The sequence below is a fragment of the Legionella fallonii LLAP-10 genome, from assembly GCF_000953135.1.
In the GTDB taxonomy this organism is placed as follows: Bacteria; Pseudomonadota; Gammaproteobacteria; order Legionellales; family Legionellaceae; genus Legionella; species Legionella fallonii.
The window spans coordinates 3,998,187-4,055,857 of record NZ_LN614827.1 but is presented as its reverse complement, the minus strand read 5'-3'; the positions used below and the strand labels follow the sequence as shown (position 1 = coordinate 4,055,857).

The following is a 57,671-nucleotide window of genomic DNA, read 5'->3' as shown; positions in this document are numbered from 1 at the left end:
AAACCCCGTGTATAGCAGCTATCGTTTATTAGTTAAAAAGGTTTTAAAAGACTATCCGCAAATAAAAACTTTCGATCTTTCAGAGTTACTATGCGATAAAAAAACATGTTATATAGCTAAAAATGGTCATACTCTTTATGCTGATATAAATCATCTCAATGGTTACGGTTCGGAGTTTGTAGCACCATATCTATTATCTGCTATAGGGAGGGCGTGAATTAGAGCTTATACAAACTCTCTAAATCCTTCCGCATAGGCCACTCCAATGTCTTTTCCCCACCGACTGCGTTTTTTATTATGGTGATAATGAAAGCGTGTTAAAGAGGATAAAAATGGCCATATAGGGAATCCCTTTTGGCTTTTGTAAAACTTAATTGCTTCGTTATTCTGCTCATAATATTCATCAATGTTAATTAATCTATTGATGGATATGGAATGATAGCATCTCATGGTCACTGGTTTAGTCAATTGCTTGCTGGCTGCTAGAATGATTTTACCACTATGGATATGATCATTGTGCTGTCGCTCTGATAATTGGGAGTTAAATTCAGGTAAATAAATAATATCGGGATTAATTGTTTTAAGTATGGTTGCCAGCCTTGCGATAGAATCCTTGTCACATAGTACTTTTGTGTCTTTAAAGCCAGCAAAAATAAACTCCAAGTTATCCAGTAAATTATAGCGGGCTCTCGCTTCTTGTTCCCGTATTTTTTCTAAAGGCTCGCCGCGCAGAAAAGGATTGATTGTGCCTTTCCCTCCATAGGTCATCATGATTACGGATAGGCGATGATTTTTTTTTGCATGATCAAGTAAAACGCCCCCGCAATAAAGCTCAACGTCATCTGGATGGGGAGAGACAAAACAAATATTCAGTTGCTTCTTATTTAGTTCAGTCATTTTGATAATTAACTTTATTTGCTTGATTGGTATTAATTTTAAAATAAGCCAGAAGAGTCTGATTCATTTGCTTTTCAAGTACACTAGGCTTTTTTAATTCGCTATTAAAACACAGAAATTGTGGTTTGAACTTTTTGAGTAATAGCAGTTGGATATGAAAAAACATACTATAATGATGTAGCTTTATGAAAAGATGGCTTGAAATAGGCATTTGTCGTTCTAACATACTCCCAGAATCTAATCCCGTTAAATGCATTAAAGCGGTTGGCTGAATATTATGATTTGCTCGCAAATGCGAGTGCAGCGTTGCATTTAAAATGGTTTTCGTCTTAGGATTCTTCCAAAGCATTTCAAAAATGCTCTTTCTGCATGGTTGGCAATGGTGAAGCCCATGCCAAAGCACCGCACTCTTCTTTTTCTTTTGGGCAATTTGTTTATACAGGGTTATCGATTGATGCAAATAGTTAAATTCTGGCCATAAAAAGCGAATTGGCTGAAAAAATATACGAGGCAGCCATTTTTTAAAGAAATATCCTTCACCATTAGGAGTGAAAAAATCAGTAGGTTGGACATGATTACCTAACATGGTGTCATCATTAAAATAAATAAAATGCTCGGATAAATCGGGAATTAAATGTAATACCGTTTCTATGGCCATGCTATTAAAAGTGGGCAAAGCATTGCCTGGCATAATCTCATGTTGTCTTATCAATGTAATTTTATTGACTAGAGAGGACGGCAAATTTTGTAAGCTTGGATTTTGGTAGTCTGCAACGATGATAAAGATTTTGCGAACCCAAGGCGCAAATTTATAAATGGAATATAAAGAATAAAATAATTCGTTACTTTCAGCAAATCGAGCATAATGCATGTCTTTACGGCTAACTTGCGCGAGCAGTTTTTGATATTGAGGGTCGTTACCATCAGCCCATGCATAAACAATATCAATAGGGAAAGTTACTGGCGTTTTTTTTTCATCCATAAGGCGCTCATTTTGATATTTACTCTATTGCGCAAAAGCATTTTATTTTGTGCTAATAGTTGATTAAGCAGAAATACATTCCTTTAATACAGAAACTTAGTCCCCTAGGAATAGCAAGGCCAAGCATAATCTATATAAAAAAGGCTGTCTACACCTTAATTCAGGAACAGGTTGAAAAGCAGAAATGATTTCGTTAAGCTCTTTAAAGAAAATATTTTGTCTTTATTTAATTGATGAAAATAAAGAGAAGCAAAATTTTATAGGGGCTTAAATTATTTTAAATAGCCGGTTTGCATAATGAACCATTACCATCGATTATTAACATAAGGCGCTAGGGATCATGTTTTATGTAATCCTTCTTCTTTCCATAGCATCAAGCTTTTATTATATCTTTGCTATATATTCTACATCCCGTTTTTTTTCACTGCCATCTCAAAGTAAAACTGACTTTCACCCACCGATTAGTATTTTGAAACCTGTTTGTGGTATGGAGTCTATGGCTTATGAAAATTTTGCTTCTTTTTGTCAGCAAGATTATCCAGAGTATCAAATTATTTTTGGCGTAAGAGATGCAGATGATCCCATTGTCAGTGTGGTTAATAAAATCATTGCCGATTTTCCACAAAAGGATATTCAACTAGTCATTTGTGAAACATCACTGGGTATTAATCCCAAAATAAGTAATTTAATAACAATGCAAAAAGCGGCGAAGTATTCTTTTTCTCTTATTTCAGATAGTGACATTCGTGTTGGCCCAACCTATTTAAGTGAAACAATACAATTTATGCAGGATGAGCAGGTGGGTATTGTCACTTGTCCTTACCGTTCATTAGCAAAAACCTGGCGTGCAAAAATCGGAGCAGTCAATGATGCGACAGAATATATGCCAGGTGTTTTTTGTGCCAAGCAATTAGACCAAATCAAGTGGACCTTAGGTTGTAGCGTGTTAATTCGTGAAACAGCATTAAATGCCATTGGAGGCATACAACGTGTTGCCGATTATGTGGCGGAGGATTTGTTATTAGGAAAACATGTTACTCATATAGGATATAAGATCGTTTTGGCCAATTATATTGTTGATCATGTGATAGAACATCATTCGCTGCGCGGTATTATTCGCGGTAAAATTCGTAGGGATAGAGGAATACTAACTTATAACCCTTGGTCTTATTTTAGTCTTCTATTTACATATGGTGCGGCACTTAGTATGCTACTTTTGCTTATAAATCATACCTCAACGATAGGAGTGATTGTATTTGGCTTTGTATGGATAACAAAATTAGTGATGAGCTGGATAATCAGTGTCAAATACTTGAAGGACCCTAGTGCGAAGAAGTGGTTTTGGCTGTCACCATTAAATGATTGCATTAGTTTCATGCTTTGGTTGTACGTTTTTTCTGCAAGTACAATATATTGGAGAGGTAGTTATTTTAAAATAGGAAAGGATGGCAGGTTAGTTGTTTGTACTTGATAGGAATGACCAACAAATTGGGGCATCCTGAAATATCATACAAGTAAAATTATCCCATTTTGTATTCTTTTAAATTACCGAATTTAACACAGGTTGCTGGAGTGCGTTCTGATGAAAACATTGTTTTTGCAAGCCCCATCATACGATGGATTTGATGGCGGTGCAGGTTCTCGATATCAAGCGAAGCGCGAAATTCGCTCATTTTGGTACCCAACATGGCTTGTGCAGCCCGCGGCCTTGATACCTAATAGTCGTGTGCTTGATGCACCTGCAGACAATGTATCTGTAGCTGAAACACTGAAGCTCGCTCAAGATTATGATCTGGTCATAATCCATACAAGCACTCCTTCATTCCCAACTGATACGCTTTTTGCACAACAGTTAAAAGAAAAGAAACCTTCCATTTTAATCGGGATGATTGGGGCTAAGGTTGCAGTAGATTCTCATAACTCCCTGTCATCAAATAATGTCATTGATTTTGTATGTCGGGAAGAGTTCGATTTGACCTGTAAGGACATCTCTGAAGGGAAGCCATTTTCGGAAATTTTAGGGCTGAGTTATCGTTTGCCTGATGGATCGATCAAGCATAATGATGATCGTCCGCCACTGGAAAACATGGACGAATTGCCCTTCGTTGCTCCTATTTATAAACGCGACCTCAATATTAACAATTATTTCATTGGTTATTTAAAGCATCCTTATGTATCTATCTATACTGGCCGTGGTTGCCGATCCAAATGTACTTTTTGCTTATGGCCACAGACAGTAGGCGGACACCGTTATCGCGTTCGTTCGGTAGAAAATGTTCTGGAAGAGGTTAAATGGATTCGTGACAATATGCCTGAAGTAAAGGAAATCATGTTTGACGATGATACCTTCACTGATTTCAAACCCCGAGTTGAAGAAATTGCGCGGGGACTTGGAAAATTAGGCGTCACTTGGTCTTGTAACGCTAAGGCAAATGTTCCTTACTCAACCTTGAAGATTATGAAGGAAAATGGACTACGTCTACTATTGGTTGGTTATGAGTCAGGTGATAATCAAATCTTGTTGAATATCAAAAAAGGCTTGCGTACCGATATTGCCCAGCGTTTTAGTCAAGATTGTCGTAAGCTCGGTATTAAAGTACATGGTACCTTTATTTTGGGATTGCCAGGTGAAACTCAAGAAACAATAGCAAAAACCATTCAATATGCTAAGGAAATTAATCCCCATACCATCCAAGTATCCCTTGCTGCTCCCTATCCAGGAACGACCTTATATAAGCAAGCAGTTGAAAATGGTTGGTTAGAAGAAAATCATAATTTCAATCTGGTTAATTCCGCCGGTATACAATTGGCGGCTATTGGTTATCCTCATTTACCGCGTGAGGAGATTCATCGCCAGCTTGAAAATTTTTACAAGCAATTCTATTTTCGCCCCTCAAAAATTTGGGAAATTGTAAGAGAAATGCTCGTAAGCTGGGATATGATGAAAAGACGTTTACGAGAAGGAGTTGAGTTTTTTCGTTTTTTGCGTGCCCGCAAAGCATAACGATAAATTGGGTTGCAATTACTAAGTAAGCTTTACAGGGTGTAAATTTACATGAAAATTCTAGTGACTGGTGGTGCAGGTTTTATTGGCTCGGCAATGGTTCGATATCTTATTGGGAACACTGCTGATACGGTACTCAATGTAGATAAATTGACTTACGCGGGAAATTTGGAGTCACTTGATAGTATTATCCATAGTCCACGCCATATTTTCCAACAAATAGATATTCGCTCTCATGATCAAATCAATCATGTATTTTCTACTTTTCAGCCCGATGCAGTCATGCATCTGGCGGCAGAAAGTCATGTTGATAGATCCATTGATGGGCCGGCTGAGTTTATTCAAACAAATATTGTGGGTACTTACAATCTTCTTGAGGCAGCACGAGTTTATTGGCAATCACTACCAATAGCAGAGCGTCAATCATTTCGTTTTCATCATATATCTACGGATGAAGTATTTGGTGATCTTGAAAATACAGATGAATTTTTTACAGAGACAACCCCTTATGCCCCAAGCTCTCCTTATTCGGCAAGTAAAGCCAGTTCCGATCATCTAGTAAGAGCATGGCATAGAACCTATGGATTACCTACGATAATAACTAATTGCTCTAATAATTATGGTTCTTATCAGCATCCTGAAAAATTAATTCCAGTCATTATTCTCAATGCATTAGAGGGAAGAAATCTTCCCATTTATGGTAATGGAACGCAAATTCGCGATTGGCTATATGTTAATGATCATGTTCGTGCTCTTTATCTTGTTTTAAAGAATGGTGCAGTAGGTTCTACTTACAATATTGGTGGCCACAATGAAAAACAAAATATTGAAGTAGTGCATACTATTTGCGACTTATTAGAAGAGTTAGTTCCTATAAAACCACAGCATATTTCTTATTATAAAGATTTAATAACTTATGTCACCGACAGACCAGGCCATGATCTTCGTTACGCGATTGATGCAGCAAAAATTCAACGTGAATTAGGATGGAAGCCTAAAGAGACTTTTGAAACGGGGATGCGCAAAACAGTGGAATGGTATCTGAGTCACCAAACGTGGTGCAAAAATACGTTGAATAAAACATTACAACAAAAACAATTCAGAATAACTGATAAGGAATTACCCGCATGAAAGGAATAGTTCTAGCTGGTGGCTCAGGCACTCGCCTTTATCCTATAACTCAAGGTATCTCAAAGCATTTGTTACCTATTTACGATAAGCCTATGATTTATTATCCTTTATCGGTATTAATGTTAGCGGGTATCCGTGACATTCTTCTTATTACAACTCCAGAAGATTATCCATCGTATCAGCGGTTATTGGGAGACGGTGAACAATTTGGAATAAAATTACAATACGCGTTGCAACCCAATCCAGATGGTTTAGCACAGGCCTTTATTATTGGTGAAGAATTTATAGGTCAAGACAATGTTTGTCTGGTACTAGGGGATAATATATTTTATGGTCAAAGTTTTACCAAAAAACTGCAAGATGTCGCTGCTCGTAAAACAGGAGCTACAGTTTTTGGCTATCCAGTAAAAGATCCTAGTCGTTTTGGCGTTGTTGCATTTGATGAACAAATGAAAGCAATATCAATAGAAGAAAAACCAGCTAACCCCAAATCCAATTATGCGGTCACTGGACTTTATTTTTATGATAACCAAGTGATAGAGATTGCAAAGCAGGTAAAACCCTCTTATCGCGGGGAGTTAGAAATATCGTGCATTAATCAATTTTACCTTGAGTGTGGTAATCTCAATGTGGAACTACTGGGGCGTGGTTTTGCATGGTTAGATACTGGAACTCATGAGAGCCTTTTAGAAGCCTGCTTATTTGTTCAAACTATTGAGCATAGACAGGGATTAAAAATTGCCTGCTTAGAAGAAATTGCTTATAAGAACAACTGGATAAGCCTTGAAGCGCTTGAAAATATTGGTTTGAAGTTGAGCAAAAATAATTATGGTGCATACTTGCTTGAACTGATTAAGCAAGGGCAGGTTGAAAAATATTAGTTTATAAATGGGAGCATTTTACCCTCAGCCGTTAGGTTAATGTTTTAGTCTTACCTTTACCCTGTGTCTTGTTGTGATAGTGAGCAATTCTTGGCTCCATGGACAAGCTGCAAGGCGCAGGAAAAAGCGATTAATTGTCTGCTATTCTAAGGATGATTTATGGTCGGGCGTCGTGTATTTGGCTTAGATGTTCTGCGTGCATTAGCTGTATTAATTGTAGTGTATTCGCATGGAGAGCTCATAAAAGGTAATAGTTCTTTCTTGAACCAGTTGTATAAACTTAATATGCCCATCGATGGTGTGACGATATTTTTTGTATTAAGTGGCTTTCTCATCGGGCATATTTTATTGAGAGCTGTTGCCCATGGTTTTTTTAATATACGATCTTTGTTTGAATTTTGGATAAGGCGCTGGTTTAGAACCTTACCAAATTATTTTATGGTACTGATATGGGTACTAATACTTGAATATGATTCTTTGGATAAATATACAGTCATTAAGTTTATTTTTTTTCTCCAAAATTTTTCCTATCCTACCCCCGATATATTTCTAGAAGCTTGGAGCTTATCTGTTGAGGAATGGTTTTATCTGCTTACTCCTCTTCTCCTATTTTTTTTTATAAAAATAAAAGGATTAGAGCATAAAAAAATAATTCTATCTTGGATATTTATAGTGATTATATTTTCCACCTTTTTTAGAGTGTATCAGGCAGCTCATATAGTAAATTTTGATAACCATTTGTGGGATATCAACATACGAAAAGAAGTTCTTACACGATTAGACAGTTTGATGTATGGGGTTCTTGGTGCTTATTTGAATCGTTATCATGAAAGCAGTTGGAGTATTTGGGCAAATAAATGCTTTATTATTGGTATCATCATGATTTTCTGGGGGGCATCTGCTATTTCTGCTGTAGTTTCTCACGAATTTTTTTCAAACTATATTTTATTGACCCTATCTCCAATAAGCATTTTATTCCTATTACCTAAATTATCGGCTTGGAATGACAGCCCAATCCTCATTAAAAATATAATCGTCTTTATAAGCAAGATTTCTTATTCTATGTACTTAATACATTTTTCTTTGATTCTCCTAAATCTTCTTCCTGCACTTGTAGGTTGCTTGCCATTTTATTTGGGAAATTATCAGGATTTAGTGAAGTATTTAATGTATTGGGGGCTTACAATTTCAATTGCAGCAATGTTTTACAGATATTATGAGTACCCAATGACTTTATTGCGTGATAAGTTTGATTTTAGTCAGGTTTCCTTTGCTGTTCGTAAGCATTTTACTAATACTGCTGCTTGATTACACGTTTTGATGTGGTGCTCAATTTCCCTGCTCCCGCGCAGCGATTGAGCGATTTACAGCAAAGAGCTGCTTAAGTGACATCTACGGTCTTCCTTTTTTCAATAAAATCATCTACTACTTCTGATAAATAATCTTTCCAACTATGACAGGAAATATTTAATATTTCTCCAATTTTTGAGGTATCCAAAACCGAGTTCTTTGGTCTTACCGCTTTAGTCCGATACTCTTCAGATTTGATAGGGCTTAATCGAGTTACAGCAAGACTAGCTCCTTTTTTCTTAGCTAAGTCAATAAATGTATGCGAGAACTCATACCAATTGGTAACACCCTCACCTGCATAGTGATAAATTCCCCAATCACTAAAAGGCGACTGATTTATTTTTTCCACTATTTCTAATAGTACTCTAGCTATATCGCGAGCAGAAGTTGGCCTGCCCCATTGGTCTGCTACTATGTTTAATTCTTCTCTAGAGGAAGCCAAATTTAAAATAGTTTTAACGAAGTTATTACCATAAACTCCAAAAACCCAACTAACACGTAAAATAATATGTTCTTTTAGTTGTGATACTATAGCTTGTTCGCCAGCAAATTTTGATTTTGCATAAATACCTTGAGGATCAGGAAGATCCATTTCACGATAGGCACCATTTTTGGCGCCATTAAAAACATAATCGGTAGATAAATGAATTAACGGTATTTGCTTTTGTGTACAATAGCGAGCCAATTGCTGCACAAAGTCAGCATTAATTAGGTGAGCTAAATTTGCTTCATCTTCGGCTTTATCTACAGCAGTATAGGCTGCTGCATTAATGACTAGATCGGGGTGAATCACTAATAAAGCTGAACTCACAGTACTCAGGTTAGTACAGTCGAGTTCTTTTCGTGTACAAGCAATTACCTCATGCTGTGTATTTGCAAAAAGCCTAATGATTTCTGAGCCAACCTGGCCCATTGCTCCCATAACCAGTATTTTCATTTATATCTCGGTAAAAGTTGTGGATTTATTTTATGTAAAGGATCCGCGTGTATATCTTTTGCTGAAAGTTGAGCATCGCCATCCAAAGGCCAATCTATGGCTAATTCTGGATCCAGATAATTAATCGATAGTTCACTTTGTGGATGATAATAATCGGTACATTTATAAAAAAAATCAGCGGTAGGACTCAAAACATAAAAGCCATGAGCAAATCCTTTAGGAATCCAGAACTGACGTCGATTTTCACCAGACAGAATGACACCAATCCATGAGCCATAAGTCGGGGAGCCTATTCTGATGTCAACGGCGACATCAAAAACTTCACCAGCCAAAACAGAAACCAATTTTCCTTGAGTCTGTTGACTTTGATAGTGGAGGCCTCGCAAGACCCCTTTTCGCGATCTGGATAAATTATCCTGGACAAAGACATCTTTTATACCAAGCAATTCTTCATATCGTTTAGTATGGAATGATTCGTAAAAAAAACCACGTTCATCACCGTAAATACGTGGTTCGATAATTTTAATTTCAGGTATTCGAGTGTCTAATATATTCATTAACTACCTTGTTAAAGCGTATCGAGAAATGAAGAAATATCATAAGCTAGAGATAAATACCAGATTAATTTTGGTGCTATATATGATCAGCTGATGAAAAATAAAACCTTGTAAATTTTTAATTACCAACATACTTAAAGTCCATTTTTTCGGTACATGAGTCCGATGATACAGCGTTAACTATTTGGTGCTCTAGATAATATGATTTTACTCATAGTATAGCTGAGGGGCACTAAAATAGCAGAAACAAAAAGTGGTGCATACATTTCATTTATTTTCATGACATCAACCATTATTGCAAGTGCAAAAGCAGAAGCTATGTATTGAAAAACATATATGATGGGATAGGATAAGAATTTTTTCAGGGACAAATCCGCTTGAAAAACAATAATGGAGTTATAATAATAGGAAAAGATAATGCCAATAGAGAACGCTAAAAAATAAGATACTTGATACGGTAGTATTATAAGAAACAAAAAATAAAATAAGTAAGAAATGGAGGTATTTAAGAGTCCGCCAAGCAAAAATACAAACCATTTTTTACTCTTCTTTCTTAAATTATACCTCTGCATTGCTCAATTGCCTGTTTGTAATTTCTAAAAAGTCAGAATAATTTCGGATATAATCTTTTTCATCATAGGCATGGGAGGCAAATACTAATAAAACAGCATCACTAGTATATTTATATTGTATCCCCCACGTTAGAGGAGGAAGATATATACCTTTATTGGGAGCATCCAGTAAGATCTCACCCCGTGTTATGCCATTATCTGCAACAACAGCACAACCTCCCCTAACACAGATTAAAAATTGATGGCATTGACGATGCGCGTGTTCTCCACGTGTTTCTTGACTGGGGACATCAAACACAATAAAGTACCGCTTAGGTGCAAAGGGGATATCTTTTAGAAACTCTCCTACAGACAAATTTCCACGCATGTCCTGGACCAATTTAAATCGATGTAATGTGACATCGCCTACTCCAATTTTTACAATATCGTCATGGTTGTTTGAATAAACATTTATTTTATTATGTAACTTCATCGGCTCTGTTTGGTTAACATAACCCATAATTCGTGCTGGAGAGCCATGAACAATAGCATAAGGAGGTACTGACTTAGTCACAACAGCACCAGCACCTACCATAGCACCACGACCGATAGTCACCCCTGGAAGTATCACTGCACCGCCCCCAATAGATGCTTCCTGATGTATGAAGGTCTGAAGAAACTTCTCTGGATATATTTTTGAACGTGGGAATTTGTCATTTGTAAACGTGACATTTGGACCTATAAAAACATCATTATCAATGTGTATGCCATCCCAAAGATAAACTCCTGATTTAATGGTCACACGGTCTCTAATGACTACGTCATTTTCAATAAAACAGTGCGCGCATATATTTGTGTCGCAACCAATCCTCGCATTTGCTAAAACAACTACGTTTTGCCAAATGGTGGTACCCGCGCCAATAAACTTAGTTTGAACATCAGCTGTTGGATGAATACTTATATTACTCACGGTCTTCCCTATTATTTTCATGGACTAGAGATACAATTGCTAATGGTCTTTTTTTGCTGTTTTCATACCCACGCCAACTGTAAGTTCCCACTAATCCGATTGCCAAAAGATTGATTGTCCCGAAAAAAAGCAGAGTTAACATCGTAGCGGCGTAACCTGAGACGGTAATATTTCCAGCTATTGAACTTATAAAAACAACTCCTCCCAAGATAATAGAAATGAAACAACCAATCATCCCAGTTCTGATTAAAAGCCTAATAGGGAGATCGGTAAATGCAAAAATACTATCCATCATATAATCCATTTTTTTTCGTAACGACCAGCTTGACTTCCCACTTTCTCGCGCAAGCCGTTCATATGGGATAAATTTTCGCCGAAACCCAAGCCAAAAAACAAGCGCAATTAATGAGGAACGTGATTCATCTAATTTTAACAATTGTTCGCGAAAAATATGATTGCATCCAAAGATATCTACTCCTCCAGCAGGCATATCTTTTACAATAAAACGACGATACATATCCCAAAAAATTTTTGAAAAGAGACGAGATAATAGAGGGTCGTTTCTTGATGTTCTTATACCGATTGCAACATCACATTCATCAGAAGAGAGTGCTTGAAAGAAGTTAATTAAAAGCTCAGGTGGTTCTTGGAGATCTGCAGCCATTATTCCAAAATATTTACCATTTGCAGCTTGCAGTCCGCTTCTAATTGCAGCAAATGATCCAAAATTACGAGAGTGTATCAGCAATTTCGCATTAAAACTCAGATTGTTAAGTGCATTCCGTAATAACTCATACGATTGATCTGGGCTGCCATCAATGACAAAAATTGCTTCAATTTGATTGTTTAATGCAATATTTAATTTAGATAATTCCTCAATAAGACGTGGAATAGATTTTTCATTTTTATAAACCGGAATAACAATAGAGAATTGCGTTATAGCCATGAGTTAACACCTTCAATCACCAGATTAATTTGCTCGTCACTCATTTCAGGATAGCAAGGCAAGGTGAGAATTTCTTTAGCCAGCAACTCAGTATTTTCCAGCGTCAGATGACGAAACATTTCATGGATAATAGGTTGATTATGATCAGGAATCGGGTAATGTATCTCAGTCGATATGCCTACATTTTTTAAATGATTACGCAATTCATCACGACGATTCGTACGGAGTACGAATAAATGAGCAACATACTCATATTTCATCTCTTCAGGTAAAATGATATCAGGATGTTTTATCCTCTTAATGTATTGTGATGCAATTCTTCTACGACGCCCATTATCCTCATCAAGATTAGGCAAAAGAGCATTTAATATCGCCGCTTGTATCTCATCCAGACGGCTGTTTCGAGCGCCAGGTACTTCGACTTTATATTTGTCAGACCACCCATATTGGCGTAAGCGCAATATCTTTTCTGCAATGTCTGAATGCTTGGTTATTATGGCTCCACCATCACCAAGGGCGCCTAAATTTTTAGTTGGATAAAAACTGAAACTAGCAGCATCACCAAACGTCCCCACTCGTTTTCCATGAATAGATGCACCATGTGCTTGAGCACAATCTTCAATCAATGCCACATTTTTCTTTTCACAATAAGCGGCTATTTCATTAATTTGTGGTGTTGCTAACCCATAAAGGTGAGTGACTACAACAGCTTTTACACCAGCATCGATAGCCCTCATAACCTCTGTTAGTGTTGTATTATGTGTTTTTAAATCGACATCAAGGAAAAAAGGTTGTGCTCCAATACCTAGTATGGCAGTTGTTGTGTACATCCCAGCATTAGCGACTGTAGCGACTATATCATCTTTTTGTATTTCTACGGATTTCAGTGCAAGTTCTATAGCATCCGTACCATTTGCAAGCCCAATACAATATGGAACATCTAAATAATCAGCAAAGGCTTTTTCAAATCTTTTTACTTCGGGTCCAAGAATAAAATACCCACTTGAAATTACGCGTTGAATTGCCGCATTAATAACATTCATGTTGGTATCAATACGAGCGGATAAATCATTTATTTTCATTTAACCTCCATGCACTAATATCAAATAATATTAGGTTTTTAACAATCGCTCTATAATCCTATACGGTGTTGTCTTCAGCCACCAAAGATCTCACGGATAGACGTTTATGAGACTCCTGGTTTGTGAGATTTCTAAAAGTGCCAACAGACTTAAAAAATACCTCACTTTCAACAAAAAGAAGTATGTTATCAAGAGCAGCTTTGATTTACAATGTATCCATTTTTCAATAAAGCTAAGAAAGCTTCAATGTACGGAAGGAACCATAGTGAATAAGTTAACCCAGCAATTTTTCGAAACTGATTCAACATTTATTGGACTATTTTTAATTTCATTAATCTTATCTGTTGGATATGTGATAGGTTTTCCTGGATTATTCTTTTGTCTCTCAATTTATTTGATTTTTTATGGGATATCTTATTATTCCGTTTTAAAAAACCACTCTATCGCTCGTACGGAAATAAACATAATTTTTTTAATAATTGCACTAATAAATGCTTTTGTGTATTCAGTCATTATTAAAGAAAAATACATTTATTATTGGGATTACAGGGCATACTGGAATATTACAAGCGATACTACCAATCTGATTTTTAGCAATTTAGCATTAATGTTTAAGCAGTTGTACCACAGCATATTATTCGACGATTATAATCTTACACCCTCAATTTTTTTGTCGTTACCATTCAAAGTACTGGGACCAAGTTATCTAAGCTATGTGTTAGCAATTTTAAATGTTTTTATTATTCCCTGTTATTTTATATTAGCTATTTTAATTCAAACTATTATCAAAGAAACTACAAAAAAAGACATAAAATTATATAACATTTTCATCGTGTTGGTATTCTTTCCCCCCGTGCTTAATCCATTATTATATGGGTATTTAGATTCTGTAGGTTTACTCATCAGCTCAATAATACTATTTATTATTTATCGTGATGATCTTGCTAAATTTGATTTAAAAAGAAATGTCATTATAGTTTTTTTATTGCTGTTATTAATTTTTTCAAGACGATGGTATGGGTTTTGGTTTGAAACATTTTTTATAGCTTTGACGCTAACTAACGTTATCAAATTTCTAATTGAGAAAGATTTTACTTGGACGCATTTAAAGAACTGCTTATTCAATATCTTTTTCATTGGATCATTTTGTTTTTTAACTCTGTTATGTTTTTTTAATCCATTTTTAACCAAGGCTTTATTCAATAATTATAATTTTGCTCATTCAGCCTATAAGTTTGGAAGTTTATGGAATAATTTGTTGAATACATTTGACTACTTTGGAATTGGGCTATTGCTATTGGCATTAGTAGGTATGATCTTTGGGTGCATGTATCAAAAGAGCCGATATTGGACAATTTTCACAATATTACAAATAAGTTTATCTTGGTTCCTATTTAATCGAATGGAATCCTTAGGATGGCATCATGAGTATTTATTCTGTAATCAAATTCTGATACTTATGGCTTTGGGAATATTTATTCCATACATCAAGTTTCAGAAAAATTTATATCAATTTCTTTTTTTATTAGCGATATTTAGTTTGCTGACATTTAATTTTGTAAGCAATTATTTCTATCAATTTAATTTTAAGCTTTTGTCCGCTCATTACCAATCTCCAAGAATTCGAAATGATATCGAGGTTATAAAACAAATAGATGGTGAATTAAATAGATTAGTAAAAAGTAATGAAAAAATATACGTTTTGGCTAGTTCATATACGTTGAGTGACGAGATCCTTAGAAATGCTTTTGCTCCAGACTCAAAAAATGCAGTTCCGTCGATGTTATATACGCATCATGTTGATGAATTATATGGATTTCCAAATCAGTTTTTTGAGGCTGACATCATTGTTGTGGGGGATCCCATCCAATATCACTTACAACCAGAGCATCAGCGGATCATTGGTATTTTGGCTGAAGATCTATTAAGTGGGAAAAATATTGGTACACATTATAAACTGATTGATGATAAATATGAATTAGATAATCATATTAGAGTTAAAATTTACAAAAAAATCAGCAATTTGAATCAAGTAGATTTGGAGTATTTATTAACAACGTTTAAACATTTTTATCCAGAGCATAAGGAATTATGGCCAAATAAATCAGATTTATTAACCGGCTAAGTCTTTAGATGGGACATCCTGTAAAAATTAAGTTTTTAATTGTTGTCAACTTAATCATCAACAGACTCATAAAAATATATATACTATGTGTAGCCTATGTAAAGGTCTGTATCTGTAGGATCGGATAGGAGAGGAGCCTCACGGCTCCGAACCCCTGCACCACCGTACGAGCGATGTCGCATACGACGATGTGAGTTAAACGATTAATCTTTGTTCATCGAACCAAGCATTACAATAGATTTCTTTCGCAACTCACCGAGACAGTAGAGTTGCGAAAGAAGTCTAATGGATCTAGAATTATTACCAATCAAGTTATCATGCTTATAATGGACAGGGTTGTATTTCTTTAATCCAATCCACCATGCGTATAAGTCCTTGTGTAAATGTTAGTGCGGGCATCCAGTGTAATTCTTGTACCGCGCGATCTATGGAGAGAATGCTGGTTGGTACATCAAATGTTCTGCCTTCGGTATATTTTCGGTTCACTTTGATTTCGGTAACATTTTCAATTTCATTAAGTACTTTATTCAGGCTAATTCCATGCCCAGAACCGATATTAAATACACGCTCCTTTCCTTCATAGGTGATGGATTTTATCATTGCACTTATAACATCGGATATATGTATATAATCTCTAATAACTGAGCCATCCCCCCAAATTTCAATGATTTCTTTACGCAAAGTTTTACCTAAAAAAACAGCTACCGCACCTTGAGTAGAGCAAGTACGCTGTCTTTCTCCGAATGGATTAGATAATCGCATCACGGTATAATTGAGTCCATACAGTTGCTGATACAAACTCAAGTATTTTTCAATTGCAAGTTTTGTAATACCATAAGAACAGATGGGGTTGGTTGGATGATGTTCATCGATTGGAATATGCAATGGAGTACCATAAACCGTCCCACCAGAGGAAAGAAAAATGATCTTTTTTATACCCGCCTTTACTGCCTGATTTAACAAACGGACAGATCCAGTTAAGTTTGTTTCTATATCAAAAATAGGATCTAAATTCGATGTCTTGGGTAAAACGGTGGAGATCAGATGAAAACATACATCACACCCCTCCAAGGCATTAGCAATATCTCGCTCGCTGGTAAAATCACCTTGTATGTATTGAATATGCTTTGAATTAATATAATTTGGTGAAATAGGGTGTGCTTGATCAAATATTTTTATTGTACAACCTTGGGCAATTAGTGCATCCACTAAATGAGAGCCTATAAAGCCATTGCCACCCAATACTAAAACTTTGAGATCAGATATGTTCATAAATTAAAATCAACTTTTCATTTTAGCGTGTTATTCCAGGTATATGGGTAAGTACCCGTTTAAATCCCTGACTAGCTACAACAACGGGGATTAGTCTTTCTATGGCATGTAACATTGACCCATCATACGGTAATGGTTCTTCAGGGTACATCTCCCATGAGTAGTGTAATTCAAATAGGGGCTTAATTGCTTCAGGTCTGGCCCAAAACATAGTTCCTATTGGAAAGTTAAAATGCTGTTCGGGCAAATTAGAAATTTTCATTTGCTCTGCTAACTCATTAGCAAAAGCTCTATTTTTTCCCCAATCTAACAAATACGGGTCGTCAGCAAAAACCAATCCTAGTTCTGAGTTATTTTTAAATTCATTGATAATTTGGTCCGCCATTCGGTACTGTCCACCTAATAAGTTTTCAACAAGAAAAAGAAACCAAGTGCGTGCGAACTGAGCATTTTTTAAATCCAAGCTTTTTTTAGTATGAAAATGGCCTATTACGTCGTATTGTTGTAATTCATTATTAAACTCTGTCAATAATGGACCTATATCTCTACCTCTATTGGGAACAACATGAATTTTAGAATTAATATGCTGGTAACATGATAGTATATGGGATACTTCGCTGAATAATTGCATACTTGTACTAACATATATGTCAAAAACTGATTTATTGATTTGGATGCGATCCATGAGCTCTTGCAAGATATCCGTATAAAAGACATGGATATGAATAGCACATCGTGATTTTTTTTCATTTAGAGTAATGCTCTTTTTGGGTATGAGCATTTTTTCTTGCCAAGGACCTTCTGGCTTTCCTGAGCGAATATAATCGGCAAACGGCTCAATGTTTTTTTCTCGTGAATGGTGATGAAGATCATAAATTGCTTGATTAAATCCAGGTGCTGGTTTCCTTAATAAATTGACTTTACTGTGCCACGATCTTACATATCTACGAATGGCATCTTGCCTATTAGTGCCCGGTTTGAAAAAGTAATTCTCGTTAAAATCATCGGAGCTTTTTAACGTGAGACAATCCAATTCTTCTTGTTTGGCAAGTTTTGCTTGATTATCAAAGAAACAGACTAAATTAGTCACATAATTACTCATGTCGAAGTGGTTTTGCGCTAATGCTTTAATTTTGGATGAAACTAAAGAATAATATTCAGCCGACTCATAGAAGTGAACAATTTTTTTTGTGGATTCAGAGACACTTAAATGAGGAATAATACATTCTGCTGTGCATGAATCTTTTGCTAGAATTTCGGCAGCTCCAGTGCCTTTATCAAAACAAATAATGGGCTTACCAAGCATCATTACATCAATAACAACATTGGGCAGAGGATCTAAACGAGAAGATAAATAAAATATATCCGCTTGTTCATAGAGTTCTTCTAAATTGGGTACTTCATCAATTAGTTCAAAACTATCTGCTAAATTAGAACGTCCTATTTGTTCTGCAAGATAACATGAATAAGAAACATCTTGTTCCGGATTATATCCTGCACCAACCCATAGCATTTTAATATTATATTGTGGGTAAGAGCGTTTTAGTTCTGCAGCGGTCGCTATAAACAGGTCAACCCCTTTTCTATAATGAACTGAACCTGCGCCTAAAACTAGAAATGGTTTGGATTGATGGCTATGTTTATTATCCGGAGTAATAAATTTAATATTGGCTTCATGCTTTTTCTTCTCAAAGGTATCAAACTCTCCGGGGATATTAGACTTGCCTTGAGATATCGTGTGGGTTAAAGAAATAGCGTTTTCAGTGTGACTATTAATGGCATTTTCTTGAACAACTTTGGAAGGGAAAACTATAGTTCCAGCCCATAAGAATGACTCTAAAAACTTATTACGAGGCCGTGTATATGCCGCAAATTCGTGAATTAATAGTACTGTTGGAATAAAACGCTTAGCTAACGGTTGTAATACCCAGAAGGATTCAATTGAGTTAACAATGGAGTATTTAATGTTATATCGATGAATCACATCGTTTATTAAATTGTCTATAAAAACGCTATCAGGAAGTATCTCTCTATTAATACTGATTATACTATTACAGGCTTGTTCAAAAAAAGGAGTAATACAGCCGCCATTTAAAAGCAACACAATTACATTAAATTGTTTTTTTAATTCATGTGCAATATTAAGAGCAAGTATTGGCGCTCCAGTTCTAGACGCGTCATGACTTATTAGCAGCACCGTTTCTTTAGTGTTACAATGTGGGGTTATTTCCTTACGCAGATTATAAGGACTTCCTTTTCTACCCTCAGCTTTTCCGAAGTGTATAAAGTGATAGTAAGGATCTATATTGGCTGCTGCGACGTCTGGATAAGATTTTAAATAATAATCCTTATCAAAATCGTGTGGGGCACATAGGCTCTTGGGCAATAAACTTAGGAACGAAGGGGACGACAAGATAGAAGGGGACGACAAGATCTTAGTGCTTTCGTTTGGGGAAATTATCTTTTTTGATACAATAATCCTAGATGGAATTGTAATAAAATTTGAAAAACCCTTGATGGCTTTTTTAATTTTTCTCTTCATTTACTTCCTTATACACATGCCCTGAAATCCAGAGATCGATAAAATTACTTAGAACACGCCCCGAAATTCCAGGAGTAGAAGCGTAAGATCTAATTGCTTAGCCTTCTAGCAATGCTTTTTTATCATGAATTGCAACAAAAAAACAGTAATTAGCCCCTGTTTTATTAAAATAAGAAGTTAACGTTTTTACTATAAATGATAATCGTTGAGTGCATTAGCGTATTAACATAATTAATACAATTCTTATCTTGATGAATTATAGTTATTTACAAAACCCGTACTTGGGATATATGCTCCTCATATTAATAAAATGACTGTTTTTTGTGATCTTCTTAAAATAAAAAATTAAAAAAGGATTGATGTATGTCTCCTGAAACGGTGATTCAGGTAAGAAATATAGGTAAGTGCTACCACATTTATGAAAAGCCGCATGAGCGCATGTTACAGGTTCTAATGCGTAGTCGTAAAAAATATTATCGTGAATTTTGGGCATTGAATGATGTATCTTTTGATGTAAGAAAGGGAGAAACCATTGGCATTATTGGTCGCAATGGGAGTGGTAAATCAACTTTATTACAAATGATTTGTGGTACATTAACGCCAACACAGGGTACTATCAAAACAAAGGGGCGTATTGCCGCCTTATTAGAATTAGGTTCAGGATTTAATCCTGAGTTTACCGGCCGTGAAAATGTGTACATGAATGGCACAATATATGGTTTAAGCAAAAAGGAGATTGACAATCGCTATCAGGATATCTGTGATTTTGCAGATATTGGAGATTTTATTGAACAACCGGTGAAAACTTATTCCAGTGGTATGATGGTTCGTTTAGCTTTTGCTGTAATAGCCCATGTTGATGCAGATATAATCGTAATTGATGAAGCGCTCGCAGTGGGCGATGCATTTTTTACGCAAAAATGTATGCGGTTTTTACGTCAATTTATGCAGAAGGGGACTGTGCTTTTTGTTAGTCATGATACGGCTAGTGTCAGAAATTTATGTAATCGTGCTATTTGGATTGAAAAAGGAAGCATCGTTCAAGAAGGTTCTCCCAAAGAGGTTTGTGATCAATATCTTGAGGCTTTTTATGAAGTACAACAGGGCAAAAGTAACTCCATTGAATTTAAAACAAAAGCCCTAGATGATATTCATACTTTTATAGATCAACGTTTAGTTTATATAAATCAGTCTAACCTGCGCAATGATTTGCGTGTTTTCAAGTTTGACCCAGATGCAGCATCTTTTGGAAAAGGGGGGGCTCAAATTTATGATGTTCGCCTGCTTAATCAAAAGGGGGAGTCATTGGCTTGGATTGTTGGTGGCGAAAAAGTGACGCTTCATATCACTGCGAAAGCAAACCAAGATCTTCATTCTCCTATTATTGGTTTTTATATTAAAGATCGTCTAGGGCAAACGCTATTTGGCGATAATACATTTCTCACTTATAGTTCAGAGACAGTAGTTTGTGCTCAAAATAGTATTATTCACGCTGATTTTGTTTTTTATATGCCGCTATTGCCTTGTGGCGAATACAGCATTAATGTTGCTATAGCGAGTGGTTCTCAAGAAACACATGAACAGCATCATTGGATACACGATGCTCTATTTTTTAAATCAGAGTCCAGCAGCGTTTCATCTGGTCTTGTAGGAATTCCAATGCAAGAAATAAAATTAAATGTTTTGGAAGAAATAGATACTTCATATGTAAGTTAAAGGATGATAAGCAATGGGTGAAATTTTTAAAAAAGAACTACCTAATCCTGTATTGTCTTACACAGGCGAGCGTTTTACCGAAGGGCATGACATTGAAACAGAAATAGAGCATTATCATAGATATTTTTTTGCGAGATCTTATTGTAGAGGCAAAGATGTTTTAGATATTGCCTCCGGCGAAGGATATGGTTCTGCTATTCTTGCTCAGGTAGCCGCTTCAGTCGTTGGTGTTGATATATGCGCCGAAGCCGTATCACATGCACAAATGGTTCATACTTATCCAAACCTCAGATATCTTATGGGGGATGTGTGCAAAATACCTCTTGATGACCAGTCTGTGGATGTAGTCGTTTCTTTTGAAACGCTAGAGCATTTTTACGAACATGATTTATTCATGCAAGAAGTAAAGCGTGTTTTGCGTCCAGATGGGCAATTAATCATTAGTACCCCTAACAGTGATATTTATTCAGCAATTGGCATTCCTGCAAATCCTTATCATGTTAATGAACTAACTAAAATAGAATTTACTGGTTTATGTAGAAAATATTTCAAATATATGAGTCTGCTTAACCAACGTACTTTGGTTGGGTCTGTATTGGTCGGAGAAGGTGATACAGCTGAGTTGCCTATACTATTTGAATCTAGAGGCCAAGATTATGTTGAGAGTTCAAAAGGCTTATCAAGGGCATTTTATCTAATTTCTATTTTATCAGATGTAGAGCACATGACCGTTCATAATAGTATCTATATTAATGGAGGTATTAGAGATTCACTTAATTCGACGTCACAGCTTTTTCATCAAATGTTAACAGAAAAAAATAGACATATAGAGAATTTGGAGCATTCTACCCTTCACAAAGACAAGCATATAGAGAATTTAGAGCATTCTACCCTTCACAAAGACAAGCATATAGAAAATCTAGAGAATACTACTCGTCACAAAGACAAGCATATAGAAAATCTAGAGAATATGATTCTTGATAAAGATAGACAGATAAAATACCTGAAGATTCTTATCGAAGGTAAAGAGCAGCATGTGTTTCAGCAAAACAATGAGAGCCATGATTTTCAAGAGCAATCTTCAAAGTCAGCTATTACTTGGATAAGGAAAAAAATATTAAGTAGAAAAGAAATTAGAATTTGCAGCAAGAGTACTTATTTTGATGCGAGTTGGTATTTGGCTCAGTATCCTGATGTGAAAGAATCTGGAATAAATCCCGTTGTACATTATGTTCAGTTTGGTGCCTTAGAGCAACGAGATCCAGGGCCTAATTTCTCCACAAAGAATTATTTAAAGGCAAATCCTAAAGTGCGAAAAAAAGGGATTAATCCTTTATTTCATTTTGAACAGCAGGCATAAATTCTATGCAAAAAATGGAAAAGAGAAGCGATTAATACATAATTCAATGCCTATTGCTAATTAAGTAATGGGCATTAGATCTAGCCTTTTGGTTTACTAATATTTTAACAGTCAATTTAAGAAATCTTGAGTTAATTAGCGTTTTTATAAAACGTCCGCAAACCCATCTTTTGTTTTCTGGAATCCAATAAATCCTAAATAAGCAATAATAATACTAGCTATGAAATAAATTCCAAGACCTGTCCATTGTGGTAAGTTCCCAAAAAGGATGAGGCTTCTTGCTTGTTCAATTACAAATGTTAGTGGATTAATAAGCAGAATTTTTTGAAATACCTCAGGTAACATGCTTAATGAATAAAAAACTGGAGAAAGATACATAATAATTTGCATGGTAAAAACCATCATATGAGCGATATCTCTTACATAGACCCCTGCGGAACAAAGAAACCAGCTCATGCCAAGAGTGATTAAAATTAAAGGTAAAAATAGCAGAGGAAGTAGCAGCATAGTGATGTGAATTTTTCCTAGTAGTACTAAACAAAATACGGCTAATATTAATGTATTTATAATGGCATGGAATAGGGCTGAACCTACAATTATCCATGGATAAATTTCTACAGGGAACACTACTTTTTTCACAAAGTTGGCATTATTGACTATTGTAGTGGGAGATCTGCTCAAACATTCAGAAAAAAAATTCAAGAGGATTAGGCCAATGTATATGATTAAAGAATACATTAAGTTATTAGTCACACCGGGCCACTGGATATGCATGAATACACCAAAAACTAGCGTATAAAGGCTTAGCATTAGCAACGGGACTAGCAATAACCACAATAGGCCCCCAAAAGAACCACGGTATTTCATTAATACATCGCGCTTAATCAGTTGCCAAATGAGATCACGATGGCGTCCTAGCATTAAAAACATTTGCATAGGATGATTTTTTGATAGACTACTGCCCATGTTATTCCTTTATTCCTTAAGATTCATATGATCATGCGGTACTATACAACGACACATTATCTAAATACCAGAGAATCTTAATCAGTATTATCTATTGGTTGTTTCTTACTATTCGAAGATTTTATATGCTACAGGACTATTCTTTAATGGGTGTATATTGCATACTCCTTGTATCGCCACGGCTATAAAAACTGAAGGTTTTCAATTAATAATTTTGAATGATGCTCTGGTATGAAATGAGCTTGCCAAGCCTTGAATGCGGCATAGAAAACATGGAGATGAATGCGTTGATACAGAAAGTATTGGGTAGAATAAAACGAATATTCAATAAAAAAAATGATGTCCAACAGCAGCTTTTAGCGCTAGAACAATCTTACTTATTTACTAAAGGTAATGACATAAGAAATTACAACCCCGAGTCTGCGGTTGTAATGCCAATGTTCGTTAATTTACGAGAACAAGAGACAGAGGATTCTCCTTTAGACTTAGAAACTAAGTATGGGTTTGCATGGCTTGATGCAACAAGAATGGCTTTAAATCAAGCTTCTCTTGCCGAGGCAGCGGCCTGTCCCGTCAATGAAGATAGATTTGCTATTGTGATTCACGCTTTTTATGAGGACATATTGCTAGAAATAATTCAATTTCTACGGCGCATCGATAATGTGACTTTCAAATTGTATGTTTCAAGCCCCAATGAGCGTGTAGTTCGGAGTATTTTGGAAGAGAGCGGATTTGATTTTTACTTGGAAAAAACCAATAACCACGGCAGAGATGTTTTGCCCTTTTTGCAGATCATGAAACGGGTAAAATTAGATGGTTATGGTCTAATTATTAAAGTACACACTAAAAAATCTTTGCATCGATCGGATGGACATCGTTGGCGGCAGGATTTATATAATAAGCTGTTAAAAAAGACGGCTGTAGAGGAAGGGCTAAAGCTATTTCAAGCGGATTCTAAATTAGGTCTACTAGTTCCGGAGAATCATCTTTTACCAGTAACTTTACATCTTGGAAACAATATGCATCATCTTCTTAGCTTGTCTCATCGTTTAGGTGTTTCAGCGAGAGAGCTATTGGAGTTAAAATTTGCTGCTGGCACTATGTTTATGGCAAGAGTTTCAGCATTAGAGCCTTTGCTCTCTTTAAATTTAAATGCAGATGATTTTGAGGCGGAAGCTGGACAGGTTGATGGTACTCTGGCTCATGCTATTGAAAGGGCAATAGCGGTGAGTGTTTATTCTATTGGTTTGCGGGTCAAAAACATTAGTGACAAGCAATTCGTAAATTCAGACAGTTAACTTACAAACATTTTCATTTGAGAAATAGTTTTCAATACTTTGCGCGTTTTATTAAAGTTGATGGCAAGGGTAGTCAGCGGGTATATTAGCTTTGGTTGTTTGCCTAGACTTAGGAGTATTTTTCTTATAGCCACTTCACCATTAGATGAAACCGCTTCAGTTAACTGCTTAGGCATAGTGAAATGGGCGTCATCAATAACAACGCGTAATGCGACAAAAGGGATTTGATGGCGTTTGGCTTCTTGAGCAATGAATAGGCTTTCCATGTCCGCAGCTATTGCTCCTGATGAGTCATGGAGAGTCTGTTTTTCATTACTTGTTGTTAAAATATTAGGGGTATGTATCAAATTGCCTTCATCTAAAGAGATTTTGTTGCTGGAGCCAGTCAATAGCTGCTGTCGCCAATCGTTGTCACAATAATAAACTTCTTTACTATGATTCAATATTTTTTGTGGTACGCACAAAGTTCCTGGTTTGATGCTTGGTGCAAGACCTACTGCTGTGCCACAACTAATCAAACACGTTACTCCTTTTTTGATTAGAGTCTGTGCGGCTTGGCTTGCAAGTTCCCCCATTCCAGATACGGCGACTAGTGCCTTAGGGGTAAAAGTATACACTTCGCCAATTGAGCAAAAGGAGGAGGAAAAGCAACGCGCTTCGGTTGGCATTGCTATGAGGATTCCAAACATTTCTTTTCCTGAGATGTTAGATCTTATCCGCTAGAGCATTATTAGTTGAGGAACTCTTTTCAACAGTGTTATAGAGAATAGGCAGCTCTGGGGCCATAGTCCCTTCTGTTTTTGGGCCTCGTAATGCCACCTTTAATGCTTTGATAGGACTAGAGAGCATATCATTAACCGCTGTCCCTTCATATCCGCAACTTGCCATGCAATTGTTACATTGTGGATGGCGCCCACTTCCGTAATCTTCCCAATTTGTATTTTCCATCAATGACTTAAATGTTTTAGTATGTCCTTTAGATAATAAATAGCAAGGCTTTTGCCAGCCGAAAATACCATAATTGGGATTACTCCAGGGAGTACATTGATAAGTCTGATTGCCTGCGAGAAAATCCAGGAAAAGGGGAGAGTGTGACAGGGGCCAGTTTTTTGTTTTTTCTTTTCTTTTTTTCAATATGTTACGAAATAATTGTTTTGTTTGAGTGCGAGAAAGAAAAACATCTTGGCGAGGAGCATGCTCATAGCTATATCCAGGCGACAGAGTTATTTGATCAATGCCCATCGCAGTGACACTATCAAAGAAATCGACGACTTCCGCTGCATCTTCATTATTAAATAGAGTACAGTTGATACTGACTCTATGGCCATGTTCTTTAGCCAATTGAATCGCTTTCACTGCCTTATCATAAACACCGGTACGGCATACAGACTCATCATGGCGCTCGCGGTTGCCATCAAGATGAATAGAAAAAGTCAGATAAGGTGATGGGGTAAACTCATGTATTCGTTTCTTTAGTAGTAGGGCATTAGTACACAGATAAACGTATTTTTTACGTGCGATAATTCCTTGAACAATTTGTGGAATATTTTCATGAATTAGTGGTTCCCCTCCCGCAATAGAAACCATGGGGGCACCGCACTCATCAACCGCTTTTAATGCATCTTGAACACTCATGCGTTTTGCTAGAATTTCTTTAGGATGATCAATTTTACCGCAGCCAGCACATGCCAGGTTGCATTGGTATAAAGGTTCCAACATTAAAACCAGTGGATAACGTTTGATATTACGTAGACGTTTTCCAATAATATATTTGGCCATATGTAATTGCTGTTTTAATGGAACACCCATGCTGTCTCCTTACGTTATACAACAACCATTGACTAAAGTGACTGATTGTACTGTCGTTTTTATACAGAAATTATTTCTGATAAATGTAAAATTCTCATAGAATATGTTATTGCCTATGACGAGTCCAGTTTTTTTGCATTGTAGATCAAGAATATTATTAAAATGAAATAACACGAAAGGATAATATTGTTCCAGCTTTAACTACTTTTTATGATTTGGTTTTTGATGGTGTACAAAATTATTAGCCAGAGAGCTATTTTAAGATAGAGAAAAATGATAGATTAGTTCTGACTTAAGACAATTGAAAAATAATTGATTTATCATCAATGAACATAATTACTCAATTAATTCAGGGGTGATCGCTTTCATTTTGTGATTAGCGCACAGTGTTTAGAGTTTCATTTTGAGTCGGCTGTTGCTTTGAATTTTGGGGACGCAGAGAAATTTAATTTGCTTGAATCTAATGAGAAGTTGTAAATAAATATGAAACAGTGATGTGGTCAATGGATTTAAAGACAGTTACAACAAAAGGAATACGCTCCCATAAGGCGCATTTTTCTGGATGGAAAAATGCAGTGGTGCTTATTACAGGTGCTTCTCGTGGCATCGGTCGTGCTATGGCTAAGGCTGCGGCTGATCGTGGAGCCAAAGTAGGTCTGATGGCACGCTCGCAACAAGACCTTGAGTTAGTATTAAAAGAAATTGATGGTCAGGGTGTTATTAGTGTTGCTGATGTGAGTCATCCTGATGATGTTAAACAAGCGATTCAGTGCGTTGCCGAACAATTAGGGCCTATCGATATTCTGATTAATTGTGCAGGAATAGGTGCTTTTGGCTCATTTAATACGGCAGAAATTGAGCTGTTTGAAAAATTAATGCGTATTAATTTTTTAGGTGTAGTCTATACCATGAAGGCGGTATTACCTTCCATGGTTGCTCGCCATAAGGGATGCATCATTAATATTGCTTCCGTTGCTGGACGTATTGCGGCTCCGTTGGAGGCTGCCTATTCTGCTAGTAAGTTTGCTGTTGTTGGACTTACTGAATCAGTACAAAACGAGGTAAGATCTCAAGGGGTTCACGTTTCCATGGTTCTTCCTGGTCCAGTGGAAACTGATTTTTTTGCAACGCGCGGTTCACCTTATCCTTTCGAATCACCAAAGCCTGTTTCACCGCAAAAAGTTGTTAATGCTATTATTGCTGCAGTGGAACAAGGATTCACAGAGAAATTTGTCCCTTCATGGCTTTCCTGGGCATATACTGCTAGAGCATTGATTCCCTCGCTTCATCGCATGGGTATAAATCATATGTATTCTGACCATTTAAAATGTGAGAACATAAAAAATGATGAGTAGACGATTACCAATAAAAAACAGCAATGATTGCAACAGAAACATTGAACAATCTTATCTTCATTGTCGGGAGCTGGTAAAAAAAAGCGGAAGCAATTTCTATTATGGAATGTGGTTGACTCTTAATAAAGAAAAACGTGACGCCTTGTTTGCGATTTATGCTTGGATGCGAGAGATAGACGATATTGCCGATAGTGATCTTGCTGAAGAAGAAAAAATTAAGAAATTAAACGATTTTTATCGTAAAACAGAAATGATTTTAAACCCTGAGCAGGAACCTTTTCCCTCCGATTCGTTGCATTCTTTCTGGCCCGCATTTCAAGAGACGATATTAAAATATAATATTTCCTTTAATTATTTTCATGACATGTTTGTTGGGCAATTACAGTCTATTCAGCAAAATAGATATGAAAATTTTCTTGATCTGTATCAGTATTGCTATCGTGTTGCAGCAAGTGTGGGATTAGCATGTATTGCGATTTGGGGTTATAAAGGTGGCGAGTTGACACAGAAAATGGCAGAATACCGTGGAATTGCACTGCAATTAACCAATGTGGTTCGTGATGTTTCTTCTGATGCTAAAAACGGTAAACTATTTATTCCTTTGGAGTGGGTAGAACATGATGAAGATATTTCTCATCAGATGGTAGTGGAGAATGAAGAAGAGGTAATTAAAGCCGTTAATGAAATTATTAGCCAGGCGGAGCATTACTATGAAAAATCGCGTCATCTAGAACGCCAGGTTTCGCGTACAGGCTCCTTAAGTTTACGAGTTATGACTAAAACCTACTTTTCTTTATTAAAGAAAATTAAAAAAAATCCTCATTTAATTTTAGAAAATAAAAAAATAAAATTAAACCGATTTGAAAAGATAAGTACATGCTTTTCAGGAATTGTTCAATGGTGTGTTAAGGGTTAAATCCTAAGGGATAACAGAGTGGAATCTGCTGGAAAAAAACAAAGTCAAAATAAGCAATTATCACAACGGAACATTTTATTTTGGCCACTACTAAAATCTGTTTCTCGAAGTTTTTATTTAAGCTTACGTTATTTACCTAACGCGGTACGTTTGCCTCTTTCTTTAGCCTATTTGCTTGCGCGAGTAACCGATACTTTGGCGGATTACAGCACAATTCCTGTAATGTTTAGAAAAGAGATGATGGCACAATTGAAAATATTAGTTAGTGAACCCTCTCATTTTTTTCTTTTAAGTGAAGTGAATCAAAATGTAAAACCTTATCTTTCTCACTTTTCAGATTCCGACCGAGCTCTGATAGAGAACATTCCTTTTCTATTTGAATTGCTCCATGAGCAATCTGCACAAGATAAAATATATATTCAAGATGTATTGAATAAAATCATTGAGGGACAATTAATTGATTTAAATTATTTTGATAGCCAAAAAGGAATTGTTCATTTTTCTACAGATGAAGAGCTTGATAATTATCTTTATCTTGTTGCTGGTTGCGTGGGGGAGTTTTGGACAAAATTATGTTGTAGCTATATTCCTGGCTACACCAAAGATAATTTAAGTTCTCTATTGCTTAAGGCGATAAATTTTGGAAAAGCACTGCAATTAACTAATATTTTGCGCGATCTTCCCTGCGATTTAGCTAATGGACGTCTTTATTTACCTTATCAGGGGAGTTGTTCTCAGGACAATCTTGAGCAATTCGTAAATGAATTATCTATAAAAGAAAGCGCATTAATAGAACGCTGGCGAAGTCAAGCTCTTGATTATCTAAGTGATGCTGCTTTGTACATTCAGGCAGTAAATAACCGTCGTGTTAAATTTGCTTGTCTCGTTCCTTATTTTATTGCAAAGGAAACGTTGAATACTCTTAAAGATTTATCATACATCGCCAAACGACAAGCTATAAAAATATCAAGAAAACAAGTGTACCTGTATTTGTGGAAAGCCTTATATACCCGAAATGTTGCAACAAACTAGGCTTTATTCCTATATGAGAAGCTTTTAAATACGGATAATATTAAGATTCCATTGGAAATTTTTTAAAGTTTTTCTGTAGGAAAAGCCATGGACTAAAATGAGTATTTTGGAGTATCTTGGCTGTAGAACAAGATTTTAGGTTAGCGGAGCTATCATGATTGAACCCAAAAGAAATATATTGGATATAGTGATCAAACGTGCTACAGATTATGCGCTTGGCATTCAACATCAAGAGGGTTATTGGATTGCCCCTTTGGATTCGAATAGCACTATGGAAGCAGAGTTTTTGCTCCTTCTTTATTTTTTAGGGATTCACGATGAGGTGCGTCAGCAAAAAATTGTGAACCACATTTTAAAACATCAGCAAGAAGATGGTTCGTGGTCGTTGTATTTTCAAGGATCTGGCGATCTTAGTACTACTGTTGAATGTTATTTCGCTTTGATGTTGTCAGGAGTAAGCAAAGACGCTCCCAACATGAAGTTAGCAAGAGAGTTTATTATTGCTAAAGGCGGAATTGCCAAGGTTCGTGTTTTTACGCAAATATGGTTAGCTCTTTTCGGTCAGTGGTCTTGGCAGCAAATTCCAACATTACTTCCTGAAATCATTTTTTTACCTTCTTGGTTTCCATTCAATGTATATGCTTTTGCCAGTTGGGCTCGAGCTACTGTTGTCCCATTAACTATAGTTATGGCGGAACGCCCTGTATGCGCTATCCCTAACCATTGCGCTTTGACTGATTTATTCCTGCAAGATGCTATGCCGCAAAAAGCACAAGGACATGGGATATGGGGTGTAATTTTTAAAGTCATTGAAAAAGGATTTAAACTTTACGAACGTATGCCTTGGAAACCGGGTCGTCGTTTGGCTATCAAAAAGTCAATACAATGGATTATTGATCATCAAGAGGCCGATGGTTCGTGGGGTGGTATTCAACCACCATGGGTTTATTCATTGATTGCTTTGAAATTAACAGGACATTCTTTAGAGCATCCAGTGATGCGCAAAGGGATTGACGGTTTTGACAGTTTTAGTATTGAAGATAATGAAACCATGCAGGTGCAAGCTTGTGTATCCCCAGTTTGGGATACAAGCCTTATGATTAATGCCCTGAAAGAAGTAGGAGTGGAGTCTTCGCATCCACAAATACAATCAGCTTGTCGTTGGCTTATTAAAAAACAAATATTGGTCGGTGGGGATTGGAGCATACAAAATCCAAAGCTTTCTCCTGGGGGATGGGCTTTTGAATTTGAGAATGCCAATTATCCTGATATTGATGATACCGCTGAAGTACTCATGGCATTATGGCACGCTTCATTATCTGAATCTGAGAACGTACAGTGTAAAGTGGCTATTAAAACTGGGACACAATGGCTTCTCGGTATGCAAGGCAAGAATGGCGGTTGGGCGGCATTCGACCGAGAGAATAATAATTTCTTTTTGGCGAAGTTTCCTTTCTTCGATTTTGGCGAAATTTTAGATCCACCTAGCGTGGATGTTACTGCACATGTGCTTGAGGCCCTTGGTATGATGGGATATACGAGAGATAATCCCGTCATTAAAAGGGCTCTTGACTATATTTATCAAGAGCAAGAACCTAATGGTAGTTGGTTTGGCCGTTGGGGCGTTAATTATATTTATGGTATTGGAACGGTATTGCCTGCCTTACGGGCTGTAGGAGAAGACATCACTAGTCCTACAATCCAAAAAGCGATTCAATGGCTTCTTGCTCATCAAAACGCTGATGGTGGATGGGGCGAGTCTTGCGCTTCTTATGTTGATGTAACACAACATGGTTGTGGCCCCAGCACACCGTCACAAACGGCATGGGCATTGTTAGCTTTGATGGCTGTTGATCAGTACGAGCATCCTGCGGTGCATAAAGGAATTGACTATTTATGTGACACCATGAATGTACAGGGTACTTGGGATGAGGATCATTACACTGGTTGTGGTTTCCCTGGATATGGTGAAGGACAGCGCAAAAGTATCGCTTCTCTGCAAGAGGGGCATCTAAAAGACGCAATAGCGTCAGCTGGTTTTATGATTAATTATAATTTATATCGTCATTGCTGGCCTTTAATGGCATTAGGTCGTTATCAAAAAGGTTGGTTTGGTAATAAGTAGTAACTTATTTTTCATCTATGATGTTTTATGCCTATTCAAAATAAAGTAGGCATAAGCATCATGGTTCTTAAAACAAAATCTGTTATGAAGTAAATGCATCCTGCTTGTGTGGAAGTAGTTTTTTGTGTGCAAGGAGGTTTAGCAAGATAAAGTATCTATTAATATTTCGTTAAGTATCTCCTTTTATAATGAGCACGTTCATCTTGCAGGATATGAGCTAACTGCCTGTAAATTGAATGAATTGGGTCTATTCGGCTGATAATAGTGTATTAAAAATACTCAAAAATCAGTAGCGCTACGATATAAATTCACTCTTAAATAGGAAAGTACCTATGAAAAAAATAATTGCCACTTTATTTTCCTTCTTCATCTTAATTCACTCAAGCAACCTTTATGCTGATAATGAGGTGCCTAACGAGTTTTATATTACCGAGCATTGGATCAGCTTGACTACCAGTTTCGATATTGAAACAAAAACCCATAAAATAGGTACTTTATATAGAAAATTTTTTAGCTTTCTACTGACATACGAATTTTTTGACCCGTTTGACAATAAAATGGCAACCGCACGTTCCAGGTTTTTTTCTTATACTGCTCATTTTGATATCTATGATCGTAATGAAAGTTTCCTGGGGTATGCAGAGGAACGAATTTTTACCTTCTTCCCCACATTTGATATTTATGGGCGAGATGGCTCAACGAAACTAGCTAGAGCTTCAATGAACTTCTGGGGAACAACATTTACTATTTATGATCCAGTCACTGATCAAGAAATGGCAATGATGCACAGACCCTTTTTTAGAGTAAAAAATGATTGGACCATCAGTATTACTAATAGGGCGTTATTTGAACGCAAAAATATTGATTTCAGAGTATTGATGACCGTCTTGGCGTTCCAAGGAGATAGAGAGAATTGGGAAAAGGATCAAAATAATAATCTACATAAAAAGAGAACGTTCTTGAATTCAACTAATGCTGCGTTTGCTGTTCCAGATAATGAGCTAAATACATTAAAGGATCGAATTGCTACTGCAAGCCAGCTTGCCGGTTTAGATAACGTTCAAAAACCAGATGAAAAAACTTTAGAGCAAATTGCTATTGAATTAGAACGCGATTATAAGAAGGCTCAAGCAAACACTGATGAGACAACACAAACAGCCCAAGAACGATTAAACAGCTTCATTGACTATAGTTTGAACCTCATCGAATTACATGACATGCCTGATTCAAGGAAAAAAGCAATTATCTATTTGCTCAAAATGCGTTTGGAAGGAGGCGTTTAGTTATAGTTATTCCCTGGTCCTTGGGCTCATGGCCCAATGGTACTTACTTAAGGTATTTACCGACGTCCCGTGGCTGGTCCACGGGATCCAGAGAGCTAGTCTCAATGTAGAATCTTTGGATCTCCCAAACAAGTCGAGGGGCGTCAGTATTCTGCCATTAAGTTAATGGATTATTTAGTGCCGAATTACCGCGGCATAGACCGTGGTATCCATAACTGGAGCCACATCATGGCCCTCGCGGTCTATGCCGCGGGGATTCGCATTAAAGGCAGTGGGAATCCTTGTAGTGGCGTTGTGCCTTCTTCATGGAGAGCACCATTAGATGACTATAATAGGGCTTATAATTTTTTATAGGATGATTAAGGATGTTTTTTCATCACAGAAAGAAATAGCTCTGAGCTTAAAAAAGACTGTAACCATGCGTGCAGGTGCTTGTATTCCGTTTGTTCAAACCATTGGCTATCAACCATGGAGAACTGTCTGATAAAGGGAAATAATGCTACATCAGCGAGGTTGATCTTATCAGTTAGCAAATAGTGATGTTTCATCAACAGTCGATTAAGTTGATGGAGATAACGGTGGCTTTGCTCTTTATAAAGTTGACTTTCTTCTGGGAGTTGTGAGTATTTATAACGATCTAATAAGGGTTTAAATAGAACGTCATTATTGTAAATTAATTCATCGCTCTTATCCTTTAACTCCAGATTGAGCCAGCCATCGCAATCGGATTGGGTTAATGCCCAAAGCATAATATCAATACTTTGATCAATAACCTGGCCACTCTCCAATATTAAGACGGGAACGGTGCCTTTGGCCGACGCCTTTAGCATATCGAGAGGTTTGTTTTTTAGATCCACCTCACGTTGCTCCACCTGAATATGAGCATAAGCTAAAGCCATTCTTGCTCTGATGGCATAAGGGCAACGTCTAAAAGTGTAAAGTATTGGATGGTTCATTGTATTTAGATTATTAATAGGTGAGTTACGATAGTAGCATGGCTTTTGATGGTAGTCTTTGGGGAGTTCCTCTCTTAAATAGATCGGTACATCTTAATTACACTCTAAAATCCCTTCTTCTACGGCCTGAGAAGAAGAGATGGCTATTGTTAATTAATTGTTGACAAACAAATGGTCAATTTGTTATTTTAATTGGAATTAATAGAAAACTTAAGACATATTCCTCTGATTATGAATAAAGGTAGCCTTAACATAAGCAATTCATTATGGGTAGATTCATCTACTCAGAGCTTATTGTGCTGCGATTATTTATCTATTCAAAACATTATTATCAATATTATTCTCTTGCCCCACTTACCCTAGAGCGGTCAGCTGTTGTTGATTATCCGTGCCTCTCTAGGGAGAGTGGCTCAAGCGGACAATCAAACTGACGGATTTTTTGTGATTAAACTTTAAACGATTTATAGGATGAGGTGGGGCATGTATACGTCCAGAAATAACTATTTACCCTATGCTATGTGGCTTTTTCCTTTATTATTTTTTGCATATCAATTTATTTTGCGCCTATGGCCGGGTTTGATGATGCAGCAAATGATGGAGCAATATTCTATCAGCAGCAGTCAGTTTGGCGTAATCGCTGCATTTTATTATTATGGCTATTCTGGTATGCAGATTCCTGTTGCCATGCTTTTAGATCGTTTTGGTGCAAAATATATAGTATTTGCTTTCGCCTTGCTTTGCGGTCTTGCTACCTTATTGTTTACCTACTCCAATAATTGGTATCTGGCATGTTTCAGTCGATTTTTAGTTGGCGCTGGTTCAGCTGTAGGATTTTTAGGCGTATCAAAAGTAGTTTCAGAATGGTTTTTTGCAAAGCAATATACCAGGATGATAGGACTTTCTTTTACTGTTGGTTTGATAGGAGCAATCTTTGGTGGCAAGCCAATCAGCTTACTTATTGAAGCGTTTGATTGGCAGCATATCGCGATAGCATTGGCACTGATCTCTATATTGATTGGTTATGGTGCTTATTGTTTTTTGCGACCCAATCAAAATAAAGAAAACAATGAGAGTAGTAATGAGTCGTTCAAAATAAAGCATTTTAAAGCATTGCTTTCTTCTCCGGCAATTTGGCTGTTAGCTTTAGCGAATCTTTTAATGGTTGGATCTTTAGAGGGGTTTAGTGATGTCTGGGGTATACCTTATTTAATGGAGGCCTACTCAATAAATAAGAGCAGTGCGGCACAGCTTATCTCTTTTGTCTTTTTTGGTATGCTTGGTGGCGGACCATTATTAGCCTTTTGTAGTAAAAAACTAGGTAATTATACAGTGATTGCTTTATGCGGTTTTGGTATGGCCGTTGCCTTTCTGGCTTTATTATCCTGTAAAAATTATCACTGGTGGTATTTGGCGAGCTTATTTTTTAGTATAGGGGTGATGTGCTGTTATCAGGTAATCGTTTTTGCTGCGGGCGCGAATCTGGTAAAAGCCCATTATTTAGGAGTTACTGTCGCTTTTCTTAATTGTATTAATATGCTTGGGGGATCTTTTTTTCATACGCTCATAGGGAAACTTATGGATATGTTTTGGACTGGATCCTTGGGCGTTGGTGGTATAAAACAATACAGCCTTGTAGCTTATCAATCTGCACTGATGCTTATTCCTGCCAGTGCCTGCTTGGGAGCATTAATTGTTTGTTTTCTTGGGGTAAGAATGAGGCAGAGACAGAACTTGGTTCTTGCCTGTTAGCAAGGCTATTCTGTCACATTATCCAGGTCATAATGCCAGCGCTTTGACTATTTTGACCCATAGCCGTCAAGCTAAGGCTACTAAATACCCCCCTTAGCTTAACGGCTATGGGGTATTTTGATCCGACCAAGGATGTTGACCACGCTGGCTGCATCAAGGGTACATTGAGCTTGGCATTCATTCAAAAATTTAATCTGACGTCGTTAACCGTTGATGAGGTATGCTTAATCCTCAGTTCGCTCAGATAACCTTTCTTTGTATTGCTCATCGCCTTGCGCTGCTCGACGTTGATTTTCATTTAGTTGATGTTCATTAAGCTGTTGCTGCCAAAATGCAGCGGCTTGTACTTTGATTTGATTGATTTTGCGTACTAATAAACCAAGATGAGTTGCAAGCATAGGTAATTTTGATGGTCCAAAGACTATTAGGGCAACGATAAATGTCAGTAATAACTCCCCGCCGCTCATGAAGGTTTATTCTCATCTTTGTTAGGACCATCAGAATGATCATCATTTAGTGCTTTGCGGAAATTTTTTATTGCCTCTCCTAGATCAGTACCTATAGTTTTTAATTTTGAGGTACCAAAAAGGGCAATAATAATGGCTAATATGAGTAATAATGATAATGGGCTGATACCACTTAATCCCATGTTAACTCCTTGCTTTACGGTTAATGAGTGCAAAAAGGCCAGCTAACGCTGCTCCCGCGAAGGTAATAAATGCTAGGTGTCTATAATTTAAGAGATGGAAATAATTAATGACTCCAATTGGCAGGAGTGATGCAAATACACCGATAGCAATACTTTTCCATTGCAGGTTTTGTGTGCGCTGTTCCAACTGACTGCTTTCTCTTATTTCTCTATTGATAATCAATTGTTCTTTTTTTAGCTGTAGTACATCAAAAGCTAATTTAGGCAAATGAGGAAGTTGCTCTGTGATGAATGGTAAATTTAATTTCAATTGCTGTAAAAAGGCTTTTACGCCAATTTGTTCCTTTATCCATTTTTCTAAAAAAGGTTTTGCTGTTGTCCATAGATCTAAGTCTGGATAAAGTTGGCGCCCTAAGCCTTCAATGGCCAGTAGAGTTTTTTGTAATAGAATAAGTTGAGGTTGTACCACCATATGAAATCTTCGCGCCACTTGGAATAAGCGTAATACCACTTGCGCAAAAGAAATATCTTTTAAGGGTTTTTCAAAAATGGGCTCACAAACAGTGCGGATAGCGCTTTCAAACTCTTCAATACGCGTATCACGGGCTACCCAACCAGATTCTACGTGTAACTGAGCAACGCGGCGGTAATCTCTATTAAAAAAGGCTAATAGGTTTTCTGCTAAATAGCGCTTATCACTGTCATTTAGCGTTCCAATGATACCAAAATCAATACAGATATATTGGGGATCATTAGGGTGCTTGTAAGAGACAAAGATATTGCCTGGATGCATATCAGCATGGAAAAAACAATCACGGAATACCTGAGTAAAAAAGATCTCGACACCGCGCTCGGCTAGTTTTTTGATATCAATATGGTGTTGTTGTAAATTATGTACATCAGAAACTGGTATACCGTGTATACGCTCCATGACCAGTATATTTTTACGTGAATAATCCCAATGTATTTCAGGAATATAGAGTAAAGGAGAGTTCATAAAGTTACGTCGAAGCTGCGTTGCATTAGCGGCTTCTCGTAATAAATCGAGTTCATCTAATAGAGTATGTTCAAATTCCGTAACTATTTCTTTAGGTTTTAATCGCCTGCCTTCTGGCCAATATCGCTCAGCGAAAGAGGCGATGGTATGCATGATACTTAAGTCTTGTTCTATAATACGACGCATATTAGGTCGGAGTATTTTAATGACGACCTCTTCGCCTGTTTTTAATGTTGCGGCATGAACTTGAGCCATAGATGCTGACGCTAAGGCAATGGGATCAAATAGTGCAAAAAAATCATGGGGGGATTGCCCATAAGCTTTTTCAAGAATTTTCATGGCCTTGTCGCTTGGAAACGGAGGTACTTTATCTTGTAATTTGCTTAATTCTATGGCGATATCATCTGGCAATATATCCGGTCTGGTGGAAAGAGCTTGGCCGAACTTGATAAATATAGGGCCTAATTCTTCTAGTGATTTTCGTAACGCTTGGCCACGAGTTAAATGTATTTTACGAAACCAGTTCCATGGATTTAAATACACAATAAAGCGAATAGGAGCAAATATTCTTAAAGATACAACGACATTATCCAAGCCATTTCTGGCAAGTATATAATTGATGTGGATGAGGCGTATTAGTTGTCTAATTGATTTCATGAGAGCTCATTAATTGATTAACATGTGCTTGTAAACGTCCAACGCTTAATGATAACTCGTCTATTTCGTTGAAAAAATCATTCAATTCATCTCGTGATGGATAAACACGCAATTCTTCTTGAATATATTCAACTATATTGAGTTGCAGGGAGTCAGCCACTTGTTTTTTGAATTCTTTACCTTTATTTACTAGAGAGCCTATTTGTTGGCCTATTCCATCACCTGTAAATTGGGGGAGATTAAGTTCATTCCATAATTTTTTAATGTGAGAACTTAAATCCTCTGTTTTATTGGTGTTCATTTCTACTTCTGAAAAAAAGGGCTCGTTACTTGCTTCTGTAATAATTTCAGTTTCCGGGTTGATAACCGGGGTCATTTTATTTTTAAAGCGGTCAAACTTCTGTTTTATCCCGTTGGACTGTATGGCCTGACGAGTTGATAACACGCTACCAAGTGTAGCAAGTAATGGCTTAAAATCATTTAAAGAGAGTTGGGGTGATTCATGAGGCAATGTCGTTTTTTTACGAAACCAACGCTTGGGATTGAGCCATTTTACAACCTGTAGGGGCGAGAATAATTTTAGCAGCAGTAAGGCGCTTTTTAACGTATATTTTGCTAGAAACGCATTAATAGAGATGACGCGGATTAATCGTTTAATGGGGTTCATTCTTATTCAGCAATTGATTTATATGAGCTTGAACTCGTTCAACGTTTAATAAGAGTTCATCTACATCGTTATAAAAGTCTTCTAATTCATCGCGTGAAGGAAATAAGCGTAGTTCTTCTTGCAGATATTCGGTGATGTTATGACGCATATTTTGGCTAAGTTGTCTTTTAAAAGCTATACCCTTACGCACTAATGAGCCGATTTGATGGGCCACTACATCACCTGTAAAATGAGCTAAATGCCCTTCCCAATCTATATCCATTTCATCAAATAATTTTTTAACTTTTTGTCCCAATTCTATGTCTCCAGACATATGGACTTTATCATTGAATAATGAGCGAGCCTTAGAAGCAGGAAGTAAACTGAGTCTTATTAAACCTATGGGGCTACTATGGATAATCGTATCAGGTTGGTTCTCGTAGCGATCTAATAGGAGCATTTTATCTTCATCAAATTGGATAAAGAAACTGACATTCAACGGGGTAATAACCATTTTAAGCACTTTACCATGCAGCGCTTTAAGCTTATCAGGCATGTGCTCATCAAGATTCATCGCTTGATTAATCGCTTTTTGTAGTGCTTTTAAGGAATATTTTTTTAACATAATCAACTCAATATTTGTAGGCAATGTGCAACGCAACAATGCCTCCACTTAAATTATGATAATGACAATCTTCAAATCCTGCTTTTTCGATCAATGTCTGTAGAGACTCTTGATCAGGATGCATCCGTATTGACTCCGCAAGATATTGATAACTGCTCGCATCTTGAGCAAATAACTTTCCCAGTTTGGGCAAAATATTAAATGAATACCAGTCATACACGGACTTTAACCCTGGAAGCGTGGGCGTTGAGAACTCTAAAATCATGAGTTTTCCACCAGGTTTACATACTCTATACATGGAGCGGAGCGCTTCTTCTTTGTCCGTCACGTTTCTAAGTCCGAATCCCATAGTAATACAATGAAACGTATTATTTGCGAAAGGCAGACATTGGGCATTTCCTTGCACAAAATTAATGTTTTTATAAAGTCCTTCATTTAATAGGCGATCGCGACCGACCTGTAGCATGGCGTCATTAATATCGGCAAGAATAACCTGGCCTGTTTCTCCCACTTTTTTAGCTAATAGTCGGGTTAGATCTCCACTGCCACCAGCCAAGTCAAGAACACACTGCCCTGGATGAACTTGACTTAGTTCAACTGTGAATCGTTTCCACACATGGTGAATTCCCATAGACATTAAATCATTCATTAGGTCATAATTTTTAGCGACAGAATGAAAGACTTCAGCTACTTTCTTTTCTTTTTCATCCCATGCGACTGATTCAAATCCAAAATGGGTGGTTTTTTCCTGGCTAGTCATAAATAATGCGTCAGCTCGATTAAATTACTCATCTTAACTGATAATTATCAAGATACCCAGTTAAAATAGCAATGGGTTTATTGCAACCTATAACTTTAAGATGCCCCTACGTGCGATTAAGTAATTAAGCTTTATTCCAAAGCCTATTAAAAATAGTGCAACGCACTGTGCTTACTTTATTCTTCGCAAAGCTGTGAACAGGCGTTAAGGTACAATTGCTCATCTGGTGGCAAATTATTTTTTTGCGTTAGCCACAAAAACTCGGCTAACTGTTCCATGAGCAAATGCTCAACAGCCAATGGGTCGCTGAGTTTTTTTACTAAATTTTTGTAGATGGCATGAATACCTTCAGGACGATCTGTGACTACTTGTTCTCTAATAGCAAGATGAAGCCCCATATGCAAAAAAGGGTTGGTTTCACCTAATTCTGGATAATAAGCATGTTCCTGAAACTTACTGCTGTTTTCAATAGTTTGATGATATTCTGGATGTGCCAATATTACTTGTACGATTTCATTTTCTAAAGGCGATAGCAGTTGCTTATGCTGATATTTTTTCCAGCTAGTGAAAAATAGTTGTCTTGTGTCTTGAACAGTGTCTCCGTAAAACATAATTCCTTTAAAGGCTATATAAAAGAGTGAGTTTAACCGATTAAAATTAGAACAACAATAGACCTTTGGTTAAACTAGCTGTAAAGAACAATTAGTTTGTTTGTAGGCGGAGAAACGGTTGGCATATTTCCACTGCAGTAGAGCTTGGAAAGAAGTTTATTCTCATTTGAGGGGACTTCCTTTGAGCTTGACTTGGTCATGCGGTTTAAGGAGCTTTTTCTGAAAAGGTAGAAAATACTTAATGTAGATGTGGTAAAAATATTGACACTGGCCGATAGTTTGTGAGATATTGTCGGTGCGAGGTTGGACTTGCTATGTGTCATTCCACTGGGTCAATTGGCGACACACTGATTGGCCCTTTCTATTATTAATATCTCAGTTATCCCAGTTATCCCAGTTATCCCAGTTATCCCAGTTATCCCAGTTATCCCAAGTTATCTGAGTTTCTCACATATTACCTAATGCCAGTTTAAGGCCAATGTATGCCATTAACAAACCACTACATAGTTCTATAGTTTGCCATACTGTGGCTTTCATTAAGACGTTGGAAAAATAGCGAGTAGTAAAAAATAAAGAACTAAACCAGAGTAGACTGGAAGTAATTACTCCGAATAGGAAAGTTATTTCTTGATCTGGAAACTGGCTACTGCCGCTGCCAATAATCACTAAAGTATCGATGATGGCATGAGGATTAAGTAAGCTAAAGCCCAATGCAAAAAGTATAATTTGCATTCTATTGTGTTGTTGATGCGCTTGCTCTGTAGTTGGTTCCTTTTTAGAAAAAGCGCTACGCAATGTTTTTACTGCGTAGTACAAGAGAAAGGCGGAGCCTAGCCAAATCATCCAGATTTGCAAAGTTGGGTGACTTAAGAGTAACTCATGTAATCCTGCGACACTAGCGCCCACTAAAATAACATCACAAATGAAGCAAATAATGGCTGATAAGGCTGCATGATTCTTTCTTGCGCCTTGCTTAATTAAAAAAATATTTTGTGGGCCTAACGCCATAATTAGGGATAGACCAAGAATTAATCCATTCAAATAAACAAACATAATGAACATTAAATAAAATGATAGGGGCGAAATAATAACATATTTTGTCTTGGAATGGTACTTGACTTCTACAAATAGAGCGCAAATTACTCAGTTCTGTCGAAGGGGAATCAATCACAAGCAATAAATATTGGAGATGGATATAATCTGAGTTTTCTCTTTGTCATCTAAAGCCTGCGTAGGTCGACCAATTGATTGTCCGACCTACAACCATAATACTCAAGATGCAATGAGAGGAGCCTTTAATTCACATCAACATAAACTTGCCCATTTTCCACCTTTGTTGGGTAAATTTTTAGCTTTTTTTCTTTAGAAATTTTACCAAGCAATGTTCCTAAGGCAGGTGGCCATGGCGACCAACATACACTTTCACCACTGTTCAAATCAAATTCACTCCGGTGAAAAGGGCATATTATTGAATTGTTTTCAGTAATTTTTCCCTTGGTTAGAGGTAACTTTAAGTGGGGGCATTGAGATTCAATTGCGTGAATTTGTTCCTTGTGCCAGATAAGCAATATTTTTTTTCCGTCAATCTGAGTTAAAAACCGATTTTCTTGTTGTAATTGTGTTAATTCGACTGCAGGTTTAAATGCCATAATTAGCTCCCTCAAATTAAATAGATCTCTTTCCAAACACTATTGCGGAAAGAAATTGTTTCGTCGAGACGATGCTCGAACTCCAATGTCACTGTCGTGCACATTCCGGTTATGCATTCCACCTGCGTACATCCTCCATTACCGCAAATTTGGAAAGCGCGTTAATAAAAAAATTGCAGTATAGCAAGGAGTAATTTAATTTATTAGAAATAATTTATCGGTATATAGAAATGTCCAGGGAACCAAAATTACTATATAGTATTATTTTGAAAAGTCTTACATTTTAAATCTGAATAACATTGCAACTTATCCATTGTGGAGTATAAAATGCGTCAATTATTCTGTCTCCTCAAGAGAAAAGTACAAAATAAGAACAAATAGGAGGGAGCGTGGGCTCTTTGTTTAGACGAAAATTGATTGTTACTGCCGTTTTGGCAATGTTAAGTGTTACGAGTCAATCGTTACAAGCTGAAAACGTGAGTACTACGCCCATAAAATCGGCCGCAGATTCAGATTATCCCCAATATCCATCCGCTACTCCAGTACAAGGCATGTCAGCAGAGTTAGTTCAGCGTGGAGAATATCTGGCTAAAATGGGTGATTGTATTGCCTGCCATACTGACATGAAAGCAGGCACTCCTGCTTATGCAGGAGGATTACCTATAGAAACACCTTTTGGAACTTTCTATAGCCCCAATATTACCCCTGATAAAGAAACAGGAATAGGAAACTGGACAGAGCAAGATTTTATTAAAGCCCTAAAGGACGGCAAAGATCCTAAGGGAAGAAATTATTTTCCAGTGTTTCCCTATATTTATTTTTCTAAAATAACCGATGATGATGCTCGCGCTTTATACGCTTATTTTATGAGCATTCCTCCCGTTAATTTAAAGAATAAATCGTTACCATTTCCCTTTAATGTACCTGGAGCTCGTTCTACTCTAGTAGGATGGAATGTTCTATTCTTCTATCCTGATAAAGAAGAAATACAATATGAGAAAAATCAATCTCCTGAATGGAATCGAGGAAAGTACATCGTTGATGGCTTAGGACACTGCAGTATGTGCCATACCCCATTAAACGTATTTGGTGGGCCAAAAACCAGATATTATTTGACTGGTACTTTTATCGATGGATATTGGGCTCCCAACATTACTAAATATGGATTGGAACCTGCGTCTGTTGATGAAATCACTAAGGTATTCAGAGATAATGAGTTACTCAATGGTGCTGGGCCTGTAGCAGGACCTATGGCTGAAGTGAACCATGATAGCTTAAAATACCTAACTGATGCGGATATGCGGGCTATTGCGACTTATATTAAAACGGTTACAACTCCAGACCCTTTAACCTTAGCGCCGTCTAATGCTAAGCCTTCATTATCACGAGGCAAACAAGTGTATGATCAAGTTTGTTTGATTTGTCACCAGAATGGGGATATGAGTGCCCCACTTATTGGCGATCCATCTAACTGGTACATGCGACTTAAAAGTAGTGGACTAACTGGTTTATATCGTCATGTGATCCATGGGTTTAATTCTATGCCAATCAGAGGTGCTTGCGTTACCTGCTCTGATAACGACATTATTTCTGCGGTAGATTACATTCTTAATAAGTCGTTGACTCGCTCTCAATGGAGAGATTTGTCAGCTGGAGGGGCAGCAAAATATCCTGCTAGTGGCATTAATGTTTACAATGAAAATTGTGCAGGTTGTCATAATGAAGGTAAATCTGGTGCACCTAAACTTGGTGATAAAGAGGTATGGAAGCCTTTAATTGCCAAAAATATGGATGTTCTTATAGAGACGGTCATCAAAGGAAAAGAACATCCAAAAAATGGAGGCTGTGACAAGTGCACTTCGGGTGAGGTAATTGCAGCAATCAAATATATGGTGAATCAGTCTAAAACCGAGGGTAATTACTCCTTGTGGTAGGAAAGAGTTAATTAAACAACTAAACAAATCGATTAAATAAGAGTCAATTACATTGGCCATTTTCAAAGAGAAGAGGGATTGGGATGTTAAACAGGTTAACGATCTGTAAATTAGTGGTAATCCTTTGTGCCTTATTTCCTGCAGAATCAGTGCTAGCTGCTGCGGACAACTGGCAGTTAAATATGTACAAAGGGGTAACTCCTTTAAGTAAAGATATGTATTATCTGCATATGGTAGGCATGGTTGTATGTGCCGTTATTGGTGTTGTTGTCTTTGGAGTGATGATTTACTCCTTGATTCACCATAGAAAATCAAAAGGATATAAGCCCGCAACCTTTCATGATAATCCACGTCTAGAAGTTATATGGTCTATTATTCCATTTTTAATCCTTGTCGGCCTGGCTGTTCCTGCAACTCGAGTTCTCATTCGTATGGATGACAGCAGACAATCTGATGTTACTGTTAAAGTAGTTGGTCACCAATGGCGATGGCAGTACCAATATTTAGATCAAGGGATTAGTTATTTTAGCAATATATCAACCCCCAATGAGCAAATTCAAAATAAACAAGCAAAAGGAGAATGGTATTTGCTTGAAGTCGATAAACCTTTGGTTTTGCCAGTTAATAAGAAAATCCGTTTCTTAGTGACTTCTAACGACGTGATTCATTCTTGGTGGGTTCCAGAGCTAGGAATTAAACGTGATGCCATTCCTGGGTTTATGTATGAAGCATGGGCTACAATTGATCAGCCTGGAACATACCGAGGGCAATGTGCTGAACTGTGTGGTATTAACCATGGTTTCATGCCTATAGTGGTTGAGGCTGTAAGTCAGGAAAAATTCGATCAATGGGTTGCTGAGCAAACTAAGGTAGATGAACAAACTTTAAAAACAGAAGCCAAGCCATCGACTCAAAAGACAATGACTTACTCTGAATTAATGACCTTAGGAAAACAAAAATATGAGCAGATGTGTGCTGCATGTCATGGAGCTAATGGTTTAGGTTTACCGCCCATGTATCCTGCTCTTAAAGGCAGTTCAGTTGCAGTGGGTAAACCCATTTCACGCCATATAGATTTGATCCTTAATGGTATTCCAGGCTCAGCAATGCAACCCTATAAAGATCAGTTAACTGATGAAGAAATCGCAGCGATTACCACTTATGAGCGTAACGCGTGGAATAATAATACAGAAGATCAAATTCAACCTGAACAGGTTGCTGCATTAAGAGAAACTAATAATCAACAACCTACCATGGTTAATAAAGCTCAAGCTGGAGGTATGCGATGAGTCACGCATTGACACACACAGAAGAATCCCACGAGGATCATGGCCCTGAGCAAGGTAAGGGATTCATGGGATTTGCAAAACGTTGGCTATTTACAACAAACCATAAGGATATAGGAAGTCTTTATTTATGGTTAGCGATGATCAGTTTCTTTGTAGCTGGAGCCATGGCTCTCGTTATCAGAGCAGAGTTATTTCAGCCTGGTCACCGATTTGTGGACCCCAATTTCTTTAACCAGATGACTACTCTACATGGGTTAGTGATGCTCTTCGGGGTGGTTATGCCTGCATTTACGGGTATGGCAAACTGGCAAATACCGATGATGATTGGCGCTCCAGATATGGCTTTGCCACGATTAAATAATTGGAGTTTTTGGATTCTACCTTTCGCGTTTTGTTTACTGTTTTCAACTATGTTTCATGCTGGGGGTGGTCCTAACTTTGGTTGGACTATGTATGCGCCATTATCGACAACCTATGCTCCACCTAGCACCGACTTTATGATTTTCTCCATCCATATGATGGGACTCTCATCTATTATGGGCTCTATTAACATTATTGCTACTATTTTGAATTTACGAGCTCCAGGAATGACCTTAATGAAGATGCCAATGTTTGCATGGACTTGGTTAATTACTGCATTCTTACTGATAGCTATTATGCCGGTACTCGCTGGGGCAGTGACCATGATGTTAGCCGATAGACATTTTGGTACTAGCTTCTTTAGTGCTGCTGGTGGCGGTGATCCTATACTATTCCAACATATATTCTGGTTTTTCGGCCATCCAGAAGTTTATGTATTAGTTCTGCCTGCTTTTGGTGTAATTTCAGAAATTATTCCTACGTTTAGCCGTAAACCATTGTTTGGTTATCACTTTATGGTTTATGCGACTGTGAGTATTGCTGTTCTGTCATTTATTGTGTGGGTTCATCACATGTTTACAACGGGAGTGCCATTAGGGGCTGAGTTGTTTTTCATGTATACCACAATGCTCATTGCTGTACCTACAGGAATTAAAGTATTCAACTGGGTCAGTACCATGTTCAAGGGGGCAATGACCTTTGAAACACCGATGTTGTTTGCCATAGCGTTCGTGTTTTTATTTACAATCGGCGGGTTTACAGGTTTGATGCTTGCTCTTGTTCCTGCAGATTACCAATATCAGGATAGCTATTTTGTGGTAGCGCATTTCCATTATGTTTTGGTTCCTGGTGTTATTTTCTCGTTGCAAGCGGCCACCTATTATTGGTTGCCAAAATGGACTGGACATATGTATAGCGAAGCCCTTGGTAAATGGCACTTCTGGCTTTCTGTTATATCAGTAAATTTAACGTTCTTCCCTATGCACTTTTTGGGGCTCGCTGGGATGCCAAGAAGAATCCCGGACTACGCGTTACAATTTACCAATTTTAATATGATAGTAACTGTCGGCGCCTTTATTTTTGGTTTCTCACAACTTTTATTCCTATATAACATTGTTGCTACAGTGAGAAAAAGAGGAACAGATAAAGATGTTGCAACGGATAGAGTTTGGGAAGGCTCTCATGGTTTAGAGTGGACTTTGCCGTCTCCACCTCCTTACCATACGTTTACAACGCCGCCTGTTATCGATTAAAGGCGAAAATTAATGAGCGAGGAAAAAAAACAGAGAAAACTGTTACTTATATTGTCACTTGTTGTATTAGGAATGTTTGCTTTTGGGTTTGCTTTAGTTCCCATCTATAACAGCTTATGTAAAAGTTTAGGTATAAATGGTAAAACTAATCCTGAAGCGATTGCTTATGATGTAACTAAGGCAACTATTGCGACAAATAGAGAGGTTTTAGTTGAGTTTGTAGCTACTAACAATAGCGGTGTTCCCTGGGCGTTTTATCCTAAAACGAAGAAAATTAAGGTGCACCCAGGTGAAATTGTTAAATTGGCTTTTTATGCCGAAAATAAAACAAATCATCAAATGACCGTGCAAGCAATTCCCAGTGTTACTCCGGGAATTGCGGCTAAGTATTTGAAAAAAACCGAGTGCTTTTGCTTTACTCAGCAGACACTGAATGGGCATGAAGCAATGGATATGCCGTTATTATTTCACTTAGATACGGACTTGCCTGAGAATGTTAAGACAGTTACTTTGTCTTATACTTTATTCGATGTGACTAATAGAGCAATCAATTAAATAAACAGCGCAAGTTAAATGTATTATTGACACAGGAGATTAAAACACAATGGGAGCGCAAGGTACTTATTATGTCCCCAAGCCCAGTCATTGGCCTTTGGTTGGATCAATTGGATTAACCACGACGTTAGTAGGGGCTGCTTCTTGGCTACATGTTGACTGGTACGGACCATATATTTTTGCCCTGGGTCTTTGTATCCTTGTTGGTATGATGTTTGGATGGTTTGGCCAAGTTATTTATGAAAATGGCAAGGGGATATATGATCTGCAAGTCGATAGATCCTTTCGCTGGGGTATGTGCTGGTTCATCTTCTCTGAAGTTTGTTTTTTTGGTGCTTTTTTCGGCGCTTTATTTTTCACCAGATTTTGGTCGGTTCCCCTTCTGGGAGGGGAAATACACCCAATGACCCATATTACCTTGTGGTCTGATTTTAAAGCCGTCTGGCCTTTATTAGCTAACCCTAATAATCAGATTTTTTCAGGGGCAACTGAGGCAATGGGCGCATGGGGGTTGGCTGCTCTCAACACTTTAATTTTGTTAACTTCGGGCGTCACTATAACCTGGGCGCATTGGGCCTTGAAATTAAATAAACGTACTCAATTGCTAGTGGGAATGGCTTTAACTATTGCATTGGGTATATTGTTCTTATGCTGTCAGGCTTATGAGTATCATGAAGCTTATAATGAGTTGAACCTAACCCTAGCTTCAGGTATTTATGGCACAACCTTTTTTATGTTGACCGGATTTCACGGCTTGCACGTGACGATTGGAACTATAATGCTGATTGTCATCTTGATTCGTTGCAAAAAAGGACATTTTACTCCAGAACGTCATTTTGCTTTTGAGGGTGTTGCGTGGTATTGGCATTTTGTGGACGTTGTTTGGTTGTTCTTATTTTTATTTGTTTATTGGTTATAATTTCATTTCGCTTTTATTACAACCGGGTATTAATAATTAATCCCGGTTGAAACTGAATCGCCTCAATGCTCAGCTTATAGGTAAAACAGAACTGAGCGAATTTTATTTCATTAATGGTTGCGTTTCCCCGAAAATATTTGGCAAAGAATAATACATGACTCTCCTTTTCCATATATTCGGAACTAGTTAATTCTAATTCTGTATCGGATAAACTTATCATTTGGCAATCGTACTTTTCCTCGCCAATTTTGATAGTTACAAATACAGGCTGAACAGGTTGAATTAACACCATGGCCTCCACCAGCTAATTATCAACATGCAAATAGCATTAGTTGCACTTATAGAAGATCCTTGTTGGTGAAATATCTTTGATTGTCCATAATCAATTATTGCAATAATAATTAGATAAAAAACACTCTATATAACTAATTTTAGCTCAAGGAAATTAAAAAGTTTTATCTGTGATTATTTTTTAGTTTTAATCATATGTTTCAAAATATTTAAAATTATTAGTAGGGTTCCCTAGCCTTCACTGCAATTAAGCGGACGTGAGTTTCGGAGAGGAACGTGGGGCAAAGTAGCCTGGGCAGCGAGAACGTGACCCAGGAAAAATGTGGCAGCAAAAAGCAGGATAAATAGGTATTAGAATATCTTTACATACCTAAATAAGGTGCAATAAAGTCAATCTTGCTTCTGGGTTACGCTCTCGCTGTCCAGGTTACCAACTGGATTTTCCGGATTACGGTTGCGCCTAATCCGGGCTACAACTCGTATCCGCAACGGACGTTCTCGCTATTAATTTTTAGGGGTAAAAGCCTCTTGATTTAGCAAACCTTGATCGTCTTCATCATTACCTAGAATTTGTTTCTGGGTCGCCTCTAATGCTGTTGTTCCGGCAGTCTTGTCTAGAGCAAAGAACGTGTTTTTGAATCCTTGGCGATGCTCGGCGTTGAGTACACCTTGGCCGACAATGACACCAAGTGCCATGCCTATAGCTGCAAACAAACCAACTACCGCTTTTATAACAACTTCAGCCACTCTATATAACCAGCCATGGCCCATAACTTTATCTGCTTCCACAAAATGATTTCTACAGCTCATACGAAAATCGGCGATGTGAGTCTTTATCTCTTCTTTACTGGAACCAGGAGTTATGTTTTGGAAAAAAGTTGCTTGTGCATTCATTAATGTATCGTATAGTTGTTTGCCTTTTTGAGCGGAAACAGAATCGCTTGTTGCTAGACTCTTCATCTTATCGGAAAACTCATCAAGACTTTTAATAAAATCACTCTGAATCTTTATCTTTCCATCATTAAATTGTTGGAGTTTTACCGCTTGAAATTCTAAATACTTTTGATAAATATCTTGATTTTTCAATGTAATACTGGCATCGCTAGTTTGATCAGGGACGTCTAAGTCTAAGCCTATAACGTTTTCACTATTAATAAAATGTTGGGGTAAGACGGCCTTAAACTGTTTTACAAATAGAGCTGCTTGCGTAGCCGGCATTTTAATAATTATTGGTTGAAAAGGAGATGGCGAGTCATTACCTGTAGTGTGTACTTTATCCAATGGGGGAACACTAGAATGGTGCGTTGTTATTGGTGTAGTATTTGTTGTATTTTGCTGTATAGGAACCTCTTTTTTCTTCGCAATGGGAGTATCGACAACTAGAGGTATGTTGGTATTAGTTTGTGTTCCGTGTGATGGAGCAACGCTAGAATGATGCCTCGCACCAGATGTCGTGTCAGTTGTTTTTTGTCCCTGTTGTGTCTTAAGGGCTTCTTGCTCCTTCGTCCACAGTTCATAAAATACGGCAATGGCTTGATGAGCGTCTCTATTCTTAATAGTTATTTCTGATATGCCACTTTTGGATGCTGTTCTTAACTCTACACCTGTGATTCGTCCATTTTGAACAAGTCCAGGCGGCAGATTGGCTTCAATTTTTACTCTATCGAGGAATGAAGCTGCTTGTTTGGCCGGTATTTTAATAACTACAGGCTGAAAAATGGGTTCATCAATCACTGGGGGCACCACATGATCCGCTTGGGATGAGCTGGAATGTTGCGTTGTTCCACTGATAGTATTCGTTGGGTCTTGTGCTTGTTGCTTCTCATGCTTGAACCCTCTGGTAATAAAATCGTAAATTTCTTTATTTCTAAAGGTTATACGAGCGTCAGTTTTACCGGGGTGGGGCATTTCGAGCTCTACTCCCACTATCCCTATAGGGCTTTGATCAAGGAATTGTGGTGGCAAGTTAGACTTCACCTGCTGTAGATATACAGTCGCATGCTGCGGAAGTATCTCAATTGCGGCTACTATTGGCTTAGAGGGAAACGGGGCAACATTGTGATGAGTTGTTGACGCATTATTAGCTACGCCTTGCGCCTTTTGTGTCTGCAAGCCTTGTTGTGCTATCCAGTTTTGATAAAACGGAATCAAAGCATCACGAACTTTGCTATTCGTAGTTGTTATATGTGATACCGTATAAGGAGCTGGTGTAGTTAACTGCAAACCGACGATTTTTCCACCTATAATGAGATCGCTTGCTAAGGTCGCTTGAAATTGCTTTAAAAGCTCAACGGCTTGCTCCTTGGCTATTGTAAAAACTGTGGGTGGGGTATGATGCATAGGAATCGTAGGTGGGGTAATACGCGTTGTATCTGGAGTAAAATCAGGTTTAATTTGCCGACTGTAGGCATCTTGAATAACATCAACAGTATCGACTCGATATATTAAACCTTCTATTACTAAAGTAGGTGTTGCAATAGATTGTAGAATCTGAGGATTGGGGTTGGCTCTCATGTCGCTTTGTGAAATATTTAAATCACCCAAACATATTCCATCAAAGTTGTTAATATATGTTGCAGTGCCTTGTTGATTTTTAAAGTCCCCATGAATATTGGCAACGGGTATTATGTGTCCACTAGATACAGCGGTAACATTATATACGCCTGCCCGATTATTCAAGCCAGCTTTTGCTCCTCCAGTGATTTTAAACTGATTTGGATTAGATAGAATCGTGGTACCAAAAGCATGAGGCTTAGTTTTTAACCAATGACTGGTTAATGTCTGTACATCAATTAAGTTAGATGCTCCCGTTAGCCGGGTCAATTCATCTCTCAAATAATTAAAATTAGCTGTACCAGGGGCAGGAACTTCTTGTAATGCAAGCAACCCAACTCCTTGTTGAAACATTTGAACGATATATTGAGCCATCTCTTCCATTTGGACTTTGCCATTAATTGGCAACGTAGTAACACCGCCTATTTGTACCGGCGGAGCCAGGGGAGAGCCTGGGTGAAGCATATTGAGAGTAGCAACTGTTCCCCATAAGGTATTTTGAATAATCGGTGGATGGTCGCTTATGGGCCTTGTTACTTGTCTTGCTCCATGCTGGAAACGCATGTTTGGTACGCTTAAACCAAGGGTCTCTAAAGGAATATGTGGCATTACCAGGCTCCGTCCAAAAGTGAAAGGACTTTAAATTGTTGTTCTTATATTTTACACCATTGCCATTACGTGATCAATGAGAATGAAATTTATAATTAGACAGAGGTATTAACCGCAATATTTTGCTTCAAACACATGGAAACGGTATGCTTATTTTTCTCGTATTTACCCAGTCTCAATTGGAGTGCTCAGGATGATTATTTCTTCCCCTTTGGATTACCGTCTTGCCGCACAGCGCAAATTACCCCGCTTTTTATTCGATTATATAGACGGAGGGGCTTATGCAGAACATACCTTAAAGGCTAATTCTGCAGATTTGGAACGGATTGTCTTACGACAGCGTATTTTAAAAAATGTAGAGCATTTAAGTATGGAAACTGAATTATTCGGTCAAAAATTAGCACTGCCCGTGATAATAAGCCCTGTAGGGATTACTGGGATGTATGCTCGACGAGGAGAGGTGCAGGCGGCAAAAGCTGCAGAAAAAACAGGTATTCCTTTTACTTTATCTACGGTATCTATTTGCTCTATAGAAGAGGTCGCCGCACAGAGCAAACAACCGTTATGGTTTCAACTTTATGTGCTCAAAGATCGTGGCTTTATGAGAAACGTGCTTGAACGTGCGCGGGACGCAGGAATACAACATCTTGTTTTTACAGTTGATATGCCTATGCCTGGAGCTCGATATAGAGATGCACATTCTGGTATGTCAGGTTCTTTTTCCTCACCGCGGCGTTTATTACAGGCTGTAATGAAACCCTCATGGGCTTTGAATGTCGGGTTGTTAGGACGTCCTTTTGAGCTAGGGAATGTATCAAAATATTTAGGAAAATCTGTCGACCTGCAAGATTATATTGGTTTTTTAGAGAAAAATTTTGATCCCTCGATTAGCTGGCGCGATCTGGAATGGATACGTGATTTTTGGCAGGGTTCTTTGATTATAAAAGGTATTTTAGATCCTGAGGATGCAAAAGATGCTGTTAAGTTTGGCGCTGATGGGATAGTGGTTTCTAATCATGGGGGGCGCCAATTGGATGGTGTCTTGTCTACTGCAAAAGCCTTACCAGCTATAGCCGATGCTGTTGGTAACAGTCTTAGTGTTCTTGTTGATTCTGGAGTGCGTTCAGGATTGGATGTGGTACGTATGTTGGCTTTAGGGGCCAAAGCAGTACTACTAGGTCGATCTGTTGTTTATGCTTTGGCTGCTAGGGGGCAAGCCGGTGTTGAGCATTTGTTGGATATTTTTGCTAAGGAAATACGCATTGCTATGACTTTGACTGGTGTGACTAACGTGGCACAAATTAGTCGTTCCAATCTCGTTTACTAAGGAGGGATCATTTCCTTAGAGACGGCTCCATCTTAATCTTAAAGCATTAGCTATGACTGACACAGAACTGATAGACATGGCGGCCGCAGAGATAATTGGACTAAGCAACACGCCAAAAATAGGGTAAAGAACTCCGGCTGCTATGGGTATTCCTAGAATATTATAGATAAAAGCAAAGAATAGATTTTGCCTAATGTTACGCATGGTTGCGGTTGATAGGCGTCTGGCTTTGACAATGCCAGTTAAATCACCATGGAGTAGTGTAATACCCGCACTTTCGATGGCCACATCTGTCCCTGTACCCATAGCAATGCCAATATCTGCCTTTGCTAAGGCGGGGGCATCATTAATTCCATCCCCTGCCATGGCCACTATTTGGCCTTTATTTTTTAACTCACTCACCACACGACTTTTATCTGAAGGCAAGACCTCGGCAATGACGTTCTTTATGCCTAGTTTTTGGCCTACAATTTCCGCTGTTTTTTTATGATCTCCGGTTAGCATAATGACTTCTATCCCCTCAGCTTGTAGATGGTGAATCGCTTCGGCCGTATCGCTTTTTATAGGATCTTCTACTACTAAGAGCGCCGCAATTTTGTTGTCTAGAGAAAGAAACATGACACTTGCTCCTTCAGCACGAAGGGTATCAGCCTGGGAAGATAGTGCTTCATTGCTTGCCTGTAATTCTTCCATTAGTAAATTATTACCTATAGCAATTTGGTAACCATTGACTATACCTATTACTCCTTTTCCTGTAGGGGCGTCGAACTGAGTTACCTTGGCCAGAGGAATGTTTTTTTCTTTTGCGGCTACAATAATCGCTTGGGCTAAAGGATGTTCACTTTGATGTTCAAGGGAAGCGGCTAAAGTTAAGATTTCATATTCGCTATATTCTTCTGTATTGATAATCCGCGTTAATTGAGGATGACCCTCAGTGAGTGTTCCTGTTTTATCTACGATGAGTGTAGTGACTTTTTCCATATTTTCTAATGCTTCGGCGTTTTTAATGAGCACTCCATTTTTTGCTCCTTGCCCCACCCCGACCATAATGGACATAGGGGTAGCTAAACCCAATGCACAAGGACAGGCAATGATAAGAACAGACACTGCAGCGATAAGACCATAACTTAATGAGGGTTGTGGGCCATAAATAGCCCATGCAATAAACGACAACAGAGCGATAAGGAGTACTACGGGCACGAACCAACCCGCAACCTTATCTGCTAAGCGTTGAATGGGAGCCCGACTTCGTTGCGCTTCACTAACCATTTGTATAATACGGGCAAGCATAGTCTCACTGCCTATATGTTGTGCTTGCATGATAAAACTACCGGTCTGGTTGATAGTGGCTCCGATCACTTGTGTTCCCGTTTTTTTAGTGACAGGCATAGATTCCCCGGTGATCATTGATTCATCTATGGTGCTATTACCCTCTGTGATGACTCCATCTACAGGTATTTTTTCTCCTGGGCGTACACGTAACCGATCTCCTTCTTTGATTTCATCAAGCGTTATTTCCTCTTCAGTATTGTCGTCTTTAATGCGGTGAGCATTTTCCGGAGCTAATTTGAGTAACGCGCGAATTGCTCCTCCAGTTTGCTCTCGGGCCTTTAGCTCAAGTACCTGTCCCAGTAACACTAAGGTGGTAATGACCGCAGCGGCCTCGAAATACACGGCAACTGTACCGCCACTGCTACGAAAGGCTGCTGGAAATAGTGAAGGAAATAGGGTGGCGACCATGCTATATCCCCATGCTACACCAATGCCTATTGCTATTAATGTAAACATATTGAGGTGACGTGTTTTAAGTGATTGCAGTCCTCTTTCAAAGAACGACCAACCACCCCAAAGAACTACTGGAGTTGCTAGAGCCAATTGCACCCAAGTAGATGCTTTGGTTGATAGCATTTGTATTTCCCAATGGTCGCTCATTTCCATGACGAATAGGGGCAAGGTCAGAATTAAAGCAAACCAAAAGCGTCGACGCATAGTTCCATATTCTTGATTTGGTGCTTCATCTATAGAGGTCGTCATGGGGGCTAAGGCCATACCACAGATAGGGCAATTTCCAGGAGCAGATCGTGTAATTTCTGGATGCATAGGACAAGTATATAGAGCTCCTTCGATAGGAGGGGTATTTATTTTTTTATGAAGCCCATGATGTTGGTGATGATCACATGCAGATTGTTGCGTTTTTGGGATATGTTTTGCATGATCGCGATGCTCCATAGATCCATCCCTTCAAATTGAGAACTTTCATCCATTTTTAAAATTATAGTAGACTTCTTTCGAAACTCTACAGTCTCAGTGAATTGCTTCGTCGATACGGTGCTCGAATCCTCATGAGACTTTCGTGTACACACTTTGGTTCTTCACTCGCTACAGCGAGTTTCGAAAGAGGTCTAGTGCATAAAACCGGATGAAATAAGCCGATGAATTTAAATAGATATCTACCAATGGCAACGTTAACTTGACGAAATCTTTGCAATAAACAATCAAAAAAGAGTTGAATAAATAAACTCATTGTCCTAACATAGAACTATAGACAGTATGCATTGTTCAGCCAATAACCTGATTTTGGAGGCCAGATTGAGAGTGTGGTGAGCAAGCTTAGCTTTGACTAAGAAGCCTAAAACACTTCAGAGGAATCCACGTAAGAAATAGGACTGTACTCGATCTTGCTGTCTACCTATTCCCAAAAAGAGCATAGAGTCTATGCTCTTTTTCTTTATATGTTGACTAATTACCATCAGGATTGCGTTTGGTCCCATACATCAGACGAGCCAAGTTGAGTTAATGGTATTAACCAATGCCTTTGTCGCCGAAGTCGCTCTGAACCTGGTGGGCAAGGATTCAGCTTACATTTTAAACTGAGTCATTATCTATACAGCAACTGAACTAGTCTTGAATGCAGCTTAATCCATCAATTGTTCAATGATTTTTTGCAAGCTATGTGCATTATCGTAATGAATAATTAATGAACCTTTGCCTGCCTTTCCTGGTTTTAATTTTACTTGGGTTTGTAGTCTCTGTGCCAAGGTATTTACTTTTTCTTGATGCAAGGGAGCTGGGACTTCACGTGGGTGCTCTTCAGTCTTCCCCTCTTTAACTCGCTCGACTAATTTTTCTGTTTCTCGCACTGATAAATTTTTAGCAATAATTAATAGGGCTACTTGGCTTTGTTGTTCTTCATCTAACATCAATAAAGCGCGTGCATGTCCCATGTCTAAATCGCCGTGCTCCAATAATTTTTTTACGGAAGGGGCCAATGAAAGCAAACGCAAAAAATTGCTCACCGCCGTTCGCGATTTGCATAAAAGGTCGGCTACTTGTTGATGGGTTAGAGCAAACTCAGTCGTGAGCCTATGCATAGCTCGGGCTTGATCCATTGCATTTAGATCTTCGCGTTGTAAATTTTCAACCAAGGCCATGGCCATGGCTGTTTCGTCATCAACTTGTTTTAAGATAACTGGGACTTCGGTAAGACCGGCAATCTGACTTGCACGCCAGCGTCTTTCTCCAGCAATAATTTCATAGCCGCCATTGGTTAGTGCACGAACAAGTAAGGGTTGCAGTAACCCTTGCTTTTTAATGGATTCTGCCAATTCATTTAATGGGGCTTCTTCCATCTCACCGCGTGGTTGATATTTACCTGGTTGTAAGCAATCAACAGCCAGTTTAAGATGTTCTGTTTGAGGCTTTTCTTGTAGTAACGTGCTGCCAGATTGACTTAATAAGGCGGATAAATTACGTCCTAAACCATTGCGTTTTACTGTCATTTATTCCCCCAAATTAGCTGACAACAGTTTGTTTACTGATAAGTTCTGAGGCTAGCACCATATAAGCGGCAGCTCCGGGTGATGTTCTGTCGTAGTGTAATGCTGGTAATCCATGGCTTGGTGCTTCTGCTAATCTTACGTTACGCGGTATTACCGTTCGGTACACCTTAGCCGGAAAATGTTCTAATAGTTGTTTGGATACATCGGCACATAACCGGTTACGAGCATCGTACATGGTACGCAAGACACCTTCTATATTTAATCTTGGATTAACTGAGGATTTAACTTGCTCTATAGTTGATAGCAGGGCAGCCAATCCTTCAAGAGCGTAGTATTCACATTGCATAGGGATTAATACTGAGTCAGCTGCAACAAAAGCATTAATCGTTAACGTATTTAACGCCGGAGGGCAATCA

The 57,671-nt window shown here is 37.8% G+C and carries 50 protein-coding genes (2 of these 50 cut by a window edge); 22 read left to right on the top strand and 28 right to left on the bottom strand.

Going from position 1 to position 57,671, the window contains the following annotated elements:
• Positions 1-217, top strand: partial view of an acyltransferase family protein gene (locus tag LFA_RS16915; RefSeq protein ID WP_045097206.1) — the 3' end only. It extends 1,835 nt beyond the left edge of the window; 217 of the gene's 2,052 nt are visible here — the last part of the coding sequence; its start codon lies beyond the left edge, outside the window; its stop codon occupies positions 215-217.
• Positions 218-225: 8 nt separating this feature from the next.
• Here the strand turns inward: LFA_RS16915 and LFA_RS16910 are convergent, their stop codons facing one another.
• On the bottom strand, positions 226-897 hold the full coding sequence (locus LFA_RS16910) for a PIG-L deacetylase family protein (RefSeq protein WP_045097205.1): 672 nt from the start codon (positions 895-897) through the stop codon (positions 226-228).
• Positions 890-1,879, bottom strand: coding sequence for a stealth family protein (locus LFA_RS19070; protein WP_052674036.1), 990 nt, complete (start codon positions 1,877-1,879; stop codon positions 890-892). The genes LFA_RS16910 and LFA_RS19070 overlap by 8 nt, the downstream gene beginning before the upstream one ends.
• Positions 1,880-2,219: 340 nt before the next feature.
• Here LFA_RS19070 and hpnI point away from each other — a divergent pair, with 340 nt between their 5' ends.
• From hpnI to LFA_RS19065, 5 genes are all read left to right on the top strand, one after another.
• Positions 2,220-3,350 carry a bacteriohopanetetrol glucosamine biosynthesis glycosyltransferase HpnI gene (gene hpnI / locus LFA_RS16900; RefSeq protein ID WP_045097204.1) on the top strand — a complete coding sequence of 377 codons (1,131 nt, stop codon included), beginning with the start codon at positions 2,220-2,222 and terminating at the stop codon, positions 3,348-3,350.
• A gap of 111 nt (positions 3,351-3,461) precedes the next feature.
• Positions 3,462-4,883, top strand: coding sequence for a hopanoid biosynthesis associated radical SAM protein HpnJ (hpnJ, locus tag LFA_RS16895; protein WP_045097203.1), 1,422 nt, complete (start codon positions 3,462-3,464; stop codon positions 4,881-4,883).
• A 51-nt stretch (positions 4,884-4,934) separates the two neighbouring features.
• Positions 4,935-6,014: a dTDP-glucose 4,6-dehydratase gene (gene rfbB / locus LFA_RS16890; protein WP_045097202.1), complete on the top strand. Its 1,080-nt coding sequence runs from the start codon at positions 4,935-4,937 to the stop codon at positions 6,012-6,014.
• On the top strand, positions 6,011-6,895 hold the full coding sequence (rfbA, locus tag LFA_RS16885) for a glucose-1-phosphate thymidylyltransferase RfbA (protein WP_045097201.1): 885 nt from the start codon (positions 6,011-6,013) through the stop codon (positions 6,893-6,895). The genes rfbB and rfbA overlap by 4 nt, the downstream gene beginning before the upstream one ends.
• Positions 6,896-7,054: 159 nt before the next feature.
• Positions 7,055-8,203, top strand: a complete 1,149-nt coding sequence (locus tag LFA_RS19065; protein WP_052674034.1) for an acyltransferase family protein — start codon at positions 7,055-7,057, stop codon at positions 8,201-8,203.
• A gap of 73 nt (positions 8,204-8,276) precedes the next feature.
• On the opposite strand, the gene rfbD is transcribed toward LFA_RS19065, so the two are convergent.
• From rfbD to LFA_RS16850, 6 genes are all read right to left on the bottom strand, one after another.
• Positions 8,277-9,182: a dTDP-4-dehydrorhamnose reductase gene (gene rfbD / locus LFA_RS16875; RefSeq protein WP_045097200.1), complete on the bottom strand. Its 906-nt coding sequence runs from the start codon at positions 9,180-9,182 to the stop codon at positions 8,277-8,279.
• A complete protein-coding gene (gene rfbC / locus LFA_RS16870) occupies positions 9,179-9,739 on the bottom strand; it encodes a dTDP-4-dehydrorhamnose 3,5-epimerase (RefSeq protein ID WP_045097199.1) in 561 nt (186 codons plus the stop codon). The genes rfbD and rfbC overlap by 4 nt, the downstream gene beginning before the upstream one ends.
• A gap of 176 nt (positions 9,740-9,915) precedes the next feature.
• The gene (locus LFA_RS20680) at positions 9,916-10,311 is read right to left on the bottom strand and encodes a GtrA family protein (protein WP_052674033.1); all 396 of its coding nucleotides are present in this window, start codon (positions 10,309-10,311) and stop codon (positions 9,916-9,918) included.
• Positions 10,298-11,260, bottom strand: a complete 963-nt coding sequence (locus LFA_RS20505; RefSeq protein WP_045097198.1) for a WxcM-like domain-containing protein — start codon at positions 11,258-11,260, stop codon at positions 10,298-10,300. Before LFA_RS20505 ends, LFA_RS20680 begins: the two co-directional genes overlap by 14 nt.
• Complete coding sequence (locus LFA_RS16855; protein WP_045097197.1) at positions 11,253-12,206, bottom strand: glycosyltransferase family 2 protein; 954 nt, start codon at positions 12,204-12,206, stop codon at positions 11,253-11,255. Before LFA_RS16855 ends, LFA_RS20505 begins: the two co-directional genes overlap by 8 nt.
• Positions 12,197-13,288: a DegT/DnrJ/EryC1/StrS family aminotransferase gene (locus tag LFA_RS16850; RefSeq protein ID WP_052674032.1), complete on the bottom strand. Its 1,092-nt coding sequence runs from the start codon at positions 13,286-13,288 to the stop codon at positions 12,197-12,199. Before LFA_RS16850 ends, LFA_RS16855 begins: the two co-directional genes overlap by 10 nt.
• Before the next feature lie 265 nt (positions 13,289-13,553).
• Here LFA_RS16850 and LFA_RS16845 point away from each other — a divergent pair, with 265 nt between their 5' ends.
• Positions 13,554-15,413 carry a hypothetical protein gene (locus tag LFA_RS16845; protein ID WP_045097196.1) on the top strand — a complete coding sequence of 620 codons (1,860 nt, stop codon included), beginning with the start codon at positions 13,554-13,556 and terminating at the stop codon, positions 15,411-15,413.
• Between the two features lie 321 nt (positions 15,414-15,734).
• Here LFA_RS16845 and LFA_RS16840 read toward each other — a convergent pair whose 3' ends face one another.
• Positions 15,735-16,685: an NAD-dependent epimerase/dehydratase family protein gene (locus LFA_RS16840; protein WP_045097195.1), complete on the bottom strand. Its 951-nt coding sequence runs from the start codon at positions 16,683-16,685 to the stop codon at positions 15,735-15,737.
• Between the two features lie 22 nt (positions 16,686-16,707).
• Positions 16,708-19,227: a rhamnan synthesis F family protein gene (locus tag LFA_RS16835; protein ID WP_052674031.1), complete on the bottom strand. Its 2,520-nt coding sequence runs from the start codon at positions 19,225-19,227 to the stop codon at positions 16,708-16,710.
• Positions 19,228-19,590: 363 nt separating this feature from the next.
• Between LFA_RS16835 and LFA_RS16830 the strand changes: the two genes are divergently transcribed.
• Complete coding sequence (locus LFA_RS16830; protein ID WP_045097194.1) at positions 19,591-20,943, top strand: ABC transporter ATP-binding protein; 1,353 nt, start codon at positions 19,591-19,593, stop codon at positions 20,941-20,943.
• Between the two features lie 13 nt (positions 20,944-20,956).
• Positions 20,957-22,303 carry a class I SAM-dependent methyltransferase gene (locus LFA_RS19060; RefSeq protein ID WP_052674030.1) on the top strand — a complete coding sequence of 449 codons (1,347 nt, stop codon included), beginning with the start codon at positions 20,957-20,959 and terminating at the stop codon, positions 22,301-22,303.
• A gap of 144 nt (positions 22,304-22,447) precedes the next feature.
• Here the strand turns inward: LFA_RS19060 and LFA_RS16820 are convergent, their stop codons facing one another.
• On the bottom strand, positions 22,448-23,269 hold the full coding sequence (locus LFA_RS16820; RefSeq protein ID WP_045097193.1) for an ABC transporter permease: 822 nt from the start codon (positions 23,267-23,269) through the stop codon (positions 22,448-22,450).
• A 242-nt stretch (positions 23,270-23,511) separates the two neighbouring features.
• Between LFA_RS16820 and LFA_RS16815 the strand changes: the two genes are divergently transcribed.
• A complete protein-coding gene (locus tag LFA_RS16815; protein ID WP_172653484.1) occupies positions 23,512-24,567 on the top strand; it encodes a rhamnan synthesis F family protein in 1,056 nt (351 codons plus the stop codon).
• On the opposite strand, the gene LFA_RS16810 is transcribed toward LFA_RS16815, so the two are convergent.
• Positions 24,564-25,256, bottom strand: coding sequence for a phosphorylase family protein (locus LFA_RS16810; RefSeq protein ID WP_045097192.1), 693 nt, complete (start codon positions 25,254-25,256; stop codon positions 24,564-24,566). The genes LFA_RS16815 and LFA_RS16810 overlap by 4 nt on opposite strands.
• A 16-nt stretch (positions 25,257-25,272) precedes the next feature.
• On the bottom strand, positions 25,273-26,376 hold the full coding sequence (gene hpnH / locus LFA_RS16805; RefSeq protein WP_045097191.1) for an adenosyl-hopene transferase HpnH: 1,104 nt from the start codon (positions 26,374-26,376) through the stop codon (positions 25,273-25,275).
• Between the two features lie 503 nt (positions 26,377-26,879).
• Here hpnH and LFA_RS16800 point away from each other — a divergent pair.
• The 5 genes from LFA_RS16800 to LFA_RS16780 all read left to right on the top strand — a co-directional run bounded on the left by LFA_RS16800 (position 26,880) and on the right by LFA_RS16780 (position 33,087).
• Positions 26,880-27,731 (top strand): SDR family NAD(P)-dependent oxidoreductase, encoded by an 852-nt coding sequence (locus LFA_RS16800; RefSeq protein ID WP_172653483.1) that lies wholly within the window; start codon positions 26,880-26,882, stop codon positions 27,729-27,731.
• Positions 27,721-28,647, top strand: a complete 927-nt coding sequence (locus tag LFA_RS16795; RefSeq protein ID WP_045097190.1) for a phytoene/squalene synthase family protein — start codon at positions 27,721-27,723, stop codon at positions 28,645-28,647. Before LFA_RS16800 ends, LFA_RS16795 begins: the two co-directional genes overlap by 11 nt.
• Before the next feature lie 18 nt (positions 28,648-28,665).
• Positions 28,666-29,679 (top strand): squalene/phytoene synthase family protein, encoded by a 1,014-nt coding sequence (locus LFA_RS19055; protein ID WP_052674027.1) that lies wholly within the window; start codon positions 28,666-28,668, stop codon positions 29,677-29,679.
• 154 nt (positions 29,680-29,833) lie between these two features.
• Positions 29,834-31,804, top strand: coding sequence for a squalene--hopene cyclase (shc, locus tag LFA_RS16785; RefSeq protein WP_045097189.1), 1,971 nt, complete (start codon positions 29,834-29,836; stop codon positions 31,802-31,804).
• A gap of 332 nt (positions 31,805-32,136) precedes the next feature.
• Positions 32,137-33,087 carry an LURP-one-related/scramblase family protein gene (locus LFA_RS16780; protein WP_045097188.1) on the top strand — a complete coding sequence of 317 codons (951 nt, stop codon included), beginning with the start codon at positions 32,137-32,139 and terminating at the stop codon, positions 33,085-33,087.
• 359 nt (positions 33,088-33,446) lie between these two features.
• Here LFA_RS16780 and LFA_RS16775 read toward each other — a convergent pair whose 3' ends face one another.
• Positions 33,447-34,043 (bottom strand): glutathione S-transferase, encoded by a 597-nt coding sequence (locus LFA_RS16775; RefSeq protein WP_052674026.1) that lies wholly within the window; start codon positions 34,041-34,043, stop codon positions 33,447-33,449.
• Positions 34,044-34,511: 468 nt separating this feature from the next.
• On the opposite strand from LFA_RS16775, the gene LFA_RS16770 reads away from it, so the two are divergent.
• Positions 34,512-35,792, top strand: coding sequence for an MFS transporter (locus LFA_RS16770; RefSeq protein ID WP_045097186.1), 1,281 nt, complete (start codon positions 34,512-34,514; stop codon positions 35,790-35,792).
• Between the two features lie 224 nt (positions 35,793-36,016).
• Here the strand turns inward: LFA_RS16770 and LFA_RS16765 are convergent, their stop codons facing one another.
• The 9 genes from LFA_RS16765 to LFA_RS16725 all read right to left on the bottom strand — a co-directional run bounded on the left by LFA_RS16765 (position 36,017) and on the right by LFA_RS16725 (position 42,386).
• Positions 36,017-36,259: a Sec-independent protein translocase subunit TatA/TatB gene (locus LFA_RS16765; RefSeq protein WP_045097185.1), complete on the bottom strand. Its 243-nt coding sequence runs from the start codon at positions 36,257-36,259 to the stop codon at positions 36,017-36,019.
• The gene (tatA, locus tag LFA_RS16760; protein WP_045097184.1) at positions 36,256-36,441 is read right to left on the bottom strand and encodes a twin-arginine translocase TatA/TatE family subunit; all 186 of its coding nucleotides are present in this window, start codon (positions 36,439-36,441) and stop codon (positions 36,256-36,258) included. The genes LFA_RS16765 and tatA overlap by 4 nt, the downstream gene beginning before the upstream one ends.
• Before the next feature lies 1 nt (position 36,442).
• The gene (gene ubiB, locus LFA_RS16755) at positions 36,443-38,095 is read right to left on the bottom strand and encodes a ubiquinone biosynthesis regulatory protein kinase UbiB (RefSeq protein ID WP_045097183.1); all 1,653 of its coding nucleotides are present in this window, start codon (positions 38,093-38,095) and stop codon (positions 36,443-36,445) included.
• Positions 38,082-38,762 (bottom strand): hypothetical protein, encoded by a 681-nt coding sequence (locus LFA_RS19050; RefSeq protein WP_052674025.1) that lies wholly within the window; start codon positions 38,760-38,762, stop codon positions 38,082-38,084. Before LFA_RS19050 ends, ubiB begins: the two co-directional genes overlap by 14 nt.
• Complete coding sequence (locus LFA_RS16745) at positions 38,749-39,366, bottom strand: ubiquinone biosynthesis accessory factor UbiJ (RefSeq protein WP_045097182.1); 618 nt, start codon at positions 39,364-39,366, stop codon at positions 38,749-38,751. Before LFA_RS16745 ends, LFA_RS19050 begins: the two co-directional genes overlap by 14 nt.
• A 7-nt stretch (positions 39,367-39,373) precedes the next feature.
• A complete protein-coding gene (gene ubiE, locus LFA_RS16740; RefSeq protein ID WP_045097181.1) occupies positions 39,374-40,126 on the bottom strand; it encodes a bifunctional demethylmenaquinone methyltransferase/2-methoxy-6-polyprenyl-1,4-benzoquinol methylase UbiE in 753 nt (250 codons plus the stop codon).
• Between the two features lie 176 nt (positions 40,127-40,302).
• On the bottom strand, positions 40,303-40,737 hold the full coding sequence (locus tag LFA_RS16735) for a DUF1841 family protein (protein ID WP_045097180.1): 435 nt from the start codon (positions 40,735-40,737) through the stop codon (positions 40,303-40,305).
• A 447-nt stretch (positions 40,738-41,184) separates the two neighbouring features.
• Entirely contained in the window at positions 41,185-41,790 is a 606-nt protein-coding gene (locus tag LFA_RS16730) for a LysE/ArgO family amino acid transporter (RefSeq protein WP_045097179.1), read from the bottom strand.
• Positions 41,791-42,032: 242 nt separating this feature from the next.
• On the bottom strand, positions 42,033-42,386 hold the full coding sequence (locus LFA_RS16725) for a Rieske (2Fe-2S) protein (protein ID WP_045097178.1): 354 nt from the start codon (positions 42,384-42,386) through the stop codon (positions 42,033-42,035).
• 389 nt (positions 42,387-42,775) lie between these two features.
• On the opposite strand from LFA_RS16725, the gene LFA_RS16720 reads away from it, so the two are divergent.
• The 5 genes from LFA_RS16720 (at position 42,776) to LFA_RS16700 (ending at position 48,696) form a co-directional block, all read left to right on the top strand.
• Positions 42,776-44,320 (top strand): c-type cytochrome, encoded by a 1,545-nt coding sequence (locus LFA_RS16720; RefSeq protein ID WP_045097177.1) that lies wholly within the window; start codon positions 42,776-42,778, stop codon positions 44,318-44,320.
• Positions 44,321-44,403: 83 nt separating this feature from the next.
• Entirely contained in the window at positions 44,404-45,609 is a 1,206-nt protein-coding gene (gene coxB / locus LFA_RS16715; protein WP_045097176.1) for a cytochrome c oxidase subunit II, read from the top strand.
• On the top strand, positions 45,606-47,222 hold the full coding sequence (gene ctaD, locus LFA_RS16710; protein WP_045097175.1) for a cytochrome c oxidase subunit I: 1,617 nt from the start codon (positions 45,606-45,608) through the stop codon (positions 47,220-47,222). The genes coxB and ctaD overlap by 4 nt, the downstream gene beginning before the upstream one ends.
• A gap of 12 nt (positions 47,223-47,234) precedes the next feature.
• Positions 47,235-47,777, top strand: coding sequence for a cytochrome c oxidase assembly protein (locus LFA_RS16705; RefSeq protein ID WP_045097174.1), 543 nt, complete (start codon positions 47,235-47,237; stop codon positions 47,775-47,777).
• Between the two features lie 49 nt (positions 47,778-47,826).
• The gene (locus LFA_RS16700; RefSeq protein WP_045097173.1) at positions 47,827-48,696 is read left to right on the top strand and encodes a cytochrome c oxidase subunit 3; all 870 of its coding nucleotides are present in this window, start codon (positions 47,827-47,829) and stop codon (positions 48,694-48,696) included.
• A 16-nt stretch (positions 48,697-48,712) separates the two neighbouring features.
• Here the strand turns inward: LFA_RS16700 and LFA_RS16695 are convergent, their stop codons facing one another.
• Both LFA_RS16695 and LFA_RS16690 read right to left on the bottom strand, forming a co-directional pair.
• Entirely contained in the window at positions 48,713-48,985 is a 273-nt protein-coding gene (locus LFA_RS16695; RefSeq protein WP_045097172.1) for a hypothetical protein, read from the bottom strand.
• A gap of 506 nt (positions 48,986-49,491) precedes the next feature.
• The gene (locus LFA_RS16690) at positions 49,492-52,149 is read right to left on the bottom strand and encodes a hypothetical protein (protein ID WP_045097171.1); all 2,658 of its coding nucleotides are present in this window, start codon (positions 52,147-52,149) and stop codon (positions 49,492-49,494) included.
• Positions 52,150-52,342: 193 nt separating this feature from the next.
• Between LFA_RS16690 and lldD the strand changes: the two genes are divergently transcribed.
• The gene (gene lldD, locus LFA_RS16685) at positions 52,343-53,476 is read left to right on the top strand and encodes an FMN-dependent L-lactate dehydrogenase LldD (protein ID WP_045097170.1); all 1,134 of its coding nucleotides are present in this window, start codon (positions 52,343-52,345) and stop codon (positions 53,474-53,476) included.
• 15 nt (positions 53,477-53,491) lie between these two features.
• Here lldD and LFA_RS16680 read toward each other — a convergent pair whose 3' ends face one another.
• The 3 genes from LFA_RS16680 to LFA_RS16670 form a co-directional block, all read right to left on the bottom strand.
• Positions 53,492-55,705 (bottom strand): copper-transporting P-type ATPase, encoded by a 2,214-nt coding sequence (locus LFA_RS16680; protein WP_045097169.1) that lies wholly within the window; start codon positions 55,703-55,705, stop codon positions 53,492-53,494.
• Positions 55,706-56,391: 686 nt separating this feature from the next.
• A complete protein-coding gene (locus LFA_RS16675; RefSeq protein WP_045097168.1) occupies positions 56,392-57,255 on the bottom strand; it encodes a ParB/RepB/Spo0J family partition protein in 864 nt (287 codons plus the stop codon).
• Between the two features lie 13 nt (positions 57,256-57,268).
• On the bottom strand, positions 57,269-57,671 hold the 3' portion of the coding sequence (locus tag LFA_RS16670) for a ParA family protein (RefSeq protein ID WP_045097167.1). The gene runs 368 nt beyond the window's last position; the window shows 403 of its 771 coding nt (coding positions 369-771); the start codon falls outside the window, past its right edge; it ends in the stop codon at positions 57,269-57,271.

Excerpts from the sequence above, each read along its gene's own strand:
- tatA (WP_045097184.1), bottom strand. The coding sequence starts at position 36,441 with ATGGGATTAAGTGGTATCAGCCCATTATCATTATTACTCATATTAGCC.
- hpnI (WP_045097204.1), top strand. The coding sequence starts at position 2,220 with ATGTTTTATGTAATCCTTCTTCTTTCCATAGCATCAAGCTTTTATTAT.
- ctaD (WP_045097175.1), top strand. The coding sequence starts at position 45,606 with ATGAGTCACGCATTGACACACACAGAAGAATCCCACGAGGATCATGGC.
- LFA_RS16680 (WP_045097169.1), bottom strand. The coding sequence starts at position 55,705 with ATGGAGCATCGCGATCATGCAAAACATATCCCAAAAACGCAACAATCT.
- LFA_RS16775 (WP_052674026.1), bottom strand. The coding sequence starts at position 34,043 with ATGAACCATCCAATACTTTACACTTTTAGACGTTGCCCTTATGCCATC.
- LFA_RS16800 (WP_172653483.1), top strand. The coding sequence starts at position 26,880 with ATGGATTTAAAGACAGTTACAACAAAAGGAATACGCTCCCATAAGGCG.
- ubiE (WP_045097181.1), bottom strand. The coding sequence starts at position 40,126 with ATGACTAGCCAGGAAAAAACCACCCATTTTGGATTTGAATCAGTCGCA.
- LFA_RS16725 (WP_045097178.1), bottom strand. The coding sequence starts at position 42,386 with ATGGCATTTAAACCTGCAGTCGAATTAACACAATTACAACAAGAAAAT.
- LFA_RS16850 (WP_052674032.1), bottom strand. The coding sequence starts at position 13,288 with ATGAAAATAAATGATTTATCCGCTCGTATTGATACCAACATGAATGTT.
- lldD (WP_045097170.1), top strand. The coding sequence starts at position 52,343 with ATGATTATTTCTTCCCCTTTGGATTACCGTCTTGCCGCACAGCGCAAA.
- rfbC (WP_045097199.1), bottom strand. The coding sequence starts at position 9,739 with ATGAATATATTAGACACTCGAATACCTGAAATTAAAATTATCGAACCA.
- shc (WP_045097189.1), top strand. The coding sequence starts at position 29,834 with ATGATTGAACCCAAAAGAAATATATTGGATATAGTGATCAAACGTGCT.
- rfbB (WP_045097202.1), top strand. The coding sequence starts at position 4,935 with ATGAAAATTCTAGTGACTGGTGGTGCAGGTTTTATTGGCTCGGCAATG.
- LFA_RS16780 (WP_045097188.1), top strand. The coding sequence starts at position 32,137 with ATGAAAAAAATAATTGCCACTTTATTTTCCTTCTTCATCTTAATTCAC.
- rfbA (WP_045097201.1), top strand. The coding sequence starts at position 6,011 with ATGAAAGGAATAGTTCTAGCTGGTGGCTCAGGCACTCGCCTTTATCCT.
- LFA_RS16855 (WP_045097197.1), bottom strand. The coding sequence starts at position 12,206 with ATGGCTATAACGCAATTCTCTATTGTTATTCCGGTTTATAAAAATGAA.
- LFA_RS16745 (WP_045097182.1), bottom strand. The coding sequence starts at position 39,366 with ATGTTAAAAAAATATTCCTTAAAAGCACTACAAAAAGCGATTAATCAA.
- LFA_RS16700 (WP_045097173.1), top strand. The coding sequence starts at position 47,827 with ATGGGAGCGCAAGGTACTTATTATGTCCCCAAGCCCAGTCATTGGCCT.
- LFA_RS16830 (WP_045097194.1), top strand. The coding sequence starts at position 19,591 with ATGTCTCCTGAAACGGTGATTCAGGTAAGAAATATAGGTAAGTGCTAC.
- LFA_RS16765 (WP_045097185.1), bottom strand. The coding sequence starts at position 36,259 with ATGAGCGGCGGGGAGTTATTACTGACATTTATCGTTGCCCTAATAGTC.
- LFA_RS16820 (WP_045097193.1), bottom strand. The coding sequence starts at position 23,269 with ATGGGCAGTAGTCTATCAAAAAATCATCCTATGCAAATGTTTTTAATG.
- LFA_RS16795 (WP_045097190.1), top strand. The coding sequence starts at position 27,721 with ATGATGAGTAGACGATTACCAATAAAAAACAGCAATGATTGCAACAGA.
- LFA_RS16730 (WP_045097179.1), bottom strand. The coding sequence starts at position 41,790 with ATGTTTGTTTATTTGAATGGATTAATTCTTGGTCTATCCCTAATTATG.
- LFA_RS16690 (WP_045097171.1), bottom strand. The coding sequence starts at position 52,149 with ATGCCACATATTCCTTTAGAGACCCTTGGTTTAAGCGTACCAAACATG.
- LFA_RS19070 (WP_052674036.1), bottom strand. The coding sequence starts at position 1,879 with ATGGATGAAAAAAAAACGCCAGTAACTTTCCCTATTGATATTGTTTAT.
- LFA_RS16705 (WP_045097174.1), top strand. The coding sequence starts at position 47,235 with ATGAGCGAGGAAAAAAAACAGAGAAAACTGTTACTTATATTGTCACTT.
- LFA_RS16835 (WP_052674031.1), bottom strand. The coding sequence starts at position 19,227 with ATGAAGAGAAAAATTAAAAAAGCCATCAAGGGTTTTTCAAATTTTATT.
- hpnJ (WP_045097203.1), top strand. The coding sequence starts at position 3,462 with ATGAAAACATTGTTTTTGCAAGCCCCATCATACGATGGATTTGATGGC.
- LFA_RS16735 (WP_045097180.1), bottom strand. The coding sequence starts at position 40,737 with ATGTTTTACGGAGACACTGTTCAAGACACAAGACAACTATTTTTCACT.
- LFA_RS16910 (WP_045097205.1), bottom strand. The coding sequence starts at position 897 with ATGACTGAACTAAATAAGAAGCAACTGAATATTTGTTTTGTCTCTCCC.
- hpnH (WP_045097191.1), bottom strand. The coding sequence starts at position 26,376 with ATGGGTGTTCCATTAAAACAGCAATTACATATGGCCAAATATATTATT.
- LFA_RS16675 (WP_045097168.1), bottom strand. The coding sequence starts at position 57,255 with ATGACAGTAAAACGCAATGGTTTAGGACGTAATTTATCCGCCTTATTA.
- LFA_RS19050 (WP_052674025.1), bottom strand. The coding sequence starts at position 38,762 with ATGAACCCCATTAAACGATTAATCCGCGTCATCTCTATTAATGCGTTT.
- LFA_RS19060 (WP_052674030.1), top strand. The coding sequence starts at position 20,957 with ATGGGTGAAATTTTTAAAAAAGAACTACCTAATCCTGTATTGTCTTAC.
- coxB (WP_045097176.1), top strand. The coding sequence starts at position 44,404 with ATGTTAAACAGGTTAACGATCTGTAAATTAGTGGTAATCCTTTGTGCC.
- LFA_RS16810 (WP_045097192.1), bottom strand. The coding sequence starts at position 25,256 with ATGTTTGGAATCCTCATAGCAATGCCAACCGAAGCGCGTTGCTTTTCC.
- rfbD (WP_045097200.1), bottom strand. The coding sequence starts at position 9,182 with ATGAAAATACTGGTTATGGGAGCAATGGGCCAGGTTGGCTCAGAAATC.
- LFA_RS16840 (WP_045097195.1), bottom strand. The coding sequence starts at position 16,685 with ATGAACATATCTGATCTCAAAGTTTTAGTATTGGGTGGCAATGGCTTT.
- LFA_RS19065 (WP_052674034.1), top strand. The coding sequence starts at position 7,055 with ATGGTCGGGCGTCGTGTATTTGGCTTAGATGTTCTGCGTGCATTAGCT.
- LFA_RS16770 (WP_045097186.1), top strand. The coding sequence starts at position 34,512 with ATGAGGTGGGGCATGTATACGTCCAGAAATAACTATTTACCCTATGCT.
- LFA_RS20680 (WP_052674033.1), bottom strand. The coding sequence starts at position 10,311 with ATGCAGAGGTATAATTTAAGAAAGAAGAGTAAAAAATGGTTTGTATTT.
- ubiB (WP_045097183.1), bottom strand. The coding sequence starts at position 38,095 with ATGAAATCAATTAGACAACTAATACGCCTCATCCACATCAATTATATA.